The organism is Shewanella sp. K8 (genome assembly GCF_028823715.1).
Classification (GTDB): Bacteria; Pseudomonadota; Gammaproteobacteria; order Enterobacterales; family Shewanellaceae; genus Shewanella; species Shewanella algae.
Genome location: NZ_JAPEHY010000003.1, coordinates 115,344 through 173,014, shown reverse-complemented (window position 1 = coordinate 173,014; position 57,671 = coordinate 115,344). Strand labels below are relative to the sequence as shown.

54 protein-coding genes and 1 tRNA gene (2 of these 55 cut by a window edge) are annotated in these 57,671 nt (G+C 52.6%); 16 read left to right on the top strand and 39 right to left on the bottom strand.

The window, feature by feature from the left end; genetic code table 11:
• Both ON072_RS03175 and fabA read left to right on the top strand, forming a co-directional pair.
• Positions 1–450, top strand: partial view of a Lon-insertion domain-containing protein gene (locus ON072_RS03175; RefSeq protein ID WP_107352171.1) — the final stretch only. Its footprint begins 1,155 nt before the window's first position; only the last 450 of its 1,605 coding nucleotides appear in the window; its start codon lies off the left edge, out of view; its stop codon occupies positions 448–450.
• A gap of 76 nt (positions 451–526) precedes the next feature.
• Entirely contained in the window at positions 527–1,042 is a 516-nt protein-coding gene (gene fabA / locus ON072_RS03170; RefSeq protein ID WP_025009632.1) for a bifunctional 3-hydroxydecanoyl-ACP dehydratase/trans-2-decenoyl-ACP isomerase, read from the top strand.
• Between the two features lie 97 nt (positions 1,043–1,139).
• On the opposite strand, the gene rmf is transcribed toward fabA, so the two are convergent.
• The 5 genes from rmf to rlmKL all read right to left on the bottom strand — a co-directional run bounded on the left by rmf (position 1,140) and on the right by rlmKL (position 7,637).
• Complete coding sequence (gene rmf / locus ON072_RS03165; RefSeq protein WP_081737068.1) at positions 1,140–1,316, bottom strand: ribosome modulation factor; 177 nt, start codon at positions 1,314–1,316, stop codon at positions 1,140–1,142.
• 182 nt (positions 1,317–1,498) lie between these two features.
• A complete protein-coding gene (locus ON072_RS03160; protein WP_037473943.1) occupies positions 1,499–3,340 on the bottom strand; it encodes a DUF3466 family protein in 1,842 nt (613 codons plus the stop codon).
• A gap of 29 nt (positions 3,341–3,369) precedes the next feature.
• Complete coding sequence (locus ON072_RS03155) at positions 3,370–5,283, bottom strand: ABC transporter ATP-binding protein (protein WP_261752477.1); 1,914 nt, start codon at positions 5,281–5,283, stop codon at positions 3,370–3,372.
• 1 nt (position 5,284) lies between these two features.
• The gene (locus ON072_RS03150; protein ID WP_208142743.1) at positions 5,285–5,515 is read right to left on the bottom strand and encodes a glutaredoxin family protein; all 231 of its coding nucleotides are present in this window, start codon (positions 5,513–5,515) and stop codon (positions 5,285–5,287) included.
• On the bottom strand, positions 5,508–7,637 hold the full coding sequence (gene rlmKL, locus ON072_RS03145; protein ID WP_261752476.1) for a bifunctional 23S rRNA (guanine(2069)-N(7))-methyltransferase RlmK/23S rRNA (guanine(2445)-N(2))-methyltransferase RlmL: 2,130 nt from the start codon (positions 7,635–7,637) through the stop codon (positions 5,508–5,510). Before rlmKL ends, ON072_RS03150 begins: the two co-directional genes overlap by 8 nt.
• A gap of 243 nt (positions 7,638–7,880) precedes the next feature.
• Here rlmKL and ON072_RS03140 point away from each other — a divergent pair.
• Positions 7,881–7,980 (top strand) — tRNA-Met (locus tag ON072_RS03140).
• Positions 7,981–8,249: 269 nt separating this feature from the next.
• Here the strand turns inward: ON072_RS03140 and lpxM are convergent.
• The 4 genes from lpxM to pheS all read right to left on the bottom strand — a co-directional run bounded on the left by lpxM (position 8,250) and on the right by pheS (position 13,033).
• Positions 8,250–9,203 (bottom strand): lauroyl-Kdo(2)-lipid IV(A) myristoyltransferase, encoded by a 954-nt coding sequence (gene lpxM / locus ON072_RS03135; RefSeq protein WP_054743973.1) that lies wholly within the window; start codon positions 9,201–9,203, stop codon positions 8,250–8,252.
• Positions 9,204–9,349: 146 nt separating this feature from the next.
• Entirely contained in the window at positions 9,350–9,646 is a 297-nt protein-coding gene (gene ihfA / locus ON072_RS03130; protein ID WP_025009628.1) for an integration host factor subunit alpha, read from the bottom strand.
• A gap of 3 nt (positions 9,647–9,649) precedes the next feature.
• Positions 9,650–12,037, bottom strand: coding sequence for a phenylalanine--tRNA ligase subunit beta (gene pheT, locus ON072_RS03125; RefSeq protein ID WP_071238997.1), 2,388 nt, complete (start codon positions 12,035–12,037; stop codon positions 9,650–9,652).
• Between the two features lie 15 nt (positions 12,038–12,052).
• On the bottom strand, positions 12,053–13,033 hold the full coding sequence (gene pheS / locus ON072_RS03120) for a phenylalanine--tRNA ligase subunit alpha (RefSeq protein ID WP_037436488.1): 981 nt from the start codon (positions 13,031–13,033) through the stop codon (positions 12,053–12,055).
• A 365-nt stretch (positions 13,034–13,398) separates the two neighbouring features.
• Between pheS and ON072_RS03115 the strand changes: the two genes are divergently transcribed.
• From ON072_RS03115 to ON072_RS03105, 3 genes are all read left to right on the top strand, one after another.
• Complete coding sequence (locus ON072_RS03115) at positions 13,399–15,147, top strand: DEAD/DEAH box helicase (RefSeq protein ID WP_208159906.1); 1,749 nt, start codon at positions 13,399–13,401, stop codon at positions 15,145–15,147.
• Positions 15,148–15,197: 50 nt separating this feature from the next.
• Positions 15,198–15,455: a GrxA family glutaredoxin gene (locus ON072_RS03110; protein ID WP_025009626.1), complete on the top strand. Its 258-nt coding sequence runs from the start codon at positions 15,198–15,200 to the stop codon at positions 15,453–15,455.
• Positions 15,456–15,681: 226 nt separating this feature from the next.
• A complete protein-coding gene (locus ON072_RS03105; protein WP_261752475.1) occupies positions 15,682–18,303 on the top strand; it encodes a PDC sensor domain-containing protein in 2,622 nt (873 codons plus the stop codon).
• 255 nt (positions 18,304–18,558) lie between these two features.
• Here the strand turns inward: ON072_RS03105 and ON072_RS03100 are convergent, their stop codons facing one another.
• The 4 genes from ON072_RS03100 to ON072_RS03085 form a co-directional block, all read right to left on the bottom strand.
• Positions 18,559–19,440 carry a putative ATP-dependent zinc protease gene (locus tag ON072_RS03100; RefSeq protein ID WP_025888977.1) on the bottom strand — a complete coding sequence of 294 codons (882 nt, stop codon included), beginning with the start codon at positions 19,438–19,440 and terminating at the stop codon, positions 18,559–18,561.
• Between the two features lie 83 nt (positions 19,441–19,523).
• Positions 19,524–19,889 (bottom strand): STAS/SEC14 domain-containing protein, encoded by a 366-nt coding sequence (locus ON072_RS03095; RefSeq protein ID WP_025009623.1) that lies wholly within the window; start codon positions 19,887–19,889, stop codon positions 19,524–19,526.
• Positions 19,890–19,911: 22 nt separating this feature from the next.
• Complete coding sequence (locus tag ON072_RS03090) at positions 19,912–20,265, bottom strand: DUF3802 family protein (RefSeq protein ID WP_025888976.1); 354 nt, start codon at positions 20,263–20,265, stop codon at positions 19,912–19,914.
• Positions 20,266–20,400: 135 nt separating this feature from the next.
• Positions 20,401–20,976 carry a YceI family protein gene (locus ON072_RS03085; protein ID WP_144190519.1) on the bottom strand — a complete coding sequence of 192 codons (576 nt, stop codon included), beginning with the start codon at positions 20,974–20,976 and terminating at the stop codon, positions 20,401–20,403.
• Positions 20,977–21,247: 271 nt separating this feature from the next.
• Between ON072_RS03085 and ON072_RS03080 the strand changes: the two genes are divergently transcribed.
• Complete coding sequence (locus ON072_RS03080) at positions 21,248–21,463, top strand: cold-shock protein (protein WP_025009621.1); 216 nt, start codon at positions 21,248–21,250, stop codon at positions 21,461–21,463.
• Between the two features lie 59 nt (positions 21,464–21,522).
• Here the strand turns inward: ON072_RS03080 and pdxH are convergent, their stop codons facing one another.
• The 11 genes from pdxH to ON072_RS03025 all read right to left on the bottom strand — a co-directional run bounded on the left by pdxH (position 21,523) and on the right by ON072_RS03025 (position 32,529).
• Positions 21,523–22,161, bottom strand: a complete 639-nt coding sequence (gene pdxH, locus ON072_RS03075; RefSeq protein ID WP_025888974.1) for a pyridoxamine 5'-phosphate oxidase — start codon at positions 22,159–22,161, stop codon at positions 21,523–21,525.
• A 120-nt stretch (positions 22,162–22,281) separates the two neighbouring features.
• Positions 22,282–23,211: an agmatinase gene (gene speB / locus ON072_RS03070; protein WP_025009619.1), complete on the bottom strand. Its 930-nt coding sequence runs from the start codon at positions 23,209–23,211 to the stop codon at positions 22,282–22,284.
• Between the two features lie 31 nt (positions 23,212–23,242).
• Positions 23,243–24,172 carry an adenosylmethionine decarboxylase gene (locus tag ON072_RS03065; protein WP_044734378.1) on the bottom strand — a complete coding sequence of 310 codons (930 nt, stop codon included), beginning with the start codon at positions 24,170–24,172 and terminating at the stop codon, positions 23,243–23,245.
• 52 nt (positions 24,173–24,224) lie between these two features.
• The gene (gene speA / locus ON072_RS03060; RefSeq protein ID WP_025888969.1) at positions 24,225–26,138 is read right to left on the bottom strand and encodes a biosynthetic arginine decarboxylase; all 1,914 of its coding nucleotides are present in this window, start codon (positions 26,136–26,138) and stop codon (positions 24,225–24,227) included.
• Positions 26,139–26,166: 28 nt separating this feature from the next.
• Positions 26,167–27,042: a polyamine aminopropyltransferase gene (gene speE / locus ON072_RS03055; protein WP_028779304.1), complete on the bottom strand. Its 876-nt coding sequence runs from the start codon at positions 27,040–27,042 to the stop codon at positions 26,167–26,169.
• Between the two features lie 107 nt (positions 27,043–27,149).
• On the bottom strand, positions 27,150–27,296 hold the full coding sequence (locus tag ON072_RS03050; protein WP_093983023.1) for a hypothetical protein: 147 nt from the start codon (positions 27,294–27,296) through the stop codon (positions 27,150–27,152).
• Positions 27,297–27,774: 478 nt separating this feature from the next.
• On the bottom strand, positions 27,775–28,434 hold the full coding sequence (locus ON072_RS03045) for a CoA transferase subunit B (protein ID WP_028779305.1): 660 nt from the start codon (positions 28,432–28,434) through the stop codon (positions 27,775–27,777).
• Positions 28,435–28,449: 15 nt separating this feature from the next.
• On the bottom strand, positions 28,450–29,151 hold the full coding sequence (locus ON072_RS03040) for a CoA transferase subunit A (protein ID WP_044734376.1): 702 nt from the start codon (positions 29,149–29,151) through the stop codon (positions 28,450–28,452).
• Positions 29,152–29,181: 30 nt separating this feature from the next.
• The gene (locus ON072_RS03035) at positions 29,182–29,952 is read right to left on the bottom strand and encodes a 3-hydroxybutyrate dehydrogenase (RefSeq protein WP_261752474.1); all 771 of its coding nucleotides are present in this window, start codon (positions 29,950–29,952) and stop codon (positions 29,182–29,184) included.
• Positions 29,953–29,988: 36 nt separating this feature from the next.
• A complete protein-coding gene (locus ON072_RS03030) occupies positions 29,989–31,221 on the bottom strand; it encodes an E22 family MetX-like putative esterase (protein WP_261752473.1) in 1,233 nt (410 codons plus the stop codon).
• A gap of 9 nt (positions 31,222–31,230) precedes the next feature.
• Entirely contained in the window at positions 31,231–32,529 is a 1,299-nt protein-coding gene (locus tag ON072_RS03025) for a GntP family permease (protein ID WP_028779308.1), read from the bottom strand.
• A 287-nt stretch (positions 32,530–32,816) separates the two neighbouring features.
• On the opposite strand from ON072_RS03025, the gene ON072_RS03020 reads away from it, so the two are divergent.
• Positions 32,817–35,096 (top strand): TonB-dependent receptor, encoded by a 2,280-nt coding sequence (locus ON072_RS03020; protein WP_261752472.1) that lies wholly within the window; start codon positions 32,817–32,819, stop codon positions 35,094–35,096.
• An 88-nt stretch (positions 35,097–35,184) separates the two neighbouring features.
• Positions 35,185–35,829: a response regulator gene (locus tag ON072_RS03015; RefSeq protein WP_261752471.1), complete on the top strand. Its 645-nt coding sequence runs from the start codon at positions 35,185–35,187 to the stop codon at positions 35,827–35,829.
• 43 nt (positions 35,830–35,872) lie between these two features.
• On the opposite strand, the gene ON072_RS03010 is transcribed toward ON072_RS03015, so the two are convergent.
• Positions 35,873–39,325 (bottom strand): PAS domain-containing hybrid sensor histidine kinase/response regulator, encoded by a 3,453-nt coding sequence (locus ON072_RS03010; RefSeq protein ID WP_261752470.1) that lies wholly within the window; start codon positions 39,323–39,325, stop codon positions 35,873–35,875.
• A gap of 275 nt (positions 39,326–39,600) precedes the next feature.
• On the opposite strand from ON072_RS03010, the gene ON072_RS03005 reads away from it, so the two are divergent.
• The 4 genes from ON072_RS03005 (at position 39,601) to ON072_RS02990 (ending at position 43,201) form a co-directional block, all read left to right on the top strand.
• The gene (locus ON072_RS03005; RefSeq protein ID WP_144224840.1) at positions 39,601–40,434 is read left to right on the top strand and encodes a CvfB family protein; all 834 of its coding nucleotides are present in this window, start codon (positions 39,601–39,603) and stop codon (positions 40,432–40,434) included.
• Positions 40,435–40,601: 167 nt separating this feature from the next.
• Positions 40,602–41,306, top strand: coding sequence for a YceH family protein (locus ON072_RS03000; protein WP_371874339.1), 705 nt, complete (start codon positions 40,602–40,604; stop codon positions 41,304–41,306).
• Between the two features lie 150 nt (positions 41,307–41,456).
• On the top strand, positions 41,457–42,299 hold the full coding sequence (locus ON072_RS02995) for an ABC transporter permease subunit (protein ID WP_044734371.1): 843 nt from the start codon (positions 41,457–41,459) through the stop codon (positions 42,297–42,299).
• On the top strand, positions 42,296–43,201 hold the full coding sequence (locus ON072_RS02990) for an ABC transporter ATP-binding protein (RefSeq protein ID WP_044734370.1): 906 nt from the start codon (positions 42,296–42,298) through the stop codon (positions 43,199–43,201). Before ON072_RS02995 ends, ON072_RS02990 begins: the two co-directional genes overlap by 4 nt.
• A 635-nt stretch (positions 43,202–43,836) precedes the next feature.
• Here the strand turns inward: ON072_RS02990 and ON072_RS02985 are convergent.
• The 3 genes from ON072_RS02985 to ON072_RS02975 all read right to left on the bottom strand — a co-directional run bounded on the left by ON072_RS02985 (position 43,837) and on the right by ON072_RS02975 (position 45,947).
• Entirely contained in the window at positions 43,837–44,046 is a 210-nt protein-coding gene (locus ON072_RS02985) for a cold-shock protein (protein WP_025009607.1), read from the bottom strand.
• A gap of 253 nt (positions 44,047–44,299) precedes the next feature.
• Complete coding sequence (gene rlmA / locus ON072_RS02980; RefSeq protein WP_208135702.1) at positions 44,300–45,103, bottom strand: 23S rRNA (guanine(745)-N(1))-methyltransferase; 804 nt, start codon at positions 45,101–45,103, stop codon at positions 44,300–44,302.
• 43 nt (positions 45,104–45,146) lie between these two features.
• Positions 45,147–45,947, bottom strand: coding sequence for a hypothetical protein (locus tag ON072_RS02975; protein WP_261752469.1), 801 nt, complete (start codon positions 45,945–45,947; stop codon positions 45,147–45,149).
• A gap of 183 nt (positions 45,948–46,130) precedes the next feature.
• Between ON072_RS02975 and sbcB the strand changes: the two genes are divergently transcribed.
• The gene (gene sbcB, locus ON072_RS02970) at positions 46,131–47,546 is read left to right on the top strand and encodes an exodeoxyribonuclease I (protein WP_096141683.1); all 1,416 of its coding nucleotides are present in this window, start codon (positions 46,131–46,133) and stop codon (positions 47,544–47,546) included.
• An 89-nt stretch (positions 47,547–47,635) separates the two neighbouring features.
• A complete protein-coding gene (gene cdd / locus ON072_RS02965) occupies positions 47,636–48,532 on the top strand; it encodes a cytidine deaminase (RefSeq protein WP_261752468.1) in 897 nt (298 codons plus the stop codon).
• Positions 48,533–48,596: 64 nt separating this feature from the next.
• Here the strand turns inward: cdd and ON072_RS02960 are convergent, their stop codons facing one another.
• From ON072_RS02960 to yceD, 11 genes are all read right to left on the bottom strand, one after another.
• Positions 48,597–49,475, bottom strand: coding sequence for an NAD(P)-dependent oxidoreductase (locus tag ON072_RS02960; RefSeq protein ID WP_261752467.1), 879 nt, complete (start codon positions 49,473–49,475; stop codon positions 48,597–48,599).
• Between the two features lie 253 nt (positions 49,476–49,728).
• Positions 49,729–50,208 (bottom strand): acyl-CoA thioesterase, encoded by a 480-nt coding sequence (locus tag ON072_RS02955; RefSeq protein ID WP_025009552.1) that lies wholly within the window; start codon positions 50,206–50,208, stop codon positions 49,729–49,731.
• A gap of 70 nt (positions 50,209–50,278) precedes the next feature.
• Complete coding sequence (locus ON072_RS02950; protein WP_025888946.1) at positions 50,279–50,647, bottom strand: hypothetical protein; 369 nt, start codon at positions 50,645–50,647, stop codon at positions 50,279–50,281.
• Positions 50,648–50,807: 160 nt separating this feature from the next.
• Positions 50,808–52,046: a beta-ketoacyl-ACP synthase II gene (gene fabF, locus ON072_RS02945; RefSeq protein WP_028779317.1), complete on the bottom strand. Its 1,239-nt coding sequence runs from the start codon at positions 52,044–52,046 to the stop codon at positions 50,808–50,810.
• 192 nt (positions 52,047–52,238) lie between these two features.
• Positions 52,239–52,472, bottom strand: coding sequence for an acyl carrier protein (gene acpP / locus ON072_RS02940; RefSeq protein WP_006081231.1), 234 nt, complete (start codon positions 52,470–52,472; stop codon positions 52,239–52,241).
• 163 nt (positions 52,473–52,635) lie between these two features.
• Positions 52,636–53,382, bottom strand: coding sequence for a 3-oxoacyl-ACP reductase FabG (fabG, locus tag ON072_RS02935; protein ID WP_025009550.1), 747 nt, complete (start codon positions 53,380–53,382; stop codon positions 52,636–52,638).
• Positions 53,383–53,392: 10 nt separating this feature from the next.
• Positions 53,393–54,319 (bottom strand): ACP S-malonyltransferase, encoded by a 927-nt coding sequence (gene fabD / locus ON072_RS02930; RefSeq protein WP_054743982.1) that lies wholly within the window; start codon positions 54,317–54,319, stop codon positions 53,393–53,395.
• Between the two features lie 129 nt (positions 54,320–54,448).
• Positions 54,449–55,408: a beta-ketoacyl-ACP synthase III gene (locus tag ON072_RS02925; protein ID WP_025009548.1), complete on the bottom strand. Its 960-nt coding sequence runs from the start codon at positions 55,406–55,408 to the stop codon at positions 54,449–54,451.
• Positions 55,409–55,417: 9 nt separating this feature from the next.
• Positions 55,418–56,446: a phosphate acyltransferase PlsX gene (gene plsX / locus ON072_RS02920; RefSeq protein ID WP_025009547.1), complete on the bottom strand. Its 1,029-nt coding sequence runs from the start codon at positions 56,444–56,446 to the stop codon at positions 55,418–55,420.
• Between the two features lie 15 nt (positions 56,447–56,461).
• Positions 56,462–56,632: a 50S ribosomal protein L32 gene (gene rpmF / locus ON072_RS02915; protein ID WP_025009546.1), complete on the bottom strand. Its 171-nt coding sequence runs from the start codon at positions 56,630–56,632 to the stop codon at positions 56,462–56,464.
• Between the two features lie 16 nt (positions 56,633–56,648).
• Entirely contained in the window at positions 56,649–57,173 is a 525-nt protein-coding gene (gene yceD, locus ON072_RS02910) for a 23S rRNA accumulation protein YceD (RefSeq protein ID WP_025009545.1), read from the bottom strand.
• 274 nt (positions 57,174–57,447) lie between these two features.
• On the opposite strand from yceD, the gene ON072_RS02905 reads away from it, so the two are divergent.
• Positions 57,448–57,671: the 5' portion of a Maf family protein gene (locus tag ON072_RS02905; protein WP_144168482.1), read on the top strand. Its footprint extends 424 nt past the window's final position; 224 of the gene's 648 nt are visible here — the first part of the coding sequence; it begins with the start codon at positions 57,448–57,450; its stop codon lies off the right edge, out of view.

Below are 57,671 nucleotides of genomic sequence, written 5' to 3'. Positions count from 1 at the left end.
TGCAGCCTGATCTCGGCGATAACCGAACAGCCGATAGACCAAGGACTGGCTGTAACAGGTGCGCTTGATCAGTTCGGCAACGTACAGGCCATCGGCGGTGTCAATGAGAAGATTGAGGGTTTCTTCAAGCTCTGCGCCAGGCGTGGCTTGACCGGCAGCCAAGGGGTGATTATGCCCAAGTCCAATGTGCAGCAACTCAACCTGGCACCCGAGATCATAGCGGCGGTAGAGCAAGGTCAATTCCTGCTCTACGAAATCACTCATGTCGACCAAGCTGTCACTCTGTTGATGGGGATAGAGGCCGGGGAAGCAGACGAAGACAACAACTTCCCCGAAGACACTTTATACGGCATGGTGCAACAACGACTGGACAAGTTGGCAGGCAATCTTGATGAAGAACCGGGCTATTTTGCGAGCTTGCTGGCAAGATTGCCATTTTTTCGCCAATAAGTAGCTGATCGGAGTTGTTTGGCTTACACCTGTTCGCTAATCTTGGCGGCACTTGATGAAGGATGTGGTAACAACAATGACTAAAGCAAACAGTTTCAACAAAGAAGAGCTCATCGCCTGCGGCCATGGTGAGATATTTGGCAAGAACTCCCCTCGCCTGCCCGTGGACAACATGTTGATGATCGACAGAGTCGTCACCATCAACGACAACGGCGGAGCCTTCGGTAAAGGTGAAATTGTTGCAGAACTGGATATCAACCCGGATCTCTGGTTCTTTGGCTGTCACTTTGTTGATGACCCTGTTATGCCAGGTTGTCTGGGACTGGATGCCATGTGGCAACTGGTTGGCTTTTTCCTTGCCTGGGAGGGCGCCGTGGGTAAAGGCCGTGCACTTGGTGTAGGCGAGGTCAAATTTACCGGCCAGGTGCTGCCAGGCGCCAAAAAGGTGACTTATAAGCTTAATATCAAGCGCACCATACACCGCAAACTGGTGATGGGTATTGCCGATGCGACTTTGGAAGTAGATGGCCGCGAGATCTACTCGGCCACGGATCTGAAAGTGGGTGTATTCAGCGATACCTCAACCTTCTAAAGCCATCGAATACAAGTAACAAGGTCGGCAATTGCCGACCTTGTTGTTTTCAGAGCGCTATAAAAATGCCCTCATCTGGGAGGGCAGTCTTGCTGAATTACTTATTGAACAGGCCGTTTATCCGGCCTTCTACCCCTTCGCGCCAGCCTCCTAGCCACTGGGAGCGAGAATCAAGATTCGAATAAGGACAAAGCTCCTTGGAGCGGCCGCCGACACCGGCTTGGAATCCCTTCGAAAAGGCTCGGTCTAAACGATCTCGTTTTTGTCTCTTCATGCAAGCGTCCTCTGTACTATTTTACATAGAAGCATCAGCTTCACTTGCTATGAATAGAACTTTTCAACGCCGAGATCAATCAAAAAATCGCCAATTATAGCGAAGAAATTTTAAACTATTGAGATCCTGATTAAAAAAAATCGGCGCCTTTTGGGCGCCGATCTCACAGGCTTAAACTAAGCTTAAATTTTGCGTCTGCGCCACCAGATCAGCGGCAGCAATGCCAACCAACCCAAACTGGCCGCACCGGAACGCTCAAACGGTTTATCGATATCACCGTCGTCCACCTGAGTACAGGCTTCACCACTGCCACTGGGCTTAAGAACAACCATACGCGGCAGATAAGAAGTCACTGGCTGACCGTTACCGTTAAGCTCAAACAGCGGCTTGCCGTTTTCACCAATCACCAAATTACCTTTTTCATCAAACTGGTAAGATGGCTTACGGATAAAGGCGGTACCTACTATGGTGCCTTCCTCATTGATGCTGTTGGCTTCCACCACCACTATGTCAGTGTTGTAGGTCAGGGTCTTGCCTGAGCCATCTTCAACACTCACTTCATGGCGTTTCCAGTTGCCTTCGGCATCTTTCTCATAGCCTTTGGACTCACAGGTCAGCAGCTTATTGAGATTACTGAACTCACCGGATTCTTTGTCAAACAGGAAACCCACCTTGGGTCTTGGTTTATCCTTGTCATGGGTAGACTCGATATAACCCACGACCTGACCTTTGTTGTTGATATCTCTGGGCTTGCTGGAGAGATCAGACATGGTGTTGTAGAAATCATTGGGGGTAACCGGCTTGGTCTCAGGGTTATTGGTATCATAGATAAAGAACTTATCGCGGATATAACCCTGAATGTACTTATTGTAGCTACCGACCAAGATCCCTGCATCATTGACATCATAGGCAATGGAGTTGCGCACATCATCATCGACAACCGGGATCCAATGGTACTTGTATTCACCATTGGCATCTTTACTCCAGTAGGCCGCATCCATTCTCAGGTTGTCTGAATCGTTATAACGATAAACATGGGAGCGTCCGGCAACAACTCCAGTGTTGTTCAGCCCCAGCCCCTGAGCGGTAAAGGTATAGTCTGAATCACCGGGAGTCAGACCAAGTGGCAGCTCAGTGCCGGTAACCGCGCCATTGTCATACTGCCAGACATAGGCACGCATCTGGTACTGAATATTGCGGGTGTTGTTGGCGTTGGGATATTTTTCCCGCTGCAAGCACACATCCAGCGGCAGCGTGTTGTCGTCACTGAGGCAAGCCGCGGCCCGTTCTGCGCCATAGTTGCTGATGGCGGTACTGGCATAGCCGGCAACCAGGTTATTGCTGTTGATGGCTGATGCCATTGACCAACCGCCGAGCTCGGCCGTCTTGTCGTCCTTGGTATAAGTGGTATAAGGCGGCAACAGCGGCACTTCAGTGCTGCCGTCTTTAACAAAACCGCGCTGCTCGAAGTCACGGTAATACCAGTACTCCTGCCCTTCGGTTTCTCCGGTGTAGTCGACTTTCTTCTCTTTACCTGTCATGGCACCGACACGAATACCGGCGTCATTGACGTCATAGAAGAAACTGTCAACCGAATTGACACTGGCCGGATCGGCAGGGTCGGTATCCGCAGGCGGCGTGCTACCGTTTACACTCTCGAAATTGGGGGTCCAGGGACTGGCAGGATCGTTTTCCTGAGAGTTGAAGGTGAAGTTATTGGCAATGATGGGATCATTGATGGAATAGGTGATCTTTTCCTCTGGGGCGATACCATCTTCAATGTCGATAATGCCGTCATCATTATCCACATCCGAGGTGCTGAGCTTTTTCTTGCCCTTGGCCACACCTATGGCTTCATTATTGGCATTAACGCCCATACCATAACCAGTACGAGTATCGGTCAGGTTACCTTTGAGATCATATTCATCCAGGTTGACGACTTCATAGACAGGGGCCGCCTGCGATACCTGTAATACACTGATAACCCCCATGGCCACCAATGACAGCGCACTATTCAACTTCATTAATTTGATTCCCATTTAATTTTTTGAGCTTACTTCATTGACTCGAGTTCTTCCCAACGCTCGAAGTAAGCCTCCAGTTGCTGTTCTTTCTCTGCCAACTGTTGCAATTCGCTGCTCACAATAGCTTGATCCTGCGAATAAAAGTCCGGCTGATTGACACGCTCCTGCAGCTGTTCCAACTCCTGCTCCAGAGTTTCCATCAAGGCAGGTAAAGCATCCAACTCACGTTGAAGCTTATAGGAAAGCTTTTTGGCTGTCTTGGGTTCTGCGGCTTTTTGCGGCGCAACCTCCTGTTTGACAGGCTTAGCTGCCTCAGGTTCCTCAGCGTCGCGATAGAAACGTGCCCCTTGGGCAACCGCATCCTGATAGCCGCCGACATATTCACTCCAACGGCCGTTGCCACTGAACCACCAGGAACTGGTGACTGTATTATCAATAAAGGCCCGGTCATGACTGACAAGCAGCAGAGTACCTTCATATTCAGTGAGCAGAGACTCTAGCAATTCCAGTGTCTCTATATCAAGATCATTTGTCGGTTCATCAAGAATGATAAGGTTGGCCGGCCTAAGCAGCAGTCTGGCTAGTAGCAAGCGGTTTTTCTCACCGCCGCTGAGCGCCTTGACCGGTGTACGGGCCCGCATGGGCGAAAACAAAAAGTCCTGCAGATAACTGAGGATATGCCTGTCTTTGCCGTTGACAGTAACTGTGCTCTTACCCTCGCCGACGTTTTCTTCAACCGTCTTCTCCGGATCCAAGGCTTCGCGGTATTGGTCAAAGTAGGCAACTTCCAGCTTGGTACCCGTCTTGATTTCACCACTCTGCGGCGCCAACTGACCTATCAACAACTTGATAAGCGTGGATTTACCGCAACCGTTGGGGCCAATCAGTGCGATGCGATCGCCGCGCATCACATTGGTGGAAAAGTCCCGCACCAGGTCCTTATCTGCCAGGTTGTAATTGAGATCCTGCACCTCAAACACCAACTTGCCACTGCGATCGGCTTCAGACACCTGCATTCTGGCATTGCCCTGGCGTTCCAGCCGGGCCCGGCGCTCCATTCTCAAGGCCTTGAGGGCCCTCACCCGGCCTTCATTACGGGTACGGCGAGCCTTGATCCCCTGACGGATCCACATCTCTTCCTCGGCGAGTTTCTTGTCGAAATGCGCATTTTGTTCGGCCTCAACCCTGAGCCACTCCTGCTTACCATCGAGATAACTCTGGTAATCACCGGGCCAGGAGGTAACCACTCCGCGGTCCAAATCGACTATGCGGGTGGCTATCTTCTGAATAAAGCCACGGTCGTGACTGATAAAGGCGATGGCGCCCTTATATCCCAACAGAAACTGTTCCAGCCATTCTATGGTGTCGATATCCAGGTGGTTGGTAGGCTCATCAAGCAGTAACAAATCCGGCTCGCTCACCAAGGCTCTGGCCAGGGCGACTTTTCGTTGCCAGCCGCCGGAGAGTTCAGACAGAGGTTTATCCGGGTCCAACCCCAGCAGCCGACAGTTTTGCTGAATACGGTTGTCGAGCTGCCAACCATCGAAGTGATCCAACTTGGATTGCAACCGCTCGAGGTTTTTCAGCATTTTGTCGAGCGCTTCACCCTGGGCCTTGGCCATAGACTGCGACAGCTGATGGTATTCTTCGAGCAGTTGGCCCACATCGGCCAGACCTGCGGCAATATAAGAATAGACAGTGCCCTGTTCCGCTTTGGGTGGGTCCTGTTGCAGGCGGCTGACTTTAACATCGGTGGCGATATTGAACTCACCATCATCGAGCAGGACTTCTCCTGCCAACACCTTCAACAGACTGGATTTGCCGGCGCCATTACGGCCGACAATACAGACCCGCTCGCCGGCTTCAATACTGAAATCTGCCTGCTGCAGCAGAGGGGTATAACCATAGGCAAGCGAGCCACTATTGATACGAACCAGACTCACATTATGCTCCTGTAAAGCGTTTTACTTGCTGTTCATCGAAGGGCCAACAGAGCTCTTCACCCTGGCAGTTGGCCAGCACAGGAATAAGCACTCCATAGCGCTCGGCAAGCGTTTCTTGCTCGCAAATATCCTGGGTGCGATAACGAATATTCAGGCCATCGAGCAAGGTCATGGCCAACTCACACAGATGGCAACCATCTGTGTGGTATAGGGTCAATGGCGCCTCAGGCATGGGTTATCAACCAGGTATTATGAATATGCGGATTGCGCTTGTAATCCATTGGCAGCATCTGGGCATCCATATTGGTGACTGACATGCCCTGAGCCGCCATGGCCTCGCTATCCATTTTGAACTTACGTTTATTGTTGGAAAAGATTATCTCTCCGCCCGGATTGAGCAGCTTGAATAGATCAGACAACAACTTGACGTGATCGCGCTGCACATCGAATGAGTCTTCCATCCGCTTGGAGTTGGAGAAGGTTGGCGGATCGATAAAGATAAGATCGAACTTACGGTCACAATCGCGGATCCATTGCAGGCAGTCGCCCTGCTCGAAACGATACTGTTTGCCAATCAAACCATTGAGCACAAAGTTATCCTTGGCCCAGTTAAGGTAAGTGTTGGACATATCCACAGTCGTGACCGACTTGGCACCGCCAAGCCCGGCGTGAACCGACGCAGTTCCCGTATAGGCGAACAGGTTGAGTACGTCACGGCCATTGGCTTTACTGCCCACCAGTTTGCGAATAAGCCTGTGATCGAGAAACAACCCGGTATCCAGATAATCGGTCAGGTTGAGTTTGAAACGGGCACCGTACTCCTGGGTAACCAGCTCCAGCTTTTCTTTGTCGAGCCGCTGATACTGATTTGTACCCTTCTGCCGCTCGCGGGTCTTGAGGATGATCTTGTCCGGCTGAACACCTATGGCACCGGGCAAAGACAGAAGCACATCGGTCAAACGTCGCTTGCTGACGGCTTCAGGTATGCTGGCGGGCGCTGCATACTCTTGGATCACCACATAATCCAGATACTTGTCGATGGCGACATTGTACTCGGGGATATCTGCATCATAGAGGCGATAACTGTCGATTCCCTCTTTACGGGCCCACTTATCCAGCTGTTTCAGATTCTTTTTCACCCGGTTGGCAAATGCACTGGCGATGTCACTGACCTCAGCCCCTGACTGCTCGGCCGCTACAGCCGCCCTGCGGGTAGAGTTGGCATGCAGGGTATAGAGATTAAAGGCGCACTCCAGTGCCCCGTTGAACATCTTCATCTGCTTATCGGCCTTGAGCTTAAGCGATGAGATCAATTCGATATCACTGCAAAGCAAGGCCACTTGCCAGCCACCGAACTCACGCTTGAGCTTGTCGCCAAACTGATAGTAAAGCTGCAACAAAGAGGAGACATTGCCCAAACGCTCGCCGTAGGGCGGGTTGGAGATCAACAAACCTTTGTCCAGCGGTGGCGTGATATTGAGAGCATTGGCAACACTGAACTCAATCAGGTGACTGACACCGGCGCTCTTGGCATTACGTTTGGCCAGCGCCACCATGCGCGAGTCTATGTCCGAGCCGAAGAACTTCACATCACAACGGTTCTTGCCTATGCTGGCCCGCGCCTTGGCTTCCTCGACTATGCTTTGCCAAAGTTTGGCGTCATGGCGATACCAGTGCTCAAAGCCAAAGCGACTGCGTTGCAGCCCCGGGGCCATATCGGCCGCTATCATAGCCGCCTCAATCAACACTGTGCCGCTGCCACAAAATGGGTCCAGCAAAGGCGTTTGTTTATCCCATTGGGCCCTGGCTAACATGTTGGCGGCAAGGTTCTCTTTTAATGGCGCCTCACCGGTACCGCTGCGATAGCCACGTTGATGCAGCGCCGGACCGGAGAAGTTCAGCGCTATGGTTACCTGGCCGTTACGGTAGTGGGCATCGATTTTGAAGTCGGCATCGACACGTTGCACATTGGGGCGGTTGAGATCGTCTTCGCGGAAGCGATCCACTACAGCATCTTTAATCTTGAGGGCGCCGAACTGGGTGTTCTTGATAAAACCGCCCATGCCGTGAAAGTCGATACTAAAGGTACAACGGTTATCAAAGTGGCTCGGCCAATCGATACAGAAGGCCGCATTATAAAGCTGTTCGGCGGAATCACAGGGACCGCGATGCAATATAAGCAAAATACGGCTTGCCAGTCTGGTCCAAAGGGTAATGCGGTATGCCAGCTCCAGTGGACAGGAGAAATAAACCCCGGCCAGGCTTTCCTTGACCTCAAGCGCACCAAACTCGCGCAGTTCCTGCGCCAAAGCATATTCAAACCCCTTGGGGGCCGCCGCAAAAAAATTCAACATGAACAAACCAGATAGCAAAGCAAAAATGAATGGCGCATTATACCCTTTGATTAAGGTAAAAGATAAAAACTTCCGTTTTCAGGACCGCTTTTCTTGGTCAATCCTGCCGAATTGTTGGAGTTGTGACCGATACGTTTAATCTCCGTGCACGGATGAATTAAATTTGAACACTCAATGGCATTTTGATGATTTGTCCTTGCATTGCCGCCCCTTGGCCGTTATAGTCCACCCCGCTTTAACGGACGCGGGATGGAGCAGCATGGTAGCTCGTCGGGCTCATAACCCGAAGGTCGTCGGGCTCATAACCCGAAGGTCGTCGGTTCAAATCCGGCTCCCGCAACCAATTCCTTTCTAAAGAACCAACTCCTCTTATTAACTAAATTTGAATGATGAGCATAGCAAGAGCTTATCGCGATCGGCTTGTTCTCGTGTCGCAGGAAATTGTAAATGCTTCCCCTCCTCTTGCTTCAAGCTCAAAATATCAACCTTTGTCATAACCACCAATTCCTTGGGCACATGATTCTTACCCAAGCCTGCAAGCAACAGGCAGCACTTTGCCGATAGTACATAAAAGAAAAGCCACTCTGTGAGTGGCTTTATCTGTGTTCTATTTCAATAAATCGGCGGCATACCTTCCGGACGAGTGCGCAGTACCTTAAGAAACCACATGTACTGCTCAGGATAGGCGTTGATCACCTGCTCCACCGCCTTATTCAGCGCCTTGGCTTCATTTTCCTTGCCCTGCATCGACTCGGGATCAATTGCCGGCATAACAGTCAAACGAAAACACCTGGCTTGCTCGTCGTAGCCAATCTTCACCGGCATTACTTGGGCGTTACCTGCTTGTGCCAGGCGGCCAACCACTGGCAATGTGGCCTTGACTGTTCCTAAAAATGGTGCAAATACGCTCTGCTCCGGTCCCAAGTCTTCATCCGGCAAATAGAAGAAACTGTTACCCTGTTTCAGCTCAGCCAACAAGGCCCGGATCCCAGCTTCACGCATATAGATATTGCCGCCTTGAGAGCTGCGCATCCGGTTATTGAACCAGTTGAACAATTCATTTCGATGCGCCTTGGCCATGGAGACCATGGGCAAATCCAAATTCAGCCTCAAACCGGCATACTCTATGCCCCACACATGGGGCATGATAAAGATAATCGGCTGCCCTGCTTCACGGGCAGCGGCAATATGCTCTTCTCCCTCAACCTTGACTCTTTTGCGTATATAGGAGCTCGGCATCAAGATAAGCTCAGATTGGGCCAGCAAGGTCATCACAAAAGCTTCGGTGTTGCGCTCCAGCAACTGCTCGATTTCCGATTCACTCTTATCGGGGAAACAGGCTTTGAGATTGGCTCTGGCCACCTTAATGGGCTTATGGGCTATACGCCTGACCAAACGTGACAAACCGCGAGCGATAGGATCGCGAATAATGGCGGGCAAGAGACCAAAGAGAACCAGTACGCCTATCGCCAACCAACTGCCCCAAAATCTCGGATGCAACAATGACCAACGGAAGCGCCTATCGAAGTATTTGCCTTTCTTAGGCTTGGAAGGTGTATTTGACAAGGTTTAACCCCTGGGTGTAATTCCAATGCAATGCCAAACCAGGCATTAAAAATGCGATACAGCATAGTAGAAGTGTTTTCTACAGACACAAACAGGGAAGCCACTCACAGGAGCGGCTTCCCTGTTCTGAATTACTGACCGAGCAGTTATTTGCCTTTGTTAGCGGCTTCTACGCGACTCTTCAGCTTCTGTCCCGGACGGAATGTCACCACCCGACGGGCAGAAATTGGAATGTCCTGACCTGTTTTGGGATTCCTTCCCGGTCTTTGATTCTTATCCCTAAGATCAAAGTTGCCAAAGCCAGATAACTTGACCTGCTCACCATTTTCAAGCGCAGTTCGGATCTCTTCGAAAAACGCTTCAACCATCTCTTTGGCTACCCGCTTGTTAATGCCAAGCGTTTCAAAAAGATGCTCTGCCATTTCGGCCTTGGTAAGTGCCATACTTTAATCCCTCAACGATGCGTTGAACTCGGACTTGAGTGCAGAAACCACTGTATCAACCATCTCAGCTATCTCTTTTTCCTCAAGTGTACGAGTGTTATCTTGTAACGTAAGTGCGATCGCCAGACTCTTTTTGCCCTGCTCTACACCTTTACCTCGGTATACATCGAACAAGTTTAAGCCAACCAACTGATTTTCGCCAACTTTTCTTATCAGCGTCATCACGTCACCTGCGGCGACTTCTTCATCAACCACTATGGCGATATCGCGGCGATTGGCTGGAAACTTAGACACAGCCTGGGCTTGCGGTAATTTAGCCTGCAGCAAGGCATCCAATTCCAGCTCAAAAACTATGGTTTTGCCATTCAGCCCAAAAGGCTTCTCGAGGCTGGGATGGACTGCACCTATATACCCTATGACCCGATCATTTCTCAATATTTCAGCACATTGCCCCGGATGCATAGCCGGATGCTGCGCTCCTTTAAAACTAAATTCAGCTTCGGAAACTGTCAAGCCAATAATGGCCTCTAAATCACCTTTAAGATCGAAGAAATCAACGGTTTTCGACTCCATGCTCCAGTGTTCGTCACTCTGGGGACCGGCGATCACCGCACCCAGCATGGCTTGTTGTCTTACGCTGGATTCTGCTTGTGCATCAGGAATAAAGCGTAAACCAGTCTCAAACAGGCGTACACGAGTCTGTTGACGGGCCTGGTTATAACCCACAGCATTCAGCAATCCGGTGAACATAGACAGGCGCATAGCCGACATTTCACTGGAAATCGGGTTAGGCAGTACCATGGCTTCGCTGTCAGGATGCACCAGTTTTTGCAGCTTGGGATCGACAAAACTATAGGTGACAGCTTCCTGGAAACCTCGGGCCACCAACATAGCCCTCACCCGGCTAAGCTTCAGATCCGACTCTTTATGATCTGTCATAGAGAGGTGTGCCAGCGGGGCTGTGTTCGGGATGTTGTTATAGCCGTAAATTCGGGCAACTTCTTCGATAAGATCTTCTTCAATTGCCATGTCGAAGCGGTAAGTGGCGGTTTTCACCTGCCAGTCGCTGCCCTGCTTTTCAACCTGGAAGCCCAAACGGGTCAGGATCTCTTCCACATCGGCATCACTAATCTGATGACCAAGCAGTTTGTCCAGCTTGCTGCGGCGCAGTTTAATGTCGGCAGCCTTTGGCAGATGCGCTTCGCTCTTGGCCTCAACCACAGGGCCGGCTTCGCCGCCACAGATATCCAGCACCAGGCGGGTAGCTCTGTCCATAGCCTTATGCTGCAGCTCTGGGTCAACGCCGCGCTCAAAACGATGCGAAGAGTCGGTGTGCAGTCCAAGGCGACGGGCCTTACCCATGATGGCCAAAGGCGCGAAGAACGCACACTCCAGCATAATATCGCGGGTTTGCTCACTGACGCCGGAAGCCTCACCACCGAATACACCAGCCAGGGCCAATGCCTGGCTGTTATCGGCAATCACCAGGGTATCGGCTGGCACAATAATTTCGTTGCCATCGAGCAGAGTCAGCTTCTCTTCACCGTTACCCAGACGCACCTTGATGCCACCGTCAATCTTGTCCAGATCAAAAGCATGCATAGGTTGACCGAATTCAACCAATACATAGTTGGTGATGTCCACGATAGGATCTATCGAGCGAATACCGCTGCGGCGCAGTTTCTCCACCATCCAGTCAGGCGTTTGCGCCTTGACATTGACATTGCTGACCACCCGGCCCAGATATCTCGGGCAAGCTTCCGGGTTGGCCACGTCAATTTCAACTCTACGCTCACTACTGACGTTGGCAGCTTCCCAGCTTGGCTCGGTCACGTTAAGACGGTTGAGCACGCCCACTTCGCGGGCCAGCCCCACCATACCCAGGCAATCTGCACGGTTGGCGGTCAGATCCACATCGATAATCACATCATTAAGCTGCAGATATTCACGAATATCGGTACCGATAGGAGCATCCAGCGGCAGCTCAATAATGCCGTCGCTCTCAATCTCTATGCCCAACTCGCCATAAGAGCACAGCATGCCGTGTGAAGGCTGTCCACGCAGTTTGGCTTTCTTGATTTTGAAGTCACCGGGCAGCACGGCACCGACAACGGCCACAGCAACCTTGAGTCCCTGACGGCAGTTGGGTGCGCCGCAGACGATATCCAACAGCTCTTCGCCGCCGACATTGACCTTGGTGACCCTTAGCTTGTCGGCATCGGGGTGTTGACCACATTCAACCACTTCACCCACTACCACGCCGGAAAAGTCACCGGCAACGGCAATGACGTCATCCACTTCCAGGCCGGCCATGGTGATTTGGTGAGTTAATTCGTCACGGCTAATCGCAGGGTTAACCCACTCACGAAGCCAGGATTCACTGAATTTCATAATACTAAAGCTCCGTTATTTGAATTGCTTGAGAAAACGTAAGTCGTTTTCGAAGAAGGCGCGCAGGTCGTTGACACCATAACGCAACATGGCCAGACGCTCGACGCCCATACCAAAAGCAAAACCGGAGTATTTATCAGGATCGATTCCCACACCGCGCAGCACATTAGGGTGAACCATGCCGCAGCCGAGTACTTCCAGCCAGCCGTTCTTGCCTTTCACATCCACTTCGGCAGAAGGCTCGGTAAAGGGGAAGTAAGAAGGACGGAAACGTATCTCCAGATCCTCTTCAAAGAAGTTACGCAGGAAGTCGTGCAAAATGCCTTTCAGTTCGGCAAAGTTAACATTCTCATCGACCAGCAGGCCTTCCACCTGATGGAACATAGGCGTGTGAGTCATATCGTAGTCATTACGATAAACACGACCGGGAGAGATAATCCGCAAAGGTGGCTTTTCCACTTCCATAGTGCGAATTTGCACCCCTGAAGTCTGGGTACGCAGCACTAACTTGGGATTGAAGTAGAAAGTATCATGCCCCGCACGTGCAGGATGATGCTCGGGCATATTCAAGGCATCGAAGTTGTGATAATCGTCTTCGATTTCCGGCCCCTGTTTGACACTGAAGCCCAACTCACCAAAGAAGCTCTCAATCCGTTCAATGGTTCGGGTTACCGGATGCAAACCACCATTGTCCAGGCGACGCCCCGGCAGGGTGACATCGATTTTCTCAGCCTGGAGCTTCTGCTCCAACTCGGCTGCTTTCAGCCCTTCAATTCGCTGACTGAGGAACTGCTGTACCTTTTGCTTGGCTTCATTGACCTTCTGGCCGAAGGCGGGCTTTTCTTGTGGACTCAGGGTCGCCATCAACTTCATCATGTCGGTGATCTTGCCCTTCTTGCCAAGATAATCGACGCGGATGTCATCGAGGATTTTCAGATCACTGGCCCCTTCGATGGCGGCTAAGGCCTGTTCTACGATCTCAGTTAACTGCTGCATCTTCTCTTCCAGTGCATGCCGGCCCGTAGGCGGCGATTTTGGTGTCTGTTTGAATTAAAACAGTAAAAGAGTGAAATTTTACGTTAGCTACAGGTCTTTGACCAGTGGTGTGAGGCATTTTAGCAAATGAATTGCCTACAAAAAGTGCTTTTTTTAACCATTGATGCCCTGAGCAAGACGAGTTGTGGTGTCCGAGGATAGAAAGTGGGCAACAATGCAGGAAAAGCACAGTACCCAAGCACGTCTGTGATAAGCTCGCCCCACAGTCAATTCCTCTTTGCAAGTCAGTGTCAACAGATAGTAAAAAGCCAGTAGCTCAGAAAGCGACGACAAAAATTCAGGTAGAAGATACCGCCAAGGCAGGCATTCGCCTACGTGATTATCAGCAGCAAGCCGTGGATGCCGCTGTGCGCTATTTCCGCGCTCAGTCAGGCTCGGCTGTGATAGTGCTGCCCACAGGCGCCGGCAAGAGTTTGGTGATTGCTGAACTGGCCCGTATCGCCAAAGGCAAAGTACTGGTACTGACCCATGTTAAAGAGCTGGTCGCCCAAAACGCCGAAAAAGTTGCCCTGTTGACTGATGAAGCCAGTATCTACTCGGCCGGCCTGAGGCAAAAGCTCACCCAAGGCAAAACCGTTGTCGCCAGCGTGCAATCCGCCGGGCGCAACCTGGAAGCCTTTGACAGCCACTACTCCCTGGTGGTCATAGACGAGTGCCACAGAGTGAGCCTTGAGCAGGACAGCCAGTATCAGCAACTGCTTGAACACCTCAAATCCCACAACCCCAAACTTAAGCTGCTGGGGTTGACGGCCACCCCTTATCGCCTTGGACTGGGTTTTATTTATCGCCGCCACTATCACGGCCGGGTTGGTAATCCCGACCGAGGGATTTTCGATGACTGCATCTTTGAGTTGCCCTTAAGGCCCCTAATTAAACAAGGCTATCTGACGCCGCCCAGGCTTTACGATGGCCTGAGCGCTCAGTATGACTTCAGCAGCCTGCCGAGCAACAGCAATGGGGAATATGATGAGGCTAAGGTCGATGCCCTGCTCAGTCACAGTGGCCGTGCGACCAAGGCCATTGTTAACCAGCTAAGGCAACTGGCCAACACCCGCAAGGGAGTGATTATTTTTGCCGCCACTGTGCGTCACGCCGAAGAAGTGCTAACGCTACTGGCTGACGAACAGGCAGCGCTCATCACCGCGACCACAGAGATGCAACAAAGGGATACCGTCATCCGCGCCTTTAAAGCCCAGGAACTTAAGTTTCTGGTCAATGTGGCCGTACTCACAACAGGGTTTGATGCGCCCCATGTAGACCTTATTGCCATCATGCGGCCCACGGCATCTGTGAGCCTGTTTCAACAGATGGTTGGCCGCGGGCTGAGGCTAGCCGAAGGCAAACAGGACTGCCTGGTCATAGATTATGCCGCCAGCGGCTTTGACCTGTTCTATCCCGAGGTCGGCACTCCCAAGCCCGCGGCAAACTCGGTGCCGGTACAGGTTCCCTGCCCCGAGTGCGGTTTTGCCAATATCTTCTGGGGCAAGACGGATGAGGATGGCGACATCATCGAACACTTCGGCCGCCGCTGCCAGGGACTGTTGCAGGACAATAGTCAATGCAGTTATCGCTATCGCGCCAAGTCATGCCCGGATTGCGGCGCCGAAAACGATATCGCAGCCAAGATTTGCCATCAATGCCAATCGACTCTGGTCGACCCGGACAAACGCCTCAAAGAGGTGTTGTCAAAACAACATCATCATCTGTTCAAGGTACAGCAAATGTTGCTGCACGCCGAAGAGGGGCGTCTCAGAGTTCAGTATCTGGATTATGACGGCAATGACTTCAACCAGTATTTTAAAATGGAGACCAGTGCTCAACGCCGGGCACTGTTTGCTTGTTTTATTCATCCCCACAGCAAAACACCTGGGCTGAAACTGCCGAAATACAGTCAACCACAACAACTGGTCGACGATGCTGCGCGGTTTCGGGCGCCGGATATGCTGCTGCTGAAAAAACAGGCGCGGCGCTGGGATTTATTGCAAACTTTCTTTGATTATCAAGGCAGGTTTCAAACCGAAAAATCATTCCTGGGATCAAGCGACTTAGCATAGGTCTTTAAGCTGTGGTATAACTGCTGCAAATCAAGTCCATGGGAGTCAATATGTTTGTAGTTATTTTCGGTCGTCCAGGTTGCCCATATTGTGTGCGTGCAGTGCAGCTTTCTGAGCAACTGGCTGAAAAGCGTGATGATTTCAAATTTAAGTATGTCGATATTCACGCCGAAGGCATCACCAAGGCCGATCTGGAAAAAACCGTAGGCAAGCCGGTTGAAACAGTGCCGCAAATTTTCGTCGACAAAGAGCACGTCGGCGGCTGCACTGAATTTGAAGCTTATGTCAGAGAAAACAACCTGCTCTGAAGCAAGCCTCCTTCTCGACGCTAAGGCACCCAAAGGGTGCCTTTTCTTATATCCCCAGTCCGGATTGCATATCTCTGCCCGGTTTCGCGCTCAGCCCAACTGCAAACCCTGCGCGCTCATTCAGCACGAGTGCCCCCACTAACTATTAGGTGCCCTTAGAAAAATGGCGGCTTTTCTCAAGAGGTTGTATTATGTAACAGCTTGAAAAGCTTATTACTGAGGATATATGCAAGGGAACCAGGCAAAGCAACAATCCAACCGATTACCTTGGCTTCCCGGCTGGCTGAAACGCTTGCCGGTCAAGTTTGCCCTCAGTCAGTTACTCATCAGCGCCCTCATTGTCATCAGCACTGTGCTGGTATTGCTCAGCATTCAACGTAACCAGTTGCTCAGTCAACAAAGAGCATTGAACCAAAGTTATGGTCAAGTCGTTACCGCAAGACTGCAGGAAGTGACCTCTCAGATAGAAAGCCTGGTCAGTACCATGGCGAATCTTGGTGCCCTTTACCGCAGCAATGGCACAGCGCTCAAGGCCAGTATCGAGTCGGTGCTGGAATTGGAAACCCAGAAAGAGATGATCACCGGCGGCGGGATCTGGCCTGAACCCCGAGCCTTTGAACCCGGGCGGATCCTCGACAGCCTCTTTTGGTATCGCGACAGCTACGGCAAACTGCAGCAACTTAACAGCTATAACGAGCAGCCACAGCAACGCTACCACAACGAAGACTGGTATAAACCCACCCGCTTTTTTCCGGCCGACAGAACCTTCTGGTCCAGCGCCTATCGCGATCCCTACACGGCCGAAGCCATGGTCACTGCCTCTGTCCCTATCTGGCAGGATCATGAGTTTATCGGTGCCGCCACAGTGGACATCAGCCTTGGTGGCCTTAATCGTTTCTTCAGAGGCGCCCTCAAAGATCTCAGCGGTTATGTGTTTGCCCTCGACTACCGCAACCATCTGCTCGCCTCTCCCTGGGAAGATGAGTTGCTGGACAGCACGCTGGAAAAGCCGCTGAGTCTGGATAATTTTCAACGCCTTGAACGCCTGTTCCCCGAGTTTCAATCTGTTGGTGAAGCACTGCGCAGCGCCGATCAGGTGCTTATTCAGGAGGCCAATCAACATAAGGCCTTCAGCAGTCAACAGCTCAAAAGCCTGATGGGCGAGCGTGATGAAATCGAGGCGGCACTGCTTGCCACCATAATCAACAACTCTGCCAGAGAATGGCCGGCCAATGCCAAGCTGCTGCTGACCCAAGAACTGACCCGAGATCCCTTGCTCAACGAGCCAGCGCTGGTTTCGGTATTTTTGATGCCCAAGACCTATTGGAAAATAGTGATAGTCACACCGCTGTCATCCCTCAAAGAGGACGCGACATTGATTGCCGGCAAAGTCGGCATCTACCTGGTGGCGATCCAGTTGCTGGCACTGCTGCTGTTATTTCTGGTGCAGCACAGATTGTTTATCAAACCTATCAGCCGCATGGTGGCAGCGCTCAGGGAAAACAACCCTGCCCGGCTGGAGTTGGACGCCAGAGACAGAGAAGATGAACTGGGGATGCTGGCCGGCAGTTTTATCTCCCGCACCCGTCAGTTGGAAACGGCGATGGCCAGCCTGGATGCCAGTAACCTGGCGCTGGAGCAGCAACTGGAGGTGCAACATAACGCCCAACAAATTCTCAAAACACGTACCGAGCAGCTCAATGCATTGATGAATCATTCACAGAACATCATCTACATCAAAGATTTAACCGGGCAATATACGCTGGTCAACGACAAGTATTGCGAAATTACCGCCCACGAACGGGCGCAGTTTATCGGTGCGGATGACAATCAGGTCTTCCCTCTCGGCCTGGCACAAATTTACCAAGCCAACGATCAAAGGGTTGTCAGTAACCAAAGCCCCTTCTGCTCCGAAGAACCCATTGCCACCCCTCTGGGGGATGTCCTGTATCAGGTAACCCGCTTCCCCATCCGCGACGAATTTGGCGAACTGTGTGGCATAGGGGCAATTGCATTCGATCTTTCCAGTCACAAACGCCAGGAACAGCAGTTGGGGCAAGCCCTGGAGTTACAGGCCGATATCAATAAACGCAACAGCCGTACCCTGCAACAACAGCAGCTACAGATAGCTCAATTGGAAGGTCAATTACAGCAGGCACAAAGCAAGTCTCAGTTGCTCAGTCTCAGCAGCACCTTGATGAAAGAGCAGGAGCTGCAGCTGCCAAGACTACTTGCCCAGCTGGTTGCTGACTTGTCTGCCGACTTCGATCAGCTCGGCGCGAGTTTGTTTGAAGCCGAAAGCACCGAAGTTTTGAATCAGTCCAAGGAACTTATTCTGCTTGGTTCCGCCAGATTGCGTCACCTGTTGGCGCTGGTCAATTATCCACAGACAGAGGTCAAGACGCTTCATTTCGATGAATTCGTGATTCACCTGCAGGCTCTGATGGCGCCGCAGTTTGCCGCCGCAAACGTTGAAATGAAATTGGCGATTGCGGAAAAGCTGTTGCCTGGTGCCAAACCCTGGCAGCTTTTATTGCTATTCTACCCTTTGCTGAGCAATATCCTGCATCATGCATTTACCCATCAATCTGCCAATGCCCTGATAACTATTAAGGCGGACAAGCTGGACGAGCGCCATCTGGAGGTTACAGTAACAGACAACGGCAGCGGAATAAGTCAGGAGATGCTGGCCCGTATTGAACAGGCCGCGTCACAAAGCGGAACCGGCACTCTGTCACAGTTACAGAGCTATGTGAGGCTAAAACTGCTTGGAGAAATGACCATCAGCTCCCAAGAGGGAGACGGCTGCTGCATCCGCCTGCTGCTGCCGCTTGAGTCCATTGAGTAACTTAACCCGGCTCCCCCTGAGGCGAGAGAAGACTCAAGCACTGGACTTATCAAACCTTTGCAAAACTCTTTCAGCTAGACAATTTCACATGGGCCGGGATTTCAGCATAACCCAAGTCTAAACAATGAGAAGCAAAGGGCTGCCATTCCATGCCATTGAAAAACATCACTATAATATTAATGAGTTTCACCTCTGAATGACAAAAGCCGCCATAATAGGCGGCTTTCCCGGGGTATGGTTAGAAGCGCTTAGCTGTCAGTCGCTTTCTTTCAGGCTGACATCCACCAGATAGTGACCCTGCAGCCAGTTTCGGCCAATCAACAGTTTATGGGTCATCTTGCTTCTGTCTTTAAGGTTAACCTTGACCGGATACTCTCTTCCCGGCTCGCCAATGTTGAGTTCCACCATATAACGAATTTCACTGCCTTGGGCATTACGGATAAGCGAGGTATTGGTGATCATGGCATGCAGGCGTTGCTTTTCGCCCTTTTCGTTTTCTGTGGTGAAGCTCAGCTGCTTACCGATATTCTTTTCCATATCCTCATCGCCGTTTTCCACTTTCAGATCCGTAGCATGCAGTGAATTTTCCACCGCGCCGGTATCGATACGGGTTTGGAAAATCAGTCCTGATTCCCGCACACTGATGGGAGCGACCGGCCCTATGATGCGCTTTTCAGCCACATCGACCAGAAAGTCATCGGAAAGCCAGTTGCGGCCGATAAGCAGTTTATAATCCATGTGGCTGCGGTCTCTGAGATTAACCTTGACCTTACGTTTGTGATCGCCAAACGCGACGTTCAACTCCACCATGTAACGCGTCTCTCGTCCCTGAGAGTTACTGACAGTAGATGTCTTGACGATTTTGGCCTTGAGCTGCTTTTTCTCACCACGTTCGTTTTCTGTGGTAAAGCTGAGCATTTTGCCCACGTTATCCTGCATCTTCTTGGCACTGCCGCCAATGACCTTGAGATCCATCGCATGCATGGAGGTGTTGGCCGCCCCAGTATCGATACGGGCCTCAAAACTGAGCCCGGCTTCGGCGACCGTCATAATTTCAGTCTGACCTATGACTGTTTTTTCCTGGGCAAACACTGATGTCGAAAGCAACATAAAACAAAGACCAAGTTTTTTAAGCATAGGACTATTCCATTCATTTCACTTAACAAGATGAAAATCCGGCTGAAATGCCGGAACTTACAGATAAGACAGATGTTAACGCTTCAGGTTCCCGAGAGCCAGGCTCGGCCCTTGGCCATTTCCGCTCTGGGAAACACGGCCACCGGGCAAGGGAGCATCAGCGCCAAGGTTTGAGCCATACCCTCGATGGCGGGGCTATCGGTGATCACAGCTATACGGGAAAAGTCCTGCAGATGAAACAGTCCAAGGCAGGCATCATCCCACACCGCTTGCAAAGAGATGCCCTCGAAGTCAGCTCCGTATTCATACCAGAGTTTAATGAGCACATGTTCCCTGAGTTTGGACTCGACCGCCGGCAGCAAAACAGCATCGTAATCATCACCGCTGATCACACCGCTGGCGCGAACTGCCACTGTATTGTCATCAAACCCGGAAAGCAGTGTCAGCATTGAGCGCCTCCACCTGTGTGCGTTATTGAGACAGGAGCTTGGCGATTTCCTGATCAAACAGATTCTTGATCAAACCGGCAAACTCGCTGATAAACAAGGTTTGCTTTGCCGTAGCCTTATGATTGGCCACCTTGGCCAGGATCTCTTCCAAATCGTACACTATGGCATCTATCTCACGGATAACAGTGTTACGCTGGGCAAAGGACAGTTGCGGATTCTGGCCACAGACCATAATAATCTGCGCCGACAGCTGCTCTTCAAACTGTTCCATGACGCTGCTGTCGCCCAAAGATTCCCCTTCGGGAGTCTCAAACAATCCAAGGTGTTCGGTCAGGAATTGTATGAGGTGCATATAGCCGTCTTTGTCTGTAACCATCTTTCTTCCCGCGTGCAACGTCTCAGGCCAACCCATAAGGGGCAAACTTCCGAACGCCGCCAACGCGGCGATCAGAGAGTCACATTATGAAACAAAATCCGCCTTGAGTCTTGCCTCAAATCAAGCCGTCGTTTGTTACTTGTTTAATCTTAGAACAAAAGAGACAGGAACAGCCTTACTGATGCTGGATAGACCGGCAATTTCACGTAATTTTTCAACCCCATCGGTCAAACCAAACTCTTCGGCGTTCACTATGACGGCTTTTTGCGAGGTTACCAAGAGGCTCGACTCACCGAGTCTGGCCACCACCACACCAAAGCGCTTGTTCTGACTCTTGCCATGCAGCGACAACACGCCATCAATCTCAGTAGTCAGCAACTCGCCGGGTTTGAGCTTGTCCAATAGATCCGCAGGCACTTGTGCTGTCAAGGTCAGGCTAGGAAAGTTAGCCACCTCAAACAGCATGGTTTGCATCCGCTTGTCGCGGATTTCAATGCCGGTATTAACGCCGTTGAGCGGGATCTCCAACTTGAATTCGCCACTCTCGGCAAGTGTGCCACTCACCTGGTTGAACTCATGTACCTCGGCGATATCACCTTTCTTGACCGACACAAAGCTAACCTTGGAGTCGGCATTGTCCAACTGCCAGTCAGCCGCCAGGGCCAGGTTACTGAAGGCGCCGAGCGCCAGCAAGGAGATCCATTTCTGCATATTCTTGTTCCTTGTAGGGTGTGAATTGAACTGCGCCCGATTTCACCCGGGTAAAAGCAAGCGCTTTTTGTAGATTACTCATTACTAAAGCATATTGTTCACTTCAAGAAAACCTTTGCCGCTATTGAGTGAACTTTTGCTCACGGACCACCACGGCCGCCTGCAACCATTTCTCTCAGCGTCACCAGACTGTCAAGCCAATGAAACAAAACCCTTTTATTCTACAAACGCTAATACAGACCAGCAGCCAAGATTAGGTAACGAGGAAACTATGTCAGAGCAACAAGTGACAGGAACCGTTAAATGGTTCAACGATGAAAAGGGCTTTGGTTTTCTAACCCAGGAAAACGCCGCCGATGTGTTCGTCCACTACCGCGCCATTCAAGGCAGCGGCCGCCGCACCCTGAAAGAGGGTGAGAAGGTCAGCTTCAGCGTGACTGAAGGCCAAAAGGGGCTGCAGGCAGAAAACGTAGTGCGGTTAAAATAGCTGACGGGTAAAAGTAAAGGGACGGCAGATGCCGTCCCTCTTGTTATGCCATAGCGCCATCAAGGTGCAAGGCGATTGATCTCCCATCCGTCATCTGTGCGGCTGTAGAGGAATCTGTCATGCAGCCTGTGCTCACCGCCCTGCCAGAATTCCACACTGGAAGGCACTATGCGGTAGCCGCCCCAAAACTTGGGCAAGGGGACTTCGCCCTTGGCAAACTTGGCCTTCATCTCGGCAAACTTACTCTCAAGTGCCTGACGGGCGCTAAGCTTGCTCGACTGTTTCGAGACCCAGGCCGCTATCTGGCTGTCTTTCGGACGGCTGACAAAGTACTTGAATACCTCTGTAGCAGACAGGGCTTCGGCTACCCCTGTCACGGCCACCTGGCGCTCCAGCGGATGCCAGGGGAACAGTAAACTGACCTTGGCGTTGACGGCAATCTGCTGCGCCTTACGGCTTTCCAGATTGGTAAAGAATACAAAACCCTGCTGATCGAAACGCTTCAACAAGACTATCCGCTGAAACGGCTGGCCGGTTTCGTCCACTGTGGCCACCACCATGGCGGTAGGGTCCGTCAAAGGTGCATCCTTGGCCTGCGCCATCCAGCGCTCAAACTGCGCCATGGGCTCGGCGGCCAGATCGGCGCGCCTGAGGCCGCCTTGGGTGTATTCGCGGCGAACATCACTCAAATCTGTCATCGTCTATCCTTGTCCCTGAGCCGGGCGCAAAGCCCCAGCGAAACGGAACCCCCAGCCTAGGCTGGGGGCTCTATACAAGAAGAAAAGCCAACGACAAGCGTTGGCTTAACGTAAAGCGGCTTACTTGACTTTGCCCTGCCCCAGCGCCCAGACATGCAGCATTTCCAGGCCCAGCGTCGCGCCCGCCAGCGCAGTAATGTCGGCGCTATCGTAAGCAGGCGCCACTTCAACCACATCCATACCCACTATGTTAAGGCCCTTGAGACCGCGGATAATCTTCAGCGCCTTGTCGCTGGTGAGACCGCCGCATACCGGAGTACCGGTTCCCGGCGCGAAGGCAGGATCCAGGCAATCGATATCAAAAGTCACATACAAAGGCATATCGCCAACCCGCGCCTTGATCTGCGCCACAATTTCATCGGCGGTCATTTCATTGGCCATGGCAGCGTCAATCACCTGAAAACCGTGGCCTTCTTTGGTGTATTCGGTGCGGATCCCCACCTGCACAGAATGAGCCGGATCAATCAAGCCTTCGTTTGGGGCATGATAGAACATGGTGCCATGGTCAAACTTGCTGCCCTGACTGTAGGTGTCGGTGTGAGCATCGAAGTGCAGCAGCGCCATCTTGCCAAACTGTTTGTGGTGCGCGCGCAGCAGCGGCAGGGTCACAAAGTGATCGCCACCAAAGCTCAGCAGTGTCTTGCCGGAGGCCAGAACTTTGCTGGCAAAGTTTTCGGTGCGCTCGGTAAAGTCGGCGGCATCACCACAGTTGAACACCAGATCGCCGGCGTCCACTATCTTGATATATTCGCTGAGGCTGAAATCCCAAGGCCAACGCTTCTCTTCCCAGGCCAAATTGGTCGAGGCATTGCGGATAGCTCCGGGCCCCATACGGCCACCGCTGCGGCCGGTAACGGCCATATCGAAAGGCAAACCTATTACCACCACATCCGCATCGCTTTCTAGCGGTTTGAAATCCAGTGGCTGACGCAAATAACCAAACGCATTTGAATAAAGCGAGTAATCAGGTTTATCTGCTAAAGTGGTCATAAATACTCCAAAACTTGGCTAATGCCGATATTTACATGGACTCAGGGATCAGCACTTCGTGGCACATCTGCTGATAGTGACTGAAGCCAACATTATAACCCTGCTCCAGGGACAAAGAGCAACTTCCCAGACATAAATGTTCAGGGTAACCACGGGTGTCCAACTGGGCGTTGAAGCCGATGACATCCCAGCTGCCGGGATTGAGAATGGCCAGCAAACGGGCGAAGATATCTATCGGTTGTGCGGCGAGATCCAGGTTGGTCTCGAAGCTGACATAAGAGCTGCTTTCCTGGGGCGTGATATGAATAGTCATATACTCTTTGCCGCGAATGCCGTTGATGGAATAACCAAAGGGCTCAAACAGGAAGTCATCAAACTGGAATCCGGGCAGCATCTCTTCCAGTGCCAGCAATTGGCGAACCCCGGCGCAGCTTTGATTATCGGAGCGCAGATAGTCGGCCGCCTCACCGCGAATGTGATACATCAACAGCTCACTGGTGGCATCACCGCTCTCGGCGCTGAAGGCCTTGTCGCTGCAAAACAGATAATGGTGATGGGAATCCAGATGACCAATACGGTACGCCACGCCGGACAGTTTCTCTCTCAGTGCCTGTAAGTCCTGCTCAAAAGAGCTGGCCTGCAGGTGCGACAGATATTCGTTTTTGCGCTGAAAAGTCGCAAAGGCTATCGCCTCTTCGCCGAGGGAGTCGATAAAATGCAGGGTCGAGCGCGCCAGTGTGGTGGTACCACAGGTCAACATTAAAAACCTGTCGTCCCAAACAAACAGACTCGACTCGCTGAGCAGATAGGCATCGCAATAATCATTGCTGACGGAAGAGAGGATTTCTGCATTGGCCTTGGCCACCATCTCTTCCCAGAAGGGCTTTCCCAGTGAGCGCAGCGAAGGCGTAGCCGGCGTCACTATCACTTCAATTTTTTTTTCTGAACCTTCAAAAAACATCTTTTATCTCTACTTGTTGCAGGCCCCGAAGGGCCTGCTGAATGCACCGACCTTATGAAAAATCTTCCAGATAGGTATAACCCTTAAGACCCAATTGCAGCTCTTCAAGGATCGAGGTGCGTTCGTCTTCGGCAATATGCTGATTCACCAGCTCTTCGTAGGTGCGCATAAAGGATACGGCATCCAGGTTCACATAGCGCAGCACATCGGCCACAGTGTCACCGGACAGCACAGACTCTATGTTGGCCAGGCCGCTTTCATCGAGACGCACCACAGCCGAGTTGGTATCACCGAACAGGTTGTGCATGTCACCGAGGATCTCCTGATAAGCCCCAACCAGGAAGAAACCGATAAGATACGGGCTCTCGGCACTCCAGGCAGGAACCGGCAGTGTGGTTTCAATCCCCTGCCCGTCCACATACTGATCCACCATGCCGTCCGAGTCACAGGTGATATCCAGCATCACGGCGCGGCGCTCTGGCGCGGTATCCAGCCCGGTCAGCGGCAACACAGGGAACACCTGATCTATACCCCAGGCATCCGGCAGCGATTGGAACAGCGAGAAGTTAACGAAGAACTTGTCGGCCAGTTTCTCATTGAGTTCATCAATGATGGGCCTGTGATAACGGTTCTTGTTGTTCATCAAGCCCTGTAGCTCGTGACAGACACGCAGGTTGGTCTGCTCCGCCCAGGCGCGCTCTTCCAAGCTCAGTTGCCCAAGAGCAAACAGAGCGTGAGCTTCGGCCAGATCCGATTGGGTATCGTGGAAAATCTCAATCAGGGCACGGGAATCGGCGCGGCCGCGGATATCGCTCCAGGACTGCCACATGTTGTGCAGCAGCTGTGGGGCATCCTCTGCCGGTGGCTGAATATTCTCAGGGGAATAGGCCTCGGTACCGATAACATCCGTGATAAGTACGGCGTGGTGCGCCGTCAGGAAACGGCCGGACTCAGAGATAATCCTCGGCACCGGCTGCTCGTACTCGGCGCAGACATCACTCAGGGCGCTGACGATATTGTTGGCGTATTCGCTCAGGCCATAGTTCATAGAGTTGTTGCTTTGGCTGCGGGTACCGTCATAGTCCACCGCCAGGCCGCCGCCCACGTCGAAACAGTTGACCTTGGCACCCAGTTTTCTCAGCTCACAGTAGAAGCGCGCCGCTTCACCCACACCATGGCGAATATCGCGGATATTGGCAATTTGCGAACCCAGGTGGAAGTGCAGCAACTGCAGCGAATCCAGCATGTCGGCACTCTTGAGCTCGTTGACCACCCGCAGCACCTGCGCAGCAGACAGACCAAACTTGGACTTTTCACCGCCACTGGCCTGCCACTTGCCCTTGCCCTGGAACGCCAGGCGTGCGCGCAGACCCAGACGCGGAGTAACCCCAAGCTCGCGGGATTCCTGCAGTACCATCTTAAGCTCGGACATCTTCTCCAGTACTATGTAGACCTTGTGGCCCAGCTTTTCGCCTATCAGTGCCAAGCGGATATATTCTTTATCCTTGTAGCCGTTACAGACTATGACTGAGCTGGCCTTTTGTGCCATGGCCAGTACCGCCATCAGCTCAGGCTTACTGCCAGCTTCAAGCCCTAGTTGCGGTGCTTCTTTGCTGACCTGGCTGGCGAGGATTTCCTCAACCACCGTCTGCTGCTGGTTCACCTTGATGGGATAAACCAACAGATAGTCCTCGCTGTACTCGTACTTTTGAATCGCCTGATTAAAGGCCTGGCACAGGCTATCGACCCTGTGGTGCAAAATCTGCGGGAAACGGACCAGCACAGGCAGGTTAACACCGGCCTTCACCATATCTTTGGCCAGTTCGTTCAGGCCGATTTTGCTGTCCGGATTCAAAGGATCCGGTGACACTGTCACCTCACCCTGATCGCTGATCCCGTAAAATCCCTGGCTCCAGTATGCGACGTTGTAGCCGACGCGGGCATCGTCAATAGACCAATCACTCATGTTCGTTAGCCTGTTATCAAAAAATGGGTTATGCGGTAACCGTCATCGCTGACGCGACCGCCTGTTCGACAAACGCCGGCAGCGCAAAGCTTGCCTGATGGATAGCCGGCGTGTAATAACGGGTGGTAATACCGGCCCGTTCAAAACGCTCTTCGAGAGTCGCCAGGCTATGCTGACGCGCCTCAAGATCATCGGTTGCCCAGGCAAAGGCCATGCTGCCACCCACATAGGTAGGCACGGCCGCCATATAGAACCGACACTCTTTCACATAAGAGCTCATGCGTCTGACGGTATTTTGCACTTCATCCAGCTGCATAAAAGGCACGCCGTTCTGAGCGACAAAAATCCCATTTTCATTGAGACAACGCTTACAGCCCTCGTAAAAGTCGGAACTGAACAGTACTTCTCCCGGACCAAGGGGATCTGTGCAGTCAGAGATAATCACATCAAATTTTTGCTGTGATTGCCTAACATAATCCATCCCGTCGCTGATCACCAAGTTGACTCTGGGGTCATCGTAGGCGCCTTGGGAATGGTTTGGAAAATAGCTTTTACACATTTCCACCACGGCGGCATCAATCTCCACCATGGTAATGGATTCAATCTGTTTATGTTTGACCACTTCCCGCAGCATGCCGCCGTCACCGCCGCCTATGATAAGCACCCGCTTGACGTCGCCGTGGGCCAGAATAGGCACATGGGTCAACATTTCGTGATAGACAAACTCATCTTTCTCTGTGGTCTGGATGGCGCCATTGAGCGCCATGACCCGTCCCATAGCGGCATTTTCAAAAATGCTCAGGTGCCACTGTTCGGTCTTTTGCTCGAACAGCACCTTTTCCACCTCAAAATACTGCCCGTATGCCGGATGCAGTGTCTCGTAGTAAATATTCTTGGCTTGCATTTAACCTAAAACTCTTGGTGTTGAATGTAAGGGTGGACAAATAACCCGTCCTCGGCGATTCAAAAATGAATGCCGAGTGAATTTATCGTCGTAGATGGACGACGGGCTCAGTTGGGACTATTGGCCTGTTCGCGGCCGGAATTGATGCGGATTAACGTGAGATGTTTCAAGCCGGTATTGTCATAGCTGACAATGGTTGAAAACCTGTGTTGTGGCACTTGGCGAACCAGTGCGGCAAATGAATGGCTGTGCATTAGCTAAAACCCTCTTAACCCCGTGTAAATGGTGCTTTGTTCATTTACACGGTTAATGACTCGTGAACCATAATAACCCTGTTACTCACGTTTGCCTGTCAGGACTGAATGTACCTTCAAAACGGCGCAATTAAACCTTGCTGTGCCCCATAATGCAAGCACGAATCACAGTTTATCCAAGGCTTTGAAATATAAACTACAGTTGCGATGTTCACCCATGCCATTTAAACGGTTTTTTTTCGATTTATATCAATAGATTGAGCCATGAAAGCCGATTTTATCTGTTCAAGATTTTTTAAATACTCAGGCTCCCTATTTTGATCGCCAGATACCGCTTTGGGTACCTAGTTTGATTCAATGCAGCCCCCTTGGGGAATTCGAGGGTGAAAACTCACCCTCAAACAAAGGTTTGTTATCTTGAAGCCTGGCGATTCGAGCGCAAATCACGGCAGCTAAAAATGCCCCCCAATTTAGCGAATTAATCAAAGGTCATTTCCGGCACAGACTCGCCACAATGCAGTCTGCCCGCCGTCTTGGCACGGATCTCCTCAACAGTCACCCCCGGCGCGCGCTCCAGTAGATGAAAACCGCCGTCACGGATCTCCAGCAGTGCCAAGTCCGTCAGCACCCGCTTGATACAGTTAACCCCGGTCAGCGGCAACGTGCAGCGCTCAAGCAACTTGGACTCACCCTGTTTGCTGCAGTGCATCATGGTACATATGATGTTGGCCGCGCCAGCCACCAGATCCATGGCGCCGCCCATCCCTTTGACCATCTTGCCCGGGATCATCCAACTGGCAATATTGCCCTGTTGATCCACCTCCATCGCCCCCAACACAGTGAGATCCACATGCCCGCCCCTTATCATGGCAAAGCTCAGGGCCGAGTCGAAAATCGCCGCGCCTTTGACCGCAGTGACTGTCTCCTTACCGGCATTGATCATGTCGGCATCTATCTTTTCCTCCAGCGGAAACGGCCCCATTCCCAACAGACCATTTTCCGAATGCAGCATCACCTCTATCCCCGGTGGCAGGTAGTTGGCTACCAGAGTGGGAATGCCTATGCCCAGATTGACATAATCACCGTCACGGATCTCTCTGGCGACCCGCATAGCCATCTGTTCGCGACTCAACGCCATAATGCTGTTCTCCTGTTAGCTGGGCCGAAAGGTGCGCTTTTCGATGCGTTTTTCAAACTGTCCCTGCACCAGGCGATCGACAAAAATTCCCGGTGTATGAATTTGTGATGGCGGTAGGCTGCCGGGCTCAACTATCTCTTCGGCCTCCACCACTGTTATCTTGCCCGCCATCGCTGCCAAGGGGTTGAAGTTCATCGCGGTGTGGCGATAGATGCAGTTGCCCTGCCAATCGGCCTTCCAGGCACGAACCAGCGCAAAGTCGGCGACTATGCCGCGCTCCAGCAGATACTCCCGACCTTCGAAATGTTCACTGGGTTTGCCCTCGGCCACGGGGGTTCCTACCCCGGTGGCCGTGTAAAACGCCGGGATCCCGGCGCCGCCGGCGCGGATCCGCTCGGCCAGAGTGCCCTGAGGCACCAGCTCCACCTCCAGTTCACCAGTCATCATCAATTGCTCAAACAGGGCATTTTCACCCACGTATGACGCCACCATCTTGCGAATTTGGCGGTTTTGCAGCAACAGCCCAAGACCGAAGTCGTCGACGCCACAGTTGTTGGACACCAGCTCCAGATCACGCACCTCTCTGCGCACCAACTCGGCTATCAAGCCCTCGGGAATGCCACAAAGGCCAAAGCCTCCGGCAATGATCCGCATCTCATGGGTTATCCCCTCCAATGCCTGTTCATGACTGGCAACCCTTTTATCCAACCCGGCCATAGTGATTCTCCTGTGTCAGCCTGTCTTGCCTTATTGCGCGGTCCAGCCACCGTCCAGCACCAGCGTCTGGGCGGTAATATTGCGCGCCGCCGGTGCCATCAAAAACGCTACCGAATGCACGATTTCATCGACGCCGATAAACGCCTTCTTCGGCATGGGGGACAGCATGATGTTGTCGATAACCTCTTGCTCGCTCATGCCGTGCTCCCTTGCCTGAGACGCTATCTGCGCCTCCACCAGCGGTGTCTTCACATAGGCTGGGCAAATCGTGTTAACGGTAATATCCCAGTCGGCGTTTTCCAGCGCCACTACCTTGCTCAGCCCCAGCAAACCGTGTTTGGCGGCCACATAGGCCGACTTGTACCTAGATGCCACCAGTGCATGGATAGAGCCGATATTGATGATGCGGCCAAAGTTTCGCTCCCGCATTCCCGGCAGCAATGCCTTGCAAAGCATCGCCGGGCCAGTGAGCATCACCTGTTGCAGCAGTTGCCACTTCTCGGCCGGAAAGGCATCGAGGCGCGCCACATGCTGCAGTCCGGCATTGTTGATGAGCACATCCACTTCAATGTCAGTCAGTTGCTCGGTCAGCGCTTCGATGGCCCGGGAGTCGGCGACATTGAGCCCAAGGCCCAAGCAGTTGCCGCCGGCTTGATTGAGCGTGTTGGCGGCCAGTATCGCCCGCTCAGGGTCGAGATCGCTCAGCAATATCCTGTGGCCAAAGGCCGCCAGCTCAGTGGCAATCGCCAGGCCGATACCGCTGGCCGCGCCGGTGATCAATACGGTTTTAGGGTCTTTCATACAGGCTCCTTAAATTACGCCTTGCGGCGGCGTGACTCAGTCCGCCAGAAATGTACGGATTTCATCACTCTTGCTCTGAATGGAGAACAAGCCATCGAGATGGCCCCAGGGGCCTTTAATTTCACTTATCTCTACCTCTTTACCCAGTTCCTTCAGGGTGGCGGCCATCTGCCTCACTCTCTGGGGGCGCAGCAGCAGATCGCCACTGGCGGGCAGCAACAGGCTCTTGGCCTTTATCTTGGCCAAGGCGGGTTTCAGCTCGCCCCCTTGCCAATCGGCACTGAACAGTTGTGAGGCCCGTACCAGATACAGTACATGGTTGGCATCCTGCAATGCCGCTCTGGCCCCGGCGCGCTGTTGCAAGATCTGGCTGATTTGCGGCAGCGTGCGAATATCCGCCAGCGCGCCTTTGTCGGCCACAGTGAAGTCCTTGAAGCTGGCCAGATAGGCCTCCGGCGCCATTGCATCCTGGGTGATATTGAGCAGCGCCGCGGTCAGCCCTGCCACCGGGGGCGTCTTGCCGTAGTAGTCGCCGCCGCGCCAGTTGGGATCCAGCCGGATAGGCAGGGCCCATTTTTCCAGTGCCGGTACGCTCCAGGCATCCATGCTGTCGGCGCCGATAACATGAATGAGCCGCTCGACTCTGTCCGGGTAACTCACCGCCCAATCTAGCGCCTGAAATGACCCCATGGAGGCACCCATCACCGCATGGAGTTTTTCAATGCCGAGACTCTCCAGCAGCAAGCGCTGCACCTCGACGAAGTCATGAATGGTCACCACGGGGAAATCCAATCCCCAGGGTTTGCCGGTTTCAGGGTTGATGCTGGCAGGCCCTGTGGTGATGGTATGACCGTCGTGCACATTGGCGTTGACCAGAGTGTCGGCGCTGACAACAAAGAAGCGATTGGTATCTATCGCCTTACCCGGCCCTATGATGGCGTCCCAATAGCCACTCTGGGGATCAGACTCGGCGTACTTGCCGGCGGCGTGGGAATTACCGGAAAAGAAATGAGTGATCAGTATGACATTGTCCTTGGCCGCATTGAGACTGCCGTAGCTTTCCCAGCCGACGGTCACACTGGGCAACACTTTGCCCGATACTGTGCGAAACTCAGTGGTGGTAAACGACTTTTTCTCCACCAGCATAGGCTGGGCGGCCGCTTTCAAGGACGAAGCCGCCGAGGCAGAAACAGACTCGGCCGAAGCCGGAGCACTGGCTTGGGCAACCCCAAGCAGCGCCGCAAACATGCAGGATGCAAATAACTTCATATTCACCTCTTAAAACCAAATAAACAGAGCCAGTGCCAGCGCGACACCGATAAGCGGCAGCAGGGTCGTCAGCGCCGCCATCGCCCAATAGGCGCGCTTGTGGGTTTCCTTACAGATGGCGCGAATGGTGGTAACCACATAACCGTTATGGGGCAAGGTATCCAAAGCACCGGAAGAAATGGCCACCACTCGATGCAGCTGATCCGGGTTCACCCCCATATCCAGATAATGGGGCGCCACCAAAGGCAGGGCTATCGCCTGGCCGCCGCTGGCAGAGCCGGTAAGGCCAGCAATCACGCTCACCGCCACCGCAGCCCCCAACAGCTCATTGCCCGGCATATTGGTCATCACCTCAACCGCGGTGGCAAAGGCGGTCGATGATTTGGCGACGGCGCCAAAGCCGACCACGGCGCTGGTATTGCCTATGGCCACCAAAGCGCCTGTGGTGCCATCGTTGACCGCCCGTCCCAGATGATGAAAATGGCGGAAGTTGATTAACATCAGCGTCAGCACCCCACCGAGCAAGGCAACTATCAGGGCATTTTGTGCCAGGGTATCGTGCAGCCAAAAGGAGATAACCAGCACCACAATGAGAGGGATCACCCCTGTGATGGGATGAGGCAGATCCCGCTCCGGCACTTCAGGATCATCACTGCGCGCCTCGAAACGCTCACCTCTGGCGATGGCTCGGTTAATCATCCACTTGAGCCAGAAATAACCGCTGACCGCCATAAACAGGGCCACCACCAGGCTCACTTCCCAAGCGGCCCAGGGAGAGGTATTGAGGTATTTGATCGGGATCCAGTTCTGGATCTCAGGCGAACCGGCCGAGGTCATGGTGAAAGTCACCGAGCCCAGTGCCAGCGCTGCCGGAATAAAGCGCCGCGGCAGATTGGCGTCCTTGAACAGCCCCAGCGCCATGGGATAGACGGAAAATGCCACAATAAATACGCTGACGCCGCCATAGGTCAACACGGCACAGGCGGCCACCACAGCCAGCACCGCATAGCGGATCCCGAGTTTCCCCACAATAAAATGCGCCACCGCATCGGCTGCGCCGGTATCTTCCATAAACTTGCCGAACAAAGAGCCCAGCAAAAACATAAAGAACCAGGACGCCAGAAAGCCGGAAAAACCGCCCATATAGGCACTGACAAAGTCAGCCCCCGAGGCATCAAATAACGGAATATGGTTGCTCAGCGCCACCAAGGCCGCGCACAGTGGCGCGGCGACAAACAGGTTGACACCTCTGAGTGTCAAAATAATCAGCAGCAGTAAGCCACCGAAGAGTCCCAGCATACTCAACATAAGCCCATCTCTTGTTGTTGGCCGCCCTATTACGGCGCCGCAAATTTGCAGCGATTTAACAGGCGTCATTGTTAATTTTTTGCAACCAATTTTTACAACCAAGAGAGTGACAAGCAAAAGCCGGATTGAACATAACACCATAGTGCTACACACAAAATAACCAATAAATTTCAATCATTAAATAACACTGTACTAAGGTGCTAATTCCCTTCTGCTTCCTTTGCTCTAGAGTAAATGCCGAAGTATTAACAAAAACAAAACAAACAAAACAGCAAAAGGACTTAATCATGAGTCAATCCAAGATCCCCTACTCTCTGCTGGCACTGGCCATAGCTTCGGCACTGACGCCGATAGCGGCTCAGGCAGAAGAAACCAACAATAAGGGCGAGCTGGAACGTATTGAAGTCACCGCCAGACGCACAGTGGAAAACCTGCAGGAAGTACCGGTCGCCGTCACCTCAGTCAGTGAGGCCGAGCTTAATGAGCGCGGTATTACCGTGGTGACCGAAGTGCAGCAGTTCTCCCCCAATACCACGCTGCAGGCGAGTCGGGGAACCAACTCCACCATGACCGCCTTTATTCGCGGCGTGGGCCAGCAGGACCCGCTCTGGGGTTATGAGCCCGGCGTCGGTATCTATGTGGATGATATCTATATCGCCCGCCCACAGGGGGCGGTACTGGATCTGCTGGACGTGCAGCAGATAGAGATACTGCGCGGCCCTCAGGGCACGCTTTACGGCAAGAACACCATAGGCGGTGCGGTCAAGTATGTGACCAAGGTGATGTCCGGCGATCCCCAGCTGAATATTCAGGGCTCCTACGGCAGCTTTAATCAGAAAGATCTCAAGATCACCGGCCAGTATCCGTTGATAGACGAGCAGCTGTATCTGGGCTTTGGCTATGCCAACCTCAACCGCGATGGTTTCGGTGAGTTTTTGACCTCGGCCGAGCCGAACCAGGACAAAGAGAACTACAACAAAGATCTCAGTGCCATGCGACTCACCCTGGAGTATCACCCAACAGACTCACTGTTTTTCCGCCTCGCCTGGGATAAAACAGACGATAAGTCCAACGCCAAGGGGGGCTATCGCCTGCTGCCGAGTCTGCTGACCAATGCCCCGGTACCGGACAGTAAGTTCGACTCCTACACCAGCCTGCCCACCTGGAACGAGGTGGACCTCGAAGGTTGGAGCTTCACCGGCAGCTGGGACATAAACCACTCAACGCAGCTGAAATATATTGCTGCCAGAAGAGAGAGTTACTCACCCACCAACATAGATTTCGACAACACCTCGCTGCAGATTTTCGACGTACCGGCCATCTATGACGACGAGCAAACCACCCATGAGCTGCAGCTGCATCACAGCGGCGAAAACTACAAACTGGTGTCCGGTCTTTACTACTATGATGCCGAGTCCTGTGGCCAGTTTCAGGCGATTCTCGAAGAGCTTGGAAAGGCGCTCAACGCCCCTGGGCTGACCCGTGAAGTGAGCGGCTGCTCCAATTCCACCAGCAAGGCGGCCTATATTCAGGGCAGCGTAGACTTGAGTGACAGCTGGTCCATGACCCTGGGGCTGAGATACACCCAGGATGAAAAGCAGGCCTATGTCCGCAACGGCCTGATATTTGATACCGTCTATCCCGAATCCGGCTGGGTGCCGGGCTATGTCCGTCCCGAAGGCGACTTGGTGCCTTTGGTATTGGACGACAGTGAAGACTGGTCCAAGCTGACCCCAAGAGTCGGGGTGGAATACCAGTACTCGGATGACATCATGTTCTTTGCCAGTTACGCTCAGGGATTCAAGTCCGGCACCTTTAACCCCAGGGCCGAAAGCGCCGAGCCAGCGGCAGATCCAGAAACCGTTGACAGCTTCGAGCTGGGGATGAAGAGCGAATGGGGCCGCAACTTAAGGGCCAACCTGACCCTGTTCAGCCTGGATCATAAGGACAGGCAGTATATCTCTGTTTTGCCGGGCGACACGGCCGCCGATCTCAATCAGCGCCTGGGTAACATAGGCTCTTCGGAGGCCCGCGGCGCCGAGCTTGAGATGACCTGGGTGGCCACAGACGCGCTGAACTTTGACCTGGCGGTGGGCTATATCGATGCGGAATTCAGTGAAGTGTTCGATACCGACCCAGTTACGGGTGAAACCTTCGACAAGTCGGACAGGTTTACCATAGCCAATACCCCGGATCTCACCTTTAACCTGGGTTTCACCTATCGCCTCTATGCCGATATCGGTGAGTTTGTCTTTAACGGCAACTATTACTATCGCGGTGATTACGTGTTGTTTGAGGAAGACAGCCTGCTAACCCAGGACGCCTACGGCCTGTTGAATCTGGGGATCACCTGGTATAGCAATGACGGCAGCTGGTATGCCGGCCTCTATGGCAAAAACCTCACCGATGAAGAGTACCTTATCGGCGGCTATCAGTTTGTCACCCCAGATCCGAGCGATCCGACAGATGTCAGCAAGTACACCCCAGGACTCGGTGGCGACAACACCCTGATTGGTTATTACGGCGATCCACGCACAGTGACCCTGACGGTCGGCTACCGTTTTTAATCCATACCCCGAACAAGGCTTACCCTAGTGTAAGCCTTGTTTTTATTGATACTTTCCCGTATAAAATTTGAAACCCGGAGCCCTTAGGATGAGTCTGGTGAAAGCCATAATTGCCGATGATCACCCGCTGTTTCGCAGCGCCCTCAAGCAGGCCGCTGCCTGCGTATTGGATGAAGCACAGATACGCGAATGCGCCGATCTCGAGGGGTTATTTGAGCTGCTCGGGCGACACAGTGAAACTGAGCTGGTGTTTCTCGACCTCGGCATTCCAGGAGCCAATGGTTTGCAGGGACTGTCGCAACTGCGCAATCAATACCCGGATGTGTTGATCATCATGGTATCGGCCACCGAAGCACCGGCGATTATGCAGCAAGCCATCGCCCTAGGCGCTTCGGCCTATGTGCCCAAGTCCTCGCCGCTGGAGCGGATATCCGAAGCCATCGCCGAGGTGCTCAATGGCGAAACCTGGTTACCGGCGGATCTGGCGCTGGACACTCTGGACGCCGATGACGAGCAGACGGACTTTGCCAGAAATCTGGAAAAACTGACGCCGCAACAATACAAGGTGCTGGCGATGATTGCCGATGGCCTGCTCAATAAGCAGATAGCTTATGAAATGCAGGTGCAGGAAACCACGGTCAAGCAACATGTATCGGCCATTTTGCGTAAGCTCGGCCTCAACAATCGTACCCAGGCCGGCATCCGCTTTAACCAGCTCAGCCGCCCCGAATAACGGTTTCCCCTTCCCCACAAAGCGCTTTATTTAAAAGCGCGCCTCAATTGAGCAAACGCTTGATACTGCGCCTGAGCGCCGGCAACTTCAGTGGCTTGTAAAGCAAGGGGAAACCGGCATCACTAACCTGCTCGCGAATGCTTTCGGCCTGATTGGCGGTATTGATGATCACAGGTAATCCGGACAAACCCTGGGAGGCCAACAGCTCAACCCCGGTGAGACCGGCATCCAACTGATAATCGACTATCAAAAGTTGCGGCAAGGGCAAACGCGCTTGCAGTTCAGCCAACTGCTCGGCGCCGGTGGCCTTTTCTATCTCGCAGCCCCAACTGCCCATGACCTGCCCCAGGGCTTCGAGCACGGTTTGATCATTATCCACCAGCCAAACCCGTAACCCGGCAAAATCGGACTCACTCTCCAAAGTCTTGGGTTTGACCGCGGCCACAGCCCCCGGCAGCGACTTGCACTGCAGCAACAAGGTAAACTGAGTACCGGTTCCTACCTGGGAACCCAGTAGCAAGGGGATGTCCAACAGATCGCAGATACGCTTGGTAATCGCCAGCCCAAGCCCCAACCCTTCAGCGTTACCGCGGCTGCCGAGCTGCTTGAACTCTTCAAATATGGTCAGTTGATCTTCCTTGGCGATGCCAATGCCAGTGTCTTCCACTATCAATGACAAGAGTCCGTTTTCAAGATAGGTCTTCAGCCGCACTTCGCCCTGCTCGGTATAACGAATGGCGTTGCTGAGCAGATTACGCAGCACACGTTTGAGCAGCGCCTTGTCGGTATTGAGCAGCACTTCCTGACTCTCGAGATGAAAGCCAATGCCTTTTTGCGCCGCAAGTGCCTGATATTCTTGCCTGAGAGGATCTATGATTTGCCGCAGTGGAAATTCGCTGACATTCACCTTGAAGGCTCCGGCGTTGAGCTTGGTCAGTTCCAGAATACTGCTGAGCAGCTCTTCGGCGCTGCCAAGGGAGCTGCGGATATTATCGGCCAGGGTTTCCAGCTCACTGCCCCTGGCCTTGTCACTCATCAAGGAGCAGAACAGGCTGGCGGCATTGAAGGGTTGCAACAGATCGTGACTGGCGGCGGCAAAAAAGCGGGTCTTGCTCTCGGTTGCCTGCTCGGCCACCCGTTTGGCATTGGACAGTTCACGGTTGGCCTGGGTCAACGCCCGAGTGCGCTGGTTGACCTTTTCTTCCAGCGAGGCATTGACGTGTTCCAGCTGGCGCTGCTGGCTGACAAAGTCGGTCACGTCCGTATAGGTGGTCACAAAGCCGCCACCGGGTAAGGGGTTACCCTGCATCTCATACACCCGGCCATTGCTGTGGGTACGCTGATACTTATAGGCGCTGCCCTGACGCAGATAGTCGAGACGCTTGGAAATTTCCTGTTCGGGGTCTTCGCCGCGAAACATGCCTCTGTGGGCGTTGAGGCGAATGATCTCTTCCACCGGTCGACCTATATAGAGCGCCTCATCCGGGTAGAGAAACATATCCTTGTAGCCCTGATTCCAGGCCACCAGCCTCAGCTGGGAGTCCACCACACTGATCCCCTGTTGGATATTTTCTATGGTCGATTGCAGCAAGTCGCGATTAAAGCGCAGCACTTCGCGGGCCTCATCGACAAATTCGGCCACCTGCTCCAGCCCCTGATGTTTCTCATCTTTGGCGGCATCGATAATCAGCCTCGCCGAGGCGCCGCCGACCATGGCGGCGAGCTCTCTCTCGACCAGTTGCTCGGTTCGCACCGGCGCATCCGCTTTCCAGTGATTGGGATCCAGGGGGAACTCGCTGGCAACCAACTGACTGGCCGAGTCGGCTTCGCCGAAGCGTTTCAGCAAGGCTGCCAGATCATGAAAACTCAAACTGGCCTTGGGCACACCTTCCCGTCTGTCATCCCGGCTGATAACAAACTTGCTGCTCTGCAGCCGCTCGGCGAGCCCCGCCGGGCGCAGTACAGGCAGCAAGATATACACCATTAAATTGAGCCCAAGCGACAGCAGCATGGACTGGGTAATATCATCCAGCCCCAGCCCAAGTAGATCCCGCGGCGCCAAAGCCTGAACACCGAATGGGCCATTGTCGAGCCAGGGTTGGTAACCGACTGCGCCTATCACCAGATTCGGCAGCAGCAAGGTATAAAACCACACCAGCGAGCCTGAGGCGATCCCCAGCTGCGCCCCGAGACAAGAGGCCTGACGCCACCACAAACCTATGATCAGCGCAGGTGCAAACTGCGCCACCAGGGAAAAAGACATCAAGCCCACCATGGCAAGGGAGTTGGTATCGGCCAGTATTCTGTGGGTAAAGTAACTCAGTAGCAACAGCGCGAAGATCACCGCCCTTCTGGCCTGCAGCAAGGCGTTTTGGCTGAGGCCGCGACTGCCGGAGGCCAGTGATGAACGCCGCAGAATAAACTGATTGATAAAGTCGTTGGTGATCATGATTGACAGCACTATCGCCGAGACAATCACCATGCTGGTGGCCGCCGAAAAACCGCCGAGAAACACCATCAGGGAAACGACGTGATTCTCTACCGCCATCGGCAAGGCCAGTACGAAGGAGTCCGGCGCCACCTGCTCCTTACCGAACCATAACAGGCCGGCTACCGCGATAGGCAAAATAAACAGATTGATAAGAATGAGATACAGCGGAAACAGCCAGCGCGCCGTACTGAGATGGCCCTCGCCGCCCGGTTCAATAAACTGCATATGAAACTGACGCGGCAAACAGAACATGGCCAACACCCCAAGCAGGGTATGGGTGGCATAGATGTAGCCGGAGTCGACCTCAAAGCTCAAGTGCCCTTCAGCCTTGGCGCTCTGAGCCTGTTGCCAGAGTGCCAGCGGGCTGTCGAACAAACCGAAACAGACAAACAGTCCAACCGAGATAAAGGCAGCCAGCTTCACCAGCGATTCAAACGCCATACTGGCCACCAGCCCCGGGTTGTGCTCGCTGGGTCTTGGACGCCGGGCACCAAACAGTACGGCAAACAGCGCCAGCAGCAACATGATATAAAAGGTACTGTCTTGCCAGAATCCGCCGGAGGAAACTTCTTCACCCGTGAGCATGGCGATACTTTCCGAGGTGGCCGACAGCTGCAACGAAATATAGGGCACTATGGCAATCACGGAAATAAAAGACACCAGCCCGGAGAGGCTGGAAGACTGGCCATAGCGGCTGGCGATAAAGTCGGCCAGGGATGTGAGTTTTTCATCGCGGCAGATTTGCGCCACCCGGCAGTAAAGCCGCCAGCCAAATAGAAACAGGATCAAGGTACCGGCATAGGTGGGCGCCAGCCACCAACCATGATTGGCAGCCTGAGCCGTGGTACCGAAAAAGGCCCAGGAGGTGCAGTAGACGCCGAGTGTCAGGCTATAAAACAGCGCCCGAAAGCGTTTAGGTTTATATTTATCCGCCCACCAGGCGATGATAAACAACAGCGCGAGATACAAGAGTGCCAGCAGGCTGACGGACCAGATAGAGAACATAGGCAAAGGTTTTTATTTTCAGCTTAACCAGTTCTGCTGCAAAAAGCAGCGCTAACTTTAGTCTTATTCAAACTTAGGGAAGTCTGACTTCGACAGGCTCCGGCATGCCTTCAGTCAGATGCCTTGAACGCCAATTGCTGTGCAGGCCACGCCCTACAAAAGAGAAGGCCACGAGGACTTATTCGCACCTCCCTAACAAAAGGCACGGGCATAGGTGGGCGCAATCCGTTATAATCCGCCGCAGCTGAAACAAAGTTAATCAGGTTCAAAAACAGATGGCAGAAATAGGTCAAAGTTGCACCCTGGAAGTGGTCAAACAGGTTGATTTCGGGGTTTACCTCAACGCTCATGAGTTGGGACAGGTGTTATTACCCAATAAAGTGGTGCCCAAGGGTTGTCAGGTGGGCGACATGTTGGAGGTGTTCCTCTATCTGGACTCCAACGACCTGCCTATCGCAACCACTAAAAAGCCCCTGGCTCAGGTGGGTGAGTTTGCTTATCTCAAGGTGGTTTCCATTGGTCGGGTCGGTGCCTTCCTCGATTGGGGACTGGAAAAAGATCTGCTGCTGCCCTTCGGTGAGCAGCACAAGCAGGCCGAAGAGGGTCGCAGTTACCTGGTCTATGTTCACCGTAACCGCGCCGACGAGCGGATTGTCGCTTCGTCCAAAATCGATAAGTTTGTCGATAAGAGCCCGGCTTGGTACAAGAATGGTCAACAGGTTGACCTTATCATCGCAGGTACCACAGATCTCGGCTACAAGGCGATAGTCAACAACAAGCATTGGGGCGTCATCTATCAAAATGAGGTGTTCCGTAAGCTGAAGTTTGGCCAAAAGCTCAAGGGTTATATCAAGCAGGTGCGTCACGACAACAAACTGGATCTGACCCTGCAAAAGGCTGACCGTCAGGAGTTGGATCAGCAATCACAGCGGATCATGAAGAAGCTGGCTCAGGCCGGCGGCTTCCTGCCCTACAGCGACAAGACCTCGCCCGAGGTGATCTACGCCGAGCTCGGCATGAGCAAGAAGGCCTTCAAAAAAGCCATCGGCGGCCTGTTCAAGGCCGGAAAACTGCGCATCGAAGATGACGGTATCCACGCCAATAATTGAACAAAGAACTGGCAAAGAATTGAGCAAAAATAACGCGCCTGCCCTATTCAGGAAAGGCGCAGCCGAGGAAAACCGCGACATCGGCTCAAGGCTCTGATATAACTCAAAAACACTGAGTAAAATGTCGGTCAGTTGGCCGACATCTGCCTTGAATGGAACTGTCAATTATGTTGCAACTCAATGCCATCGAAGCCAGAGTGATTGGCTGCCTGCTGGAAAAAGAAGTCACCACTCCGGATCTTTATCCCCTGTCTCTCAATTCACTGACCCAAGCCTGCAATCAAAAGACCAGCCGCGATCCCGTGATGGAACTGAGCGAGTCTGAAGTGCAGCAAGCCTTGGACAGCCTGAGTAAAAAACGTCTGCTGAGTGAGCAATCCGGCTTTGGCAGCCGGGTCATAAAATACCGCCACAGATTCTGTAACACTGAATTTGGCGAGCTGCAGTTTTCCCCGGCGGAGCTGGCGATAGTGTGTTTGTTACTGCTGCGCGGCGCCCAAACCGCTGGTGAACTCAGAAGCCGGGCTCAGCGGCTGTTTGAATTTGACGGCCTGCCACAAGTGGAGCAAACCCTGCTGGCGTTGAAAGACAAAGGCTTTATCCGCCAACTGGCCAGGGAGCCGGGAAAACGTGAGATACGCTTTGCCGAGAACTTCACCGAGAATGATGGTGTATCTGAAGATTCCGGCGGCGCAGATACCACTCAGATTGCCAATCAAGCTGCAGCTCACCATGAAGGTGAGCGCGAAAGAGAGCCAGAAACGGCGAGTCAGAGCCGGATAGCCTTGCTTGAACAAGAACTGGCGACAATGAAGCAAGAGCTGGCTTTACTAAAACAGGAATTGGCCGAGCTTAAGGCGCAACTGGCATAATTGACCGTAAAAACGACAGCTACCGCTTGAAATAGCGGCCAGGCGTTGGCCTGCCTGGCCTCATGGTGTTAGGCTGGCGTCTTATCGGCAACCCAGTGCTTGCTCCGGTCGCTGCAAGGACTCCATATTTGGAGCAAAACAAGGAACCACATGACAACTGCAACTCACAGCACTCATCCCGGAGGGCTGAAAAACGCCCTGCAACTCGCGGGATTTGAACTCTATAAACTCATTTTCCACCGCCGTGGCACCCTGGCGATGATAGCTTTCGCCCTGGTGTGGCTGCTGATCCTCGCCTATCCGGTCCGAGGTGCCGCCAGCTTTCTGTTGAACCCGGACTTCAAGCATTTTGTTACCGGTGCCTTCGGTGAAGGCACTCTGGATCAACTATTTGCCTGGCCGGTTGCCGAGCAAGCCGTCTATTGGGTCATCAGTCTCTACCTGTTCCCCATGTTCAGCATTCTTATCTGCGGCGATCAGTTCGCCTCGGACAAAAACCGCGGCACACTGCGCTTCCTCAGCCTGCGTTCGGGCCGCGATGCCCTCTTCTTCGGCCGCTTCCTCGGCATGATGTTGATCCAATTGCTGTTGGTTGCCATCACAGTCATAGCAACCGTATTTTTGGCCATGAGCCGGGATATGGCGTTGGTGCTACCCGCGCTGACTTCCGGCTTGATGATGACACTCAATCTGGTATTGATCCTGCTGCCCTACACCGCCCTGATGGCGCTGTTCTCACTCTGGGCCAGCTCGGCCAGATTAGCCAGTGTTTTTGCGGTGCTTTTCTTTGCCGCCATGATGATAGTAATGGCGGTTATCAATGCTCAGCTGCCCATGCTCTCTTTCATCGGTTATCTGGTGCCCGGAGCACAGATAGATGCCATGCTCAATGCCCAACCGCTAACGGCACTGTCAAGTGCTTGGTTGCCACTGCTGCAAACCATTGGGTTATTGGCAATAGGCCGCACCATGATGCAGCGAGGTGATCTATGAGTCTGATTAACTGTAAAGGCCTGAGCAAACTCTACGGCAGCAAGCGGGCATTGGATAGCGTCGACTTGCAACTGGAGCCCGGTAGTCCCATCGCCCTGGTCGGCCCAAACGGTGCCGGCAAGACTACATTGATGAGCCTGCTGCTGGGTTATATACGTCCAAGTAGTGGTGAAATCACTGTGATGGGACAGCGCCCGGGTAGTAGCGAACTTTTGGGACAGATCTCTGCCCTGCCCCAGGACGCCGCCCTGGATCCCGGCTTCAGCCTGCTGACTCAATTCAGCCTGTTTGCCCGCATGCAAGGTATGGGCGCCGAAGCTGCCAAGGCTGAATCCATGCGGGTGCTGGCGCTGGTAGGCCTTGAGGACGTCGCCAATCAAAAACCCAACTCTCTGAGTCATGGTATGGGGAAACGCGCCGCGATTGCTCAGGCGCTGATAGGCAACCCCAAGTTGGTGCTGCTGGATGAACCCACGGCCGGACTGGATCCCGCCAACGCCCGCAAAATTCGCGAGTTGGTAGAATCCCTGAGCGCAGACACCACCTTTATTATCAGCTCCCACAATCTGGATGAGCTGGAAAAGCTCTGTGATAGAGTGCTGTATCTGGACAAAGGTAAACTGAGCCAGTCGGTCACCATGCAGCAGAGCAGCGCCGAAGCCTATCTGACGTTGCAGATGCAACACTGTGATCAGGAAAAACTGCTGGAGGCACTCTACGCCCTTGAAGGTGTTTACGAGGTCTCGGCCAAGGGCAAACAAAACTACCTTATCCGTTACCAACCGGAGAAGGACACCTTGGATATCGAGCTGCTGCAGCTACTCAAGCAGAATGGCTGGCAATATCGCAGCCTGATGCGAGGCCGCACACTGGAAGATACACTGTTCGACGGCGCAGCCTGAATCTCAGCCACTCGTCTATACCTGTCGAGCCCTGACACGCAAAAACCTATGCCTTGGCATAGGTTTTTTCTTTCGTCTACAGCAGGTTAGTGTCACGCTTTTACTTTTTTAATCGAACCACCCAGGGTATTTTCACCTAGCCCCGCTATTTACACTCATTCATATCAATTTGTATCAAAATCAGTTTGCAGCAGCTTAATCACATCCCTTTCTACTTTATGCCTGCTATTTTCACCAACAAAGTCTTGGGAAAGGCACAAGTGCGTTATTTTTCGTAAGGAGTGGCTTGGGCCTGACAGAAGTCGTACCGGGGGCCTGCCAAAATCGGATAAATAAGAGACTCAATTGCGGTTATCGGGATAAATGAAGGTATATTTTTTAAAACAGAGTAATAGCTTGAAATAAGTTAATCTTAATTTGAGAGATCACTACAAATTAGAATAAAAGCTCTAGCCAGAGACCACTTGTTGAAGAGATAAAAGACTGAAGAGATAGAAATTGAGCTGGCTTAACTATGAAGACATGAACAACCAATACATGAAAATCAAGGCATAAAAAAACCGCGCTTCCTTACACACAAAAGTGTAGGCTCGCGCGGTTTATTACGATATCGCTCGGGTTACCCCGAAAAGCGATTAGCCGATAACAGAAACGTTTTCAGCTTGAGGACCTTTCTGGCCCTGAGTAACAGTGAAGGATACTTTCTGACCTTCGTCCAGAGTCTTGAAGCCGTCAGAGTTGATGGCGCGGAAGTGTACAAACACGTCTGGACCAGACTCTTGCTCGATGAAACCGAAACCTTTGTCAGAGTTGAACCACTTAACTACACCAGTTACTTGTGACATGATATAAATCCTGTAAATAAAACTATCTTTTAAGCCTTAACGGCGGTGGAGCTGAAAATGCCGGTATTACTTATGTTTACAGGACGAACTGGTCGTATTGAAGACATAAAAATAAGCCCAACTTTCAAGCTAAGTAGACTATAAATCATTCTGGAGATAAGTCAACAAACTTAATTGAGCCCTTGAGGTTTTTTTTACTTAAATTTCGAGTATTTGCCGTAACAAGTTGAAACCTATCTTATAGTTCTACGTCTTATGTATTACGCCGGTAAACCTGAATGTAAAAATCCAGCTCACAACCCAATCCCTCAGCTTGTAGCTGCTGTTTTTGTTCGGCGCTGAGCTTCCAGGCATAGGGAGTCATCTCCAAAAAGTCATTGCAAACCTGTCCGGCCGGTAAAACCAGCGGCCACTGCAATCGCTCATCATGCAGCAGACCAAAACCCGGTAGCTCTGACTTGGTCTGCTCATGCTCTCTTGGCTCACTGTAGATGATCTCTTTCAACTGAAAGTGATGTCTGGGGCCTGGGGATACACAGATAAAAATGCCGCCTGGCCTACACACCCGCGCCAACTCCTGATCTTTTGATGGCGCATAGATACGCAACATGAGATCAAAAGCAGCATCGGCAAAAGGCATGTCGTAGGCGCTGGCCACACAAAAGCGCATCTGGGGATGTGCCTTGGCGGCATAGCGAATCGCGGTTCTGGAAATATCCAATCCATAGAGTTCGCCACCAACAGCTTGTTGCAAACGCTCGCTGTAGTAGCCTTCACCGCAGCCCAGATCTAAAATCTCGGGTTGTCCCTTGCCATACTCCTGCGCCAGCTCGTTGACCCTGTCGCTGAGAGCCTGATAATAGCCGGCGTTCAAAAAAGCGCGCCTGGCCTGCATCATCTGCTTGTTGTCACCGGGATCGCGGGAGTTTTTCTTCTGCACCGGCAACAGATTGACATAGCCTTCCTTTGCCTGATCAAAACTGTGGTTTTGGCCACAACGCCATTGTTTTCCGTCCTGCACCAACTCACTGCGGCACAGGGGACAAATATAAGTCATGCATTACTTCCATCAGAATTGGGCTTTGCAGCCCAAGGTGGTTTTACTCTTCGTCGGTCAACTGCCTGACCATGGCATTGAGCTCCGGCGATGACAAGAGTTCATAGCACTCAAGCGCGCGCCTGAGCCTTTCTTCGGTGCCATCATGGTTGGCACTCTGGCGGTAATTGGGACGCTCAAGCGACTGATTATAACATCGCAGCAGCCATTGGCGTTTCTGAGATAGACCTGTGAGCAGATGCCAGACTTCATTGAGCAGGCCTTCGGGCAATTTAGCCCCATGCGCCTGCTGGTATCGTTCCAGCCTGATTCGAGCCTGAGTCACTTCACTGAGTTGCACCGCCAACTTTTCACTACTGGCTTGATAATCCTGAGCTTCGGCCAACGCTGTCTTGGCCAGAATGATCTCTCTTGGCTCCTGGGACAAACGCAAATCCTGCTCCAGGGGCAGCAGCTCGAATCTGCCGGTTTGTAACGAGCAGAGAAATGTCTGCCCCGGCCATAAATCGAGACACACTCCCTGCCTCAGGGCAGCGATGCAACTTGAAGTACTGGTTCCAACTTCAGAGTAGAGTCTAAAGCCCTGACCTGCCGTGCGCGACACTCCATCCTTCCTGACGGATTCCAAGGGTAGCAACTGCTGAGTCAGAAAAGGTTGCAGCCTCAAAATAAACTGCCCCTGCGAAGCCTTGTCTTCTCCTTCAAGCATTACCCACTCAAGCAGCGGCGAGCGCAAGGCCTCCGACAACACAAAATCACTGACACTGTCCGGCAGGCTGAGGCACAACCTAGTCGGCATTGAAAGATTGACTATGGTGGGTGAACTGAAAAACTGACTGTACATCTGCATCCCTTCGGGTAATCCGAACCTCGTTGTCCCTGCCGGCAGGCCGCTTATTGTAACCAGAGGCCATCGATTCACCAAGGGCGGTTTTTAACCGAAATACCAGCGATAATGCTGGCAAAATCCCATTTCCGTAAAAAAATGTTAAGATAAGCTTTTGTCTACAGAGCCAAAGTCATCAGCATGAGTCAAGCCCAACCTCAGCCTTCCATATTCTGGCATGATTATGAAACATTCGGTGCTAATCCGGCGAAAGACAGGCCGGCGCAGTTTGCCGGGATACGTACCGATCTGGAGCTGAACATCATTGGCGAGCCCGAGACCTTTTACTGTCAGATAGCCAGCGATTACCTGCCCTCTCCCGAGGCGATCCTCATCACAGGGATCACGCCGCAACTGGCAAATGGCAAAGGGCTGCCGGAAACCGAGTTTATGGGGCGGATCAATGCCCTGTTCAGCCAAGCCAATACCTGCGTCGCCGGCTACAACTCGCTGCGATTTGATGATGAGGTCAGCCGTTATGGTTTTTACCGTAACTTTATCGATCCCTATGCCAGAGAATGGCAGCAAGGCAATTCCCGCTGGGACATTATCGATCTGGTTCGGGCCTGCTATGCCCTGCGCCCGGACGGGATCAACTGGCCAACCAAAGAGGACGGCTCTCCCAGTTTCAAGCTCGAACATCTGACCCAGGCCAACGGACTCGGCCATGAAAAGGCTCACGATGCCATGTCAGATGTTTACGCCACCATAGCCTTGGCCAAACTGATAAAAGAGAAACAACCAAGACTGTTTGACTACTATTTCAAACTCAGACGCAAGCAGGCAGTCTCTGAGCAAATCGATGTACTCAATATGCAACCCTTGGTGCATATCAGCTCCAAGATCCCGGCGACTCAGGGCTGTGCCACTCTCATTGCCCCTGTGGCCCATCATCCGGAGAACAAGAATGCCATTGTCTGCGTTAACCTGCATATGGATATCAGCCCGCTGATTGAATTGGATGTAGACAGCATTCGCGAGCGCCTCTATACACCAAGAAGCGAATTGGCAGAAGATGAATTACCCATACCTGTCAAACAGGTGCATATCAATAAGTGCCCCTTTATTGCCACCGCCAAGACACTGACCGATGAAGCCGCCGAGCGGATTGGATTTGACAAGGCCTTTGCCCGCGAGCAATACAAGCGCCTGCGCCAGCATCCGCAGATCCGCGCCAAGCTGGCAAGTCTGTTTGATACCCCAAGGGACAACCAGAGTACAGATCCGGATCTTATGCTCTACAGCGGAGGTTTTTTCTCTCCGGCAGATAAGGCCAAGATGGAAATGATCCGCCATACCGCCCCCGATAATCTGGCGGCGCTGGATCTCAGCTTTGACGACCCCAGACTCAAGGAGATGCTGTTTCGTTATCGTGCCCGCAACTATCCTTCGACACTGACGGACAAAGAAACACTGCGCTGGCATGAGTTCTGTCAGCAAAGGCTCAACGATCCGGATTATGTCATTCGCTTGGAAAATCTGTTGGAAGAAACTGCCGAAAATGAAAGTCACCAGCGACTTCTCAAGGCTCTGGTGCAATACTTACAGGCGCTTTAACGGAATTTTGCGAAGCCAGTCCCGTTTCCACTGTAACTTCCTGACTAAACTGGATAACCATTAGCTTAACATTTAACAAGGAATGGCCAATGCAAGACAGATTTGTAAACAGCCTGAACCAGTTGCCCAAAGCACTTGCCGAGCAATTGGTGCCACTGCTCAACGATGAGTTCGCCGGTCATCTGGATGCACAGCAGCTGTGTGAGTTGGCCAAGGCCAGCGGCCTTGGTGATGATGAGTTACTGCTGGCGCTCTTGCCTATTGCTGCGGCACTGGCCAATCCGCCAATCAGTGAGTTCTATGTCGGCGCCATCGCCAAAGGCAAGAGCGGTGATATCTATATGGGCGCCAATATCGAACTGCCGGGTGAAGCCTTGTGCCACTCGGTTCACGCCGAGCAAAGCGCCATCAGTCATGCCTGGCTGAGCGGTGAAAGCCAGGTAGTCGATATCATAGTCAACGAGAGTCCCTGCGGCCACTGCCGTCAGTTTATGAATGAGTTAGTGGCCGGGCAAGAGATCCGTATTCACCTGCCCAAGCAGCCTACAGCGCCTTTGAGTCATTACCTGCCCTACGCTTTTGGCCCCAAAGATCTCAATGTCACCACGCCTTTGCTGAGTAAACAACAGGTAAACCTGGCGCTTGAGAGCTCCGATCCTATGGTGATTGAGGCGCTGGATCACGCCAGCCTCAGCTATGCCCCGTACAGCAAGAGTCATTGTGCGGTAGTACTGGAAACGGCTGATGGCGCCACCTTCTGTGGCCGTTACGCCGAAAACGCTGCCTTTAACCCATCCATGATGCCAATGCAGATGGCACTGTCGACCCTGCTGCGCCATAATCGCAGCTTCAGCGAAATCAAACGGGCACTGCTGCTGGAATCGGCCGATGGCAAGATCTCCCTGGTGGGAGCCAGCATGGACGCCCTGCACGCAGTGGCGCCTGTAGAGCTGGAACATATAGTGGTCAGCCCCGAGCCCAACTGATAGCAGACTCAAAACCCAAAAAGGACAGCAGAAGCTGTCCTTTTGTTATCTCCAATCGCCTGCCTTACTTGTTACGGCACTTCTCCTGGCGAGCCATCAGACTGGAAGTATCCCAGCGGTTACCGCCCATGGCCTGTACTTCACCGTAAAATTGATCGACCATGGCGGTCAGCGGCAAATGCGAGCCATTGCGTCTGGCTTCATTGAGGGCTATGCCTAAGTCTTTGCGCATCCAGTCCACCGCAAATCCAAAATCATACTCACCCTTCAGCATGGTCTTGTGACGATTTTCCATTTGCCAGCTCTGGGCCGCGCCTTTGCTGATCACCTCAACTACCTTCTCGCCATCAAGCCCGGCGCTCTTGGCAAAATGCATGGCTTCGGCCAAACCTTGTACCACACCGGCAATGCAGATTTGATTGACCATCTTGGTTAACTGCCCGGCGCCAACAACTCCCAATAGTTCGGCGCAGCGGGAATAGGCAGCCATCACAGGTTTTACCCGTGCAAATACCTCCTCAGAGCCGCCGGCCATAATGGTCAATACCCCATTCTCGGCACCGGCCTGACCGCCGGAAACCGGCGCGTCCATAAAATCGATGTCCTTCTCGGCCAGCAAAGCGGCCAACTCCCGCGCCACATCGCATGAGGCAGTGGTGTGATCGACAAAGATACTTCCCGGAGCCATACCATGTACTGCGCCCTCTTCACCGAGTACGACCTGGCGTAAGTCATCATCATTGCCGACACAGGCAAAGACAATATCTTGTCCCTCGGCGGCTTGGGCCGGAGTCGCGCAGCAGCGCCCACCAAACTCTGCCGCCCAGGCTTCAGCCTTGGAGAAAGTACGGTTGTAAACAGTGACCTGGTGCCCCTGTTTTTGCAGATGCCCAGCCATGGGATACCCCATAACACCTAGACCGAGAAATGCGACATTCGCCATGATATTTCCTTGATTGTTTTAAGTGCGGGAACAGGCTGGCCCGATTGCCGACCATGCTTCAAAACCTTTGGCATAAAGCCAAGGTTTTGGTTTAAAGCAAAATTCTTATTTAAACCAAAGCCAAGAGTGACAATTCGAGCCGATGTTTAAGCCGCATTTTGCCATGGGGCAGCACAAAGGAGAAGTTGATACGGGCAAACTCAGCATCCCGCATACAGAAAAGAGCCACCAATGTGGCTCTTGAAATCAACACTTAAGGATGAACGTGCGCTTCCATTTCCGCGCCGATTTTCTTGCGCATCTCCATCAACTTGATTGCCGAATCCCTGAGCTCTATGTCTCTTGCCGATGTCGGCTGCCATTCAGGTACAGGCGTAGGTTTACCTTCATCGTCTACCGCCACCATGATGACGATACAGTGAGTGGTCAAATGGCGCTCGGAATCCTTGGGATCGCCGGCCTTTACGTCCAAACCTATGTGCATGGAGGTGCTGCCGGTATAGATCACCTTGGCGCTCACCTCCACTATATTGCCCACATGAATAGGTTTGACAAATCTGATCCCACCGGCATAAACCGTGATGCAGTATTTACCGCTCCAACCGGCCGCACAGGCATAGGCCGCCAAGTCAATCCACTTCATTACTGCGCCGCCGTGTACCTTGCCGCCAAAGTTGACGTCTGCGGGCTCGGCCAAAAATCTCAGGGTTATCTGTCTCTCTGTTCCTGCCATGGGATCCTCTCATCAGGCTTGGCGATCTGCTGACCGCACTTGGCTGAGAGTGTACGCGAAAATTTCGCAATCACCCAAACTTACATACCAGGAAACTTCCGCCAATCACTAGAGGTAAGGCCAGCCGATAGATCCAAAGCTGCAATTTGCTGCTGATAAAACGGGACAGATGAAACAACGAGTAAATGCCCATCGCCAGCAGGAAGATGCCCAGCACTTCTACCCCGGCTATCACATCGGCATCGCCGCCGGCATAAACCGCTGCTGTCAGCAAGGCAAACCAGAGCACTGTATAGGCAGCTATGGCCAAACTAAAAGTGCGAACACCAATTTCCATCGCCGGTTGCCAGCGGCTGTTTTCGCCCCGCACCAACTCGGTTAAATTGGCAGCAATCGCTCCGACTACGGCCATAACAGGAAACATTGCAGGATTGAGCATAGTGAAAACTCCAGAATCATTTGGCGGGATTCTGGCGCTATATTCAAAGAATGCCAATAGAGATGAACAAAGGTTAATTCTGGGTTTAGCTTGAGAATATGACTAACTGATTTTAAAGATAAAAAAAGCGCCATCTGGCGCTTTTTCAAGAGGTTGAATCTTAAACTCGCTTCAGCAACAAAGAGCCATTGGTGCCACCGAACCCGAAAGAGTTACATAGCACATGCTCTACTTTGGTCTGACGTGCGGTATGGGCAACAAAGTCCAGATCGCAACCTTCGTCCGGATTGTCCAGGTTGATGGTAGGCGGAACTACCTGATCTTTAAGGGCCAATACAGAGAAAATGGTTTCCACTGCACCGGCAGCCCCGAGCAAATGACCCGTCATTGACTTGGTGGAGCTCACCATCAGCTTATAGGCATGATCGCCAAAGATGGACTTCACTGCCGCCGCTTCGGCCTTATCGCCTGCCGGCGTAGAAGTACCGTGAGCGTTGATATAATCTATGCTTTCGGGTGCCAAGCTTGCATCTCTCAGTGCATTTTTCATGGCTGCCGCAGCGCCGGCGCCATCGGCTGGCGGTGAAGTCATATGGAAGGCATCACCGCTCATACCGAAACCGACCAGCTCGGCATAAATCTTGGCACCGCGAGCCTTGGCGCGCTCATACTCTTCCAGCACCAGTACCCCGGCGCCGTCGCCGATAACAAAACCGTCTCTGTCTTTATCCCATGGGCGGCTGGCCGCCTGAGGGTCATCATTACGGGTAGACAAGGCCTTGGCCGCGGCAAAGCCCCCCACGCCCAGAGGACAAGTCACATCTTCAGCGCCACCGGCAACCATCACATCGGCATCGCCATAAGCTATGGTACGGGCTGCGAAACCTATGTTGTGAACCCCGGTGGTACAGGCAGTTGTCACCGCAAAGTTAGGGCCGGTCATGCCGTACATGATGGACAGATGACCGGCAATCATATTGATGATGGTGCTGGGCACAAAGAAAGGGGAAATTTTACGTGGGCCACCGGCCATTAAGGCGCTGTGGTTTTGCTCAATCAACCACATGCCGCCCATACCGGCGCCGATAGCGGTTCCAACTCGGGTCGGATCTTCTTTATCCATCTCCAATCCGGAATCACGCATGGCCTGAATGCCGGCAGCCATACCGTACTGAATAAAGAGGTCCATCTTGCGGGCGTCTTTACGAGACAGGTACTGCTCTACGTCAAAATCTTTGACTGAGCCTGAAAAACGGGTGCTGAATTCGCTGGCATCAAACTTGGTGATAGGCGCGATACCGCTCTGACCTGCCAGCAAGGCTTGCCAGGTGCTGTCCACTGTGTTGCCGACCGGGGTCACCAGACCCAGGCCAGTGATAACGACTCGACGTTTAGTCACTGTGTCCACCTTAGATTAACGGGTGAGTTACCATGATAGGCCAGGCTGTTGCAGCCTACCATTGCCGCCGGCCAGCAGCCGAATGGTCACAAGACACGATAATGCATCGGCTGATACTGGTACAACCAGAAACTGACGGGGCGAAAACAAAAACAGGCGGCAATTATGCCGCCTGTTTTCTGGAATTCTGGATTACTGATTCTTGGAAACGTAATCGATCGCTGCCTGAACGGTAGTGATTTTCTCAGCTTCCTCATCAGGGATCTCGGTATCAAACTCTTCTTCCAGAGCCATAACCAACTCAACAGTGTCCAGAGAATCTGCACCCAGATCGTCTACGAAAGAAGCTGCTGGCTTAACGTCTTCTTCTTTAACGCCCAGTTGCTCTACGATGATTTTCTTTACACGTTCTTCGATGTTGCTCATTAGTTTTCTTTCCTATTCAAATTACGCACTTGCGTAAGATTGCGAGTAGTTTATTAGATTTGACCAACATTGCAAGCCTAGAATTCGTGGTCTAACCACGATTTTAGGCCCTCAATTGCTGCAGATCACCACCCAATTGCGACAGTATCCCTGCCATTCGCCCTTAAACCATATACATCCCGCCATTTACATGCAAGGTTTCCCCTGTGATGTAAGCGGCGGCATCCGAGGCCAAAAAGAGCACGGCGTTGGCAATTTCCTGTGCCTGACCCAAGCGTCTCATTGGAACCTGGGACATGATGGCCTGTTGCTGATCTTCTGTCAGCTCATCCGTCATATCTGTCTGGATAAAACCAGGAGCAATAGCATTAACTGTAATTTGACGAGATGCAACCTCTCTGGCGAGAGATTTTGTAAATCCGATCAAACCCGCTTTGGCCGCAGAGTAGTTCACTTGGCCCGCATTGCCCATGGTACCTACCACAGAGCCGATATTGATGATACGACCATGACGTTTCTTCATCATTGAGCGCATCACTGGCTTGGATAACCTGAAAAGAGATGTCAGGTTGGTGTCCAGGATATCCTGCCACTCATCCTCTTTCATCAGCATCAATAAATTGTCACGGGTGATGCCAGCATTGTTTACCAGAATATCAACATCACCGGCTTTTTCTTTGATCGAGGCAAATAAATTTTCAACAGATTGTGGATCTGTGACATTCAGCACCAAACCATGGCCCTTATCGCCCAGATAAGCCGAGATGGCTTCAGCGCCACGCTCACTGGTTGCGGTACCGAATACTGTGGCACCGGCCTCGGCCAGAGTAGTGGCAATCGACTTGCCAATGCCACGACTGGCGCCGGTAACCAGGGCAATCTTGCCGCTTAAGTCTAATGTTACGCTCATGAAAAGCTCCTTATTCGATCAATGCAGCCAGAGAAGCGGCATCGTTGACTGCCTTGGCAGTAAGGGATTTATTAATGCGCTTGCAAAGCCCGGTCAAGACTTTACCCGGACCCACTTCATAGAGCTCAGTGACCCCCATGGCCGCCATGGCTTCAACGGTTTCAGTCCAGCGCACCGGGCTGTATAGCTGACGTACCAAGGCATCACGGATATCAGCGGCAGCTTGTGGCTGGGCGACATCCGCATTGTTAATCACGGGAATTTGCGGCTGGCTAAATTCGATGTTACCCAGTGCACTGGCCAGTTTATCGGCGGCAGGCTTCATCAAAGCGCAATGGGAAGGCACGCTCACAGGCAAGGCAACCGCCATTTTGGCGCCTGCTGCCTTACAAGCTGCGGCGGCGCGCTCAACCGCGGCTTTTTCACCGGCAATCACGACCTGGCCTGGGCTATTGTAGTTAACCGGGCTAACCACAGCGCCTTCGGCGCTGTCTTCACAGGCCTTGGCAATGGCGTCGTTATCCAGGCCTATGATGGCAAACATGGCGCCGGTTCCGGCAGGAACCGCTTGCTGCATCAATTGACCACGCAGTTCAACCAACTTAACTGCATCGGTAAACTTGAGCACCCCGGCACACACCAGCGCCGAGTATTCACCCAAACTGTGGCCTGCCATCACGCTGGGCGCGGCTTTGCCGGCCGCTTGCCAGGCGCGATACAGGGCGACACTGGCGCTCAGCAAGGCTGGCTGGGTCTTATCAGTCTCGTTAAGAGTTTCGGCCGGTCCCTGCTGTACCAGTTGCCACAAGTCGTAACCCAGTACTTCACTGGCTTCACGAAAAGTCTCGGTCACGACCGGATAGCCTTCGGCAAGATCGGCAAGCATGCCAACAGCCTGAGAACCTTGTCCCGGGAACACGAAAGCGAAGTTTTCCATATTCATTTACCTATGATTGCAGGCAGCAAAGCTGATGCCGCTGCCCGAGTCCACTGATCTGCCCGGCAGATCAACTTGTATGCATTGAGACGTCCCGCTCACTTACGCGAAGAAAGCAGGCACTGAATATCAGAAGCGAACCAAGGCGCTACCCCAGGCAAAACCGGCTCCGAAGGCTTCAAGCAGCAAGAGTTGCCCGCGCTTGATGCGGCCATCGCGCACCGCTTCGTCCAGTGCAATCGGCACTGAGGCAGCTGAAGTATTGCCATGTTTGGCCAGCGTCAGCACCACTTTATCAAGACTCATGTCCAATTTCTTGGCTGTAGCATTAATAATGCGGAAATTGGCCTGATGTGGCACCAGCCAATCGATTTCTGACTTGTCGACGTTATTCAATCTCAGGGTTTCTGTCACCACATGGGACAACTGAGTCACGGCGACCTTGAAGACATCGTTGCCCTTCATGGTCATAAAGCCCACGGCTTCGGAGGTTTCTCCGGCTCTGGGTGGAAAGGCACATTTGAGCAGATCGCCCTGACGGCCATCGGCGTAGATATGGGTAGAGATGATCCCCGGCTCTTCACTGGCGCCCACCACGGCGGCACCGGCACCATCACCAAAGAGAATAATGGTGGTCCTGTCTTCCGGCTCACAGAGTCTGGAAAGCACATCGGCGCCTATTACCAGCACTTTCTTGGCCGCACCGGTTTTCACGAACTGATCGGCAACCGACAGCGCATAGACAAAGCCGGAACAAGCGGCAGCGACATCAAATGCCGGGATGGTATGAACCCCCAACATGGCCTGCACTTCACAAGCAGCTGCCGGAAAGGCGTTTGCCGCACTTGTGGTGCCGCAGATAATCATATCGAGTTCACCGGCTTCGATGCCTGCCATTTCAATGGCCTTCAGCGCCGCCTGATAACCCATAGTGGCAACCGTTTCACTGGCATCAGCGATCCGACGCTCAGAAATACCCGTGCGCTCAACAATCCACTGGTCACTGGTTTCCACCATTTTTTCCAGATCCTGATTGCTACGCACCTGCGCCGGCAGATAACTGCCAGTTCCAAGAATTTTTGTATGCATAAGGAGAAATCAGCTGTTTATATCTAAAAGTATCGACTCGAGACGCTGCTTGATCATCTCAGGGAGTCGACGTCTTGCTTCAGTGACTGCCAAGCTAATCGCTTGTAAATAGGCAGTTTCATCCGCATTCCCATGGCTCTTGACGACTATTCCGCGCAATCCTATCAGACTTGCTCCGTTATAGTGGTCGGGGTTCATCTGTTTGAGCACGCTTTGAATACTGGGAGCCAATAATTTGGCCAACATGCGTACAAAAAAGCCTCGGGTCAGCCCTTCCTTAAGCTGATGGATCAACAGTCTGGCAATGCCTTCTGAAGTTTTCAGGGTAATATTACCGACAAAACCGTCGCAGACAATCACATCGACTTTGCCTCGGTAAATCTCATCCCCTTCGATAAAACCTTGATAATTGATTTGAGGAGTATGTTGCAACAACTGGGCAGCCTGCTGCACCTGATCGTTGCCTTTGATCTCTTCGCTACCGACATTGAGCAGCGCAACCTTGGGTCTGGGTTGTTTGGTCACGGCTTCGCAGAGTACTGAACCCATGACGGAAAACTGGAACAGAGTATCTGAATCACAGGAAACATTAGCCCCGAGATCCAGCAGATAGACTGGCTTATGATTGATGGTGGGAAGACAACTGACCAAAGCGGGTCTGTCTATACCCGGCAGCGTCTTTAGTACCACCTTGGCCATCGCCATCAGCGCGCCGGTATTTCCCGCACTGACACACGCCTGGGCCTCGCCTCTATGCACAGCATCCAGCGCCTGACGCATTGAGCTGTCACGCCGGCAACGCAAAGCATGCACTGGCCTGTCGGACATACTGACCACTTCAGTGGTATGCCTGAGTTCTATTCTATCTGTAATGTCTTGCCCGGATTGGGCGAGATATGGCTGTATCTGGTCTTGGTCACCAACCAGAATAAACCTGAGATCTGGATATAATTTAAGTGCCTGCAGGGCTGCAGGCACAGTCACGTGGGGGCCATGGTCGCCACCCATCGCATCTAACGCAAGCGTCAGACTCGTCATAAGACAATCAACAACTTACTTGTTGATTACCTTTTTGCCACGGTAGAAACCGTCAGCAGTCACATTGTGACGACGATGCAGTTCACCGCTGGTAGCGTCTACAGACAGCTGAGCAGTGCTCAGTGCATCGTGTGAACGGCGCATACCGCGCTTTGAACGAGATTTTTTATTCTGTTGTACAGCCATTGATCTGTCTCCTGGATTACTTGCTCTTCAGTTTTTCTAACACTGCAAACGGATTTGGACGCTCCTCTTGAGCGGCTTCAATCTCGCCTATAGCCACATCCTTGGAACCTGTATGACATTCATCTACGTCATGGGTAGGTATCAAGGGCATAGCCAGTATCAATTCATCTTCAATCAATTGATGCAGACGAACTTCGCCAATTTCATTACACTCAATAGGGTCATACGCATCCGGGAGCTCATCGATTTCAGCTTCATTCCGGCAAGGACTGAAACTAAACTCGACCGTAACCTCTGTGGTAAATAGTGTCATGCAGCGTTGACATAGCAGAGTGAGCTCCGTCACAGCCTTCCCTTTCAGGTAGACTATCCCCTGTAAATCCACACCACACTCAATTGACACTGTCACATCGGAACAGTCGCCGGCACATAATTCATTCAATCGCTTCAGTTGCGTACCAGGAACAACACCTTGATAGCTAAGGCGGCTGGTCGCAGCACGAATGGGATCAATTGAAACCGGTATCTTTACTGTTTGCATAAGGCGCGCATATTATAGTTTGAAACCGCCGGAGTCAAAGGAAAAATGATGATGAGGCTCGCAAAGGAAACAAAACCTGTGCGCCCCCAGCCATCATAGGCCTGTTCCAACGGGTTCGAAATTGACGGACGCAGAATTCTACCCAAGCACAGAGCTCTTCACAAGCCGTTGCCGCGCAAAATAAAGCCAGTCATCTCATCCCAAAGCCACTCTTGCCAGGCATTGGCAAATTTGGCGACAATATCCGGCTCCCACATCGCTTTGGAACCAAGATATGACCCACCAAGATGACAGCACCCAGGCTGCGGTATCACCCACAGAACCTCAGTTGATTTTAGCCTCAACCTCCAGCTATCGAAAGGCGCTACTGGCAAAATTGGATTTGGCGTTTGAGTGTGTAGCTCCCGAAGTGGATGAAACGCCCCTGCCTGAAGAAACCGCCTTTGATTTGGTCAAGCGTCTGGCGGCAGCCAAAGCGCAGGCCGGGGCAAAGCGGCT

Coding starts and splice junctions, on each gene's coding strand:
- acpP (WP_006081231.1), bottom strand. CDS start 52,472: ATGAGCAACATCGAAGAACGTGTAAAGAAAATCATCGTAGAGCAACTG.
- fabA (WP_025009632.1), top strand. CDS start 527: ATGACTAAAGCAAACAGTTTCAACAAAGAAGAGCTCATCGCCTGCGGC.
- ON072_RS03035 (WP_261752474.1), bottom strand. CDS start 29,952: ATGAAAGACCCTAAAACCGTATTGATCACCGGCGCGGCCAGCGGTATC.
- ON072_RS03040 (WP_044734376.1), bottom strand. CDS start 29,151: ATGGCCGGGTTGGATAAAAGGGTTGCCAGTCATGAACAGGCATTGGAG.
- ON072_RS03105 (WP_261752475.1), top strand. CDS start 15,682: ATGCAAGGGAACCAGGCAAAGCAACAATCCAACCGATTACCTTGGCTT.
- ON072_RS03085 (WP_144190519.1), bottom strand. CDS start 20,976: ATGCAGAAATGGATCTCCTTGCTGGCGCTCGGCGCCTTCAGTAACCTG.
- ON072_RS02975 (WP_261752469.1), bottom strand. CDS start 45,947: ATGTACAGTCAGTTTTTCAGTTCACCCACCATAGTCAATCTTTCAATG.
- pheS (WP_037436488.1), bottom strand. CDS start 13,033: ATGCAGCAGTTAACTGAGATCGTAGAACAGGCCTTAGCCGCCATCGAA.
- ON072_RS03065 (WP_044734378.1), bottom strand. CDS start 24,172: ATGTTTTTTGAAGGTTCAGAAAAAAAAATTGAAGTGATAGTGACGCCG.
- ON072_RS02990 (WP_044734370.1), top strand. CDS start 42,296: ATGAGTCTGATTAACTGTAAAGGCCTGAGCAAACTCTACGGCAGCAAG.
- ON072_RS03150 (WP_208142743.1), bottom strand. CDS start 5,515: ATGCCTGAGGCGCCATTGACCCTATACCACACAGATGGTTGCCATCTG.
- rlmA (WP_208135702.1), bottom strand. CDS start 45,103: ATGACTTATATTTGTCCCCTGTGCCGCAGTGAGTTGGTGCAGGACGGA.
- rpmF (WP_025009546.1), bottom strand. CDS start 56,632: ATGGCTGTACAACAGAATAAAAAATCTCGTTCAAAGCGCGGTATGCGC.
- ON072_RS03020 (WP_261752472.1), top strand. CDS start 32,817: ATGAGTCAATCCAAGATCCCCTACTCTCTGCTGGCACTGGCCATAGCT.
- ON072_RS03025 (WP_028779308.1), bottom strand. CDS start 32,529: ATGTTGAGTATGCTGGGACTCTTCGGTGGCTTACTGCTGCTGATTATT.
- ON072_RS03050 (WP_093983023.1), bottom strand. CDS start 27,296: ATGCACAGCCATTCATTTGCCGCACTGGTTCGCCAAGTGCCACAACAC.
- cdd (WP_261752468.1), top strand. CDS start 47,636: ATGCAAGACAGATTTGTAAACAGCCTGAACCAGTTGCCCAAAGCACTT.
- ON072_RS03090 (WP_025888976.1), bottom strand. CDS start 20,265: ATGGTTACAGACAAAGACGGCTATATGCACCTCATACAATTCCTGACC.
- ON072_RS02925 (WP_025009548.1), bottom strand. CDS start 55,408: ATGCATACAAAAATTCTTGGAACTGGCAGTTATCTGCCGGCGCAGGTG.
- rmf (WP_081737068.1), bottom strand. CDS start 1,316: ATGAAGAGACAAAAACGAGATCGTTTAGACCGAGCCTTTTCGAAGGGA.
- ON072_RS03095 (WP_025009623.1), bottom strand. CDS start 19,889: ATGCTGACACTGCTTTCCGGGTTTGATGACAATACAGTGGCAGTTCGC.
- fabG (WP_025009550.1), bottom strand. CDS start 53,382: ATGAGCGTAACATTAGACTTAAGCGGCAAGATTGCCCTGGTTACCGGC.
- ON072_RS03010 (WP_261752470.1), bottom strand. CDS start 39,325: ATGTTCTCTATCTGGTCCGTCAGCCTGCTGGCACTCTTGTATCTCGCG.
- pheT (WP_071238997.1), bottom strand. CDS start 12,037: ATGAAATTCAGTGAATCCTGGCTTCGTGAGTGGGTTAACCCTGCGATT.
- ON072_RS03080 (WP_025009621.1), top strand. CDS start 21,248: ATGTCAGAGCAACAAGTGACAGGAACCGTTAAATGGTTCAACGATGAA.
- ON072_RS03110 (WP_025009626.1), top strand. CDS start 15,198: ATGTTTGTAGTTATTTTCGGTCGTCCAGGTTGCCCATATTGTGTGCGT.
- ON072_RS02995 (WP_044734371.1), top strand. CDS start 41,457: ATGACAACTGCAACTCACAGCACTCATCCCGGAGGGCTGAAAAACGCC.
- ON072_RS02985 (WP_025009607.1), bottom strand. CDS start 44,046: ATGTCACAAGTAACTGGTGTAGTTAAGTGGTTCAACTCTGACAAAGGT.
- pdxH (WP_025888974.1), bottom strand. CDS start 22,161: ATGACAGATTTGAGTGATGTTCGCCGCGAATACACCCAAGGCGGCCTC.
- sbcB (WP_096141683.1), top strand. CDS start 46,131: ATGAGTCAAGCCCAACCTCAGCCTTCCATATTCTGGCATGATTATGAA.
- speE (WP_028779304.1), bottom strand. CDS start 27,042: ATGCAAGCCAAGAATATTTACTACGAGACACTGCATCCGGCATACGGG.
- speA (WP_025888969.1), bottom strand. CDS start 26,138: ATGAGTGATTGGTCTATTGACGATGCCCGCGTCGGCTACAACGTCGCA.
- ON072_RS03015 (WP_261752471.1), top strand. CDS start 35,185: ATGAGTCTGGTGAAAGCCATAATTGCCGATGATCACCCGCTGTTTCGC.
- speB (WP_025009619.1), bottom strand. CDS start 23,211: ATGACCACTTTAGCAGATAAACCTGATTACTCGCTTTATTCAAATGCG.
- ON072_RS03005 (WP_144224840.1), top strand. CDS start 39,601: ATGGCAGAAATAGGTCAAAGTTGCACCCTGGAAGTGGTCAAACAGGTT.
- ON072_RS03160 (WP_037473943.1), bottom strand. CDS start 3,340: ATGAAGTTGAATAGTGCGCTGTCATTGGTGGCCATGGGGGTTATCAGT.
- ON072_RS02960 (WP_261752467.1), bottom strand. CDS start 49,475: ATGGCGAATGTCGCATTTCTCGGTCTAGGTGTTATGGGGTATCCCATG.
- ON072_RS03100 (WP_025888977.1), bottom strand. CDS start 19,440: ATGCTTAAAAAACTTGGTCTTTGTTTTATGTTGCTTTCGACATCAGTG.
- ON072_RS03030 (WP_261752473.1), bottom strand. CDS start 31,221: ATGAAGTTATTTGCATCCTGCATGTTTGCGGCGCTGCTTGGGGTTGCC.
- rlmKL (WP_261752476.1), bottom strand. CDS start 7,637: ATGTTGAATTTTTTTGCGGCGGCCCCCAAGGGGTTTGAATATGCTTTG.
- ON072_RS02950 (WP_025888946.1), bottom strand. CDS start 50,647: ATGCTCAATCCTGCAATGTTTCCTGTTATGGCCGTAGTCGGAGCGATT.
- fabD (WP_054743982.1), bottom strand. CDS start 54,319: ATGGAAAACTTCGCTTTCGTGTTCCCGGGACAAGGTTCTCAGGCTGTT.
- plsX (WP_025009547.1), bottom strand. CDS start 56,446: ATGACGAGTCTGACGCTTGCGTTAGATGCGATGGGTGGCGACCATGGC.
- ON072_RS03045 (WP_028779305.1), bottom strand. CDS start 28,434: ATGGCGTTGAGTCGCGAACAGATGGCTATGCGGGTCGCCAGAGAGATC.
- yceD (WP_025009545.1), bottom strand. CDS start 57,173: ATGCAAACAGTAAAGATACCGGTTTCAATTGATCCCATTCGTGCTGCG.
- ON072_RS02955 (WP_025009552.1), bottom strand. CDS start 50,208: ATGGCAGGAACAGAGAGACAGATAACCCTGAGATTTTTGGCCGAGCCC.
- ihfA (WP_025009628.1), bottom strand. CDS start 9,646: ATGGCACTTACCAAGGCCGAAATGGCAGAGCATCTTTTTGAAACGCTT.
- ON072_RS03000 (WP_371874339.1), top strand. CDS start 40,602: ATGTTGCAACTCAATGCCATCGAAGCCAGAGTGATTGGCTGCCTGCTG.